This is a genomic window from Virgibacillus sp. DJP39, from assembly GCF_049310925.1.
Taxonomy (GTDB): Bacteria; Bacillota; Bacilli; order Bacillales; family Amphibacillaceae; genus Virgibacillus_F.
The window spans coordinates 1-51,657 of sequence record NZ_JBMERP010000023.1 but is presented as its reverse complement, the minus strand read 5'-3'; the positions used below and the strand labels follow the sequence as shown (position 1 = coordinate 51,657).

55 protein-coding genes, 1 riboswitch and 1 other annotated feature are annotated in these 51,657 nt (G+C 36.3%); of the genes, 38 read left to right on the top strand and 17 right to left on the bottom strand.

What is annotated here, in order from left to right; translation table 11 throughout:
• Positions 1 to 1,396, bottom strand: a 1,396-nt coding sequence (gene pilM / locus ACOI1D_RS09835) for a pilus assembly protein PilM (RefSeq protein ID WP_422501103.1), incomplete at its 3' end; no start/stop codon positions are given.
• 325 nt (positions 1,397 to 1,721) lie between these two features.
• On the opposite strand from pilM (ACOI1D_RS09835), the gene ccpA reads away from it, so the two are divergent.
• The 3 genes from ccpA (at position 1,722) to motS (ending at position 4,361) form a co-directional block, all read left to right on the top strand.
• Positions 1,722 to 2,717: a catabolite control protein A gene (ccpA, locus tag ACOI1D_RS09830; protein WP_422501102.1), complete on the top strand. Its 996-nt coding sequence runs from the start codon at positions 1,722 to 1,724 to the stop codon at positions 2,715 to 2,717.
• 62 nt (positions 2,718 to 2,779) lie between these two features.
• Positions 2,780 to 3,601 (top strand): flagellar motor protein MotP, encoded by an 822-nt coding sequence (motP, locus tag ACOI1D_RS09825; RefSeq protein WP_422501101.1) that lies wholly within the window; start codon positions 2,780 to 2,782, stop codon positions 3,599 to 3,601.
• Positions 3,591 to 4,361 carry a flagellar motor protein MotS gene (gene motS / locus ACOI1D_RS09820; protein WP_422501100.1) on the top strand — a complete coding sequence of 257 codons (771 nt, stop codon included), beginning with the start codon at positions 3,591 to 3,593 and terminating at the stop codon, positions 4,359 to 4,361. Before motP ends, motS begins: the two co-directional genes overlap by 11 nt.
• A 44-nt stretch (positions 4,362 to 4,405) precedes the next feature.
• On the opposite strand, the gene ACOI1D_RS09815 is transcribed toward motS, so the two are convergent.
• The 4 genes from ACOI1D_RS09815 to ACOI1D_RS09800 form a co-directional block, all read right to left on the bottom strand.
• Positions 4,406 to 5,563 (bottom strand): acetoin utilization protein AcuC, encoded by a 1,158-nt coding sequence (locus tag ACOI1D_RS09815; RefSeq protein WP_422501099.1) that lies wholly within the window; start codon positions 5,561 to 5,563, stop codon positions 4,406 to 4,408.
• Positions 5,560 to 6,213 (bottom strand): acetoin utilization AcuB family protein, encoded by a 654-nt coding sequence (locus tag ACOI1D_RS09810; RefSeq protein WP_422501098.1) that lies wholly within the window; start codon positions 6,211 to 6,213, stop codon positions 5,560 to 5,562. The genes ACOI1D_RS09815 and ACOI1D_RS09810 overlap by 4 nt, the downstream gene beginning before the upstream one ends.
• Entirely contained in the window at positions 6,214 to 6,867 is a 654-nt protein-coding gene (locus ACOI1D_RS09805) for a GNAT family N-acetyltransferase (protein ID WP_422501097.1), read from the bottom strand.
• A 161-nt stretch (positions 6,868 to 7,028) separates the two neighbouring features.
• A complete protein-coding gene (locus ACOI1D_RS09800; protein ID WP_422501096.1) occupies positions 7,029 to 9,950 on the bottom strand; it encodes a transglycosylase domain-containing protein in 2,922 nt (973 codons plus the stop codon).
• 172 nt (positions 9,951 to 10,122) lie between these two features.
• Positions 10,123 to 10,324, top strand: a binding site (T-box leader).
• A 67-nt stretch (positions 10,325 to 10,391) separates the two neighbouring features.
• Between ACOI1D_RS09800 and tyrS the strand changes: the two genes are divergently transcribed.
• Positions 10,392 to 11,663, top strand: coding sequence for a tyrosine--tRNA ligase (tyrS, locus tag ACOI1D_RS09795; protein WP_422501106.1), 1,272 nt, complete (start codon positions 10,392 to 10,394; stop codon positions 11,661 to 11,663).
• Between the two features lie 463 nt (positions 11,664 to 12,126).
• The gene (locus tag ACOI1D_RS09790; RefSeq protein WP_422501095.1) at positions 12,127 to 12,450 is read left to right on the top strand and encodes a DUF4870 domain-containing protein; all 324 of its coding nucleotides are present in this window, start codon (positions 12,127 to 12,129) and stop codon (positions 12,448 to 12,450) included.
• A gap of 201 nt (positions 12,451 to 12,651) precedes the next feature.
• On the opposite strand, the gene rpsD is transcribed toward ACOI1D_RS09790, so the two are convergent.
• Positions 12,652 to 13,254 (bottom strand): 30S ribosomal protein S4, encoded by a 603-nt coding sequence (rpsD, locus tag ACOI1D_RS09785; RefSeq protein WP_422501094.1) that lies wholly within the window; start codon positions 13,252 to 13,254, stop codon positions 12,652 to 12,654.
• A 391-nt stretch (positions 13,255 to 13,645) separates the two neighbouring features.
• Here rpsD and ACOI1D_RS09780 point away from each other — a divergent pair, with 391 nt between their 5' ends.
• Positions 13,646 to 15,529, top strand: coding sequence for a diguanylate cyclase domain-containing protein (locus tag ACOI1D_RS09780; protein WP_422501093.1), 1,884 nt, complete (start codon positions 13,646 to 13,648; stop codon positions 15,527 to 15,529).
• A 327-nt stretch (positions 15,530 to 15,856) separates the two neighbouring features.
• On the opposite strand, the gene ACOI1D_RS09775 is transcribed toward ACOI1D_RS09780, so the two are convergent.
• The gene (locus ACOI1D_RS09775) at positions 15,857 to 16,339 is read right to left on the bottom strand and encodes a GAF domain-containing protein (protein ID WP_422501105.1); all 483 of its coding nucleotides are present in this window, start codon (positions 16,337 to 16,339) and stop codon (positions 15,857 to 15,859) included.
• A gap of 115 nt (positions 16,340 to 16,454) precedes the next feature.
• Between ACOI1D_RS09775 and refZ the strand changes: the two genes are divergently transcribed.
• From refZ to ACOI1D_RS09745, 6 genes are all read left to right on the top strand, one after another.
• Positions 16,455 to 17,078: a forespore capture DNA-binding protein RefZ gene (refZ, locus tag ACOI1D_RS09770; RefSeq protein WP_422501092.1), complete on the top strand. Its 624-nt coding sequence runs from the start codon at positions 16,455 to 16,457 to the stop codon at positions 17,076 to 17,078.
• 253 nt (positions 17,079 to 17,331) lie between these two features.
• Positions 17,332 to 19,023 (top strand): septation ring formation regulator EzrA, encoded by a 1,692-nt coding sequence (gene ezrA / locus ACOI1D_RS09765; protein ID WP_422501091.1) that lies wholly within the window; start codon positions 17,332 to 17,334, stop codon positions 19,021 to 19,023.
• Positions 19,024 to 19,045: 22 nt separating this feature from the next.
• Positions 19,046 to 19,174, top strand: coding sequence for a hypothetical protein (locus tag ACOI1D_RS09760; protein WP_422501090.1), 129 nt, complete (start codon positions 19,046 to 19,048; stop codon positions 19,172 to 19,174).
• Between the two features lie 101 nt (positions 19,175 to 19,275).
• The gene (locus tag ACOI1D_RS09755) at positions 19,276 to 20,415 is read left to right on the top strand and encodes a cysteine desulfurase family protein (RefSeq protein WP_422501089.1); all 1,140 of its coding nucleotides are present in this window, start codon (positions 19,276 to 19,278) and stop codon (positions 20,413 to 20,415) included.
• 7 nt (positions 20,416 to 20,422) lie between these two features.
• Entirely contained in the window at positions 20,423 to 21,631 is a 1,209-nt protein-coding gene (gene thiI, locus ACOI1D_RS09750; RefSeq protein WP_422501088.1) for a tRNA uracil 4-sulfurtransferase ThiI, read from the top strand.
• Positions 21,632 to 21,719: 88 nt separating this feature from the next.
• Positions 21,720 to 23,321, top strand: coding sequence for an amidohydrolase (locus ACOI1D_RS09745; RefSeq protein WP_422501087.1), 1,602 nt, complete (start codon positions 21,720 to 21,722; stop codon positions 23,319 to 23,321).
• A gap of 40 nt (positions 23,322 to 23,361) precedes the next feature.
• Here the strand turns inward: ACOI1D_RS09745 and ACOI1D_RS09740 are convergent, their stop codons facing one another.
• On the bottom strand, positions 23,362 to 24,162 hold the full coding sequence (locus tag ACOI1D_RS09740; RefSeq protein ID WP_422501086.1) for an NAD kinase: 801 nt from the start codon (positions 24,160 to 24,162) through the stop codon (positions 23,362 to 23,364).
• A gap of 126 nt (positions 24,163 to 24,288) precedes the next feature.
• Between ACOI1D_RS09740 and ACOI1D_RS09735 the strand changes: the two genes are divergently transcribed.
• From ACOI1D_RS09735 to ACOI1D_RS09710, 6 genes are all read left to right on the top strand, one after another.
• Positions 24,289 to 24,903 carry a DUF2953 domain-containing protein gene (locus tag ACOI1D_RS09735; RefSeq protein WP_422501085.1) on the top strand — a complete coding sequence of 205 codons (615 nt, stop codon included), beginning with the start codon at positions 24,289 to 24,291 and terminating at the stop codon, positions 24,901 to 24,903.
• Position 24,904: 1 nt separating this feature from the next.
• On the top strand, positions 24,905 to 25,405 hold the full coding sequence (ytfJ, locus tag ACOI1D_RS09730) for a GerW family sporulation protein (protein WP_422501084.1): 501 nt from the start codon (positions 24,905 to 24,907) through the stop codon (positions 25,403 to 25,405).
• 99 nt (positions 25,406 to 25,504) lie between these two features.
• A complete protein-coding gene (tpx, locus tag ACOI1D_RS09725; RefSeq protein WP_422501083.1) occupies positions 25,505 to 26,005 on the top strand; it encodes a thiol peroxidase in 501 nt (166 codons plus the stop codon).
• 131 nt (positions 26,006 to 26,136) lie between these two features.
• Positions 26,137 to 27,129: a class I SAM-dependent methyltransferase gene (locus ACOI1D_RS09720; protein WP_422501082.1), complete on the top strand. Its 993-nt coding sequence runs from the start codon at positions 26,137 to 26,139 to the stop codon at positions 27,127 to 27,129.
• Positions 27,130 to 27,147: 18 nt separating this feature from the next.
• Positions 27,148 to 28,332, top strand: coding sequence for an acetate kinase (locus tag ACOI1D_RS09715; protein WP_422501081.1), 1,185 nt, complete (start codon positions 27,148 to 27,150; stop codon positions 28,330 to 28,332).
• Positions 28,333 to 28,373: 41 nt separating this feature from the next.
• Complete coding sequence (locus ACOI1D_RS09710; RefSeq protein ID WP_422501080.1) at positions 28,374 to 28,883, top strand: MogA/MoaB family molybdenum cofactor biosynthesis protein; 510 nt, start codon at positions 28,374 to 28,376, stop codon at positions 28,881 to 28,883.
• A gap of 35 nt (positions 28,884 to 28,918) precedes the next feature.
• Here the strand turns inward: ACOI1D_RS09710 and ACOI1D_RS09705 are convergent, their stop codons facing one another.
• Positions 28,919 to 29,353, bottom strand: a complete 435-nt coding sequence (locus ACOI1D_RS09705) for a universal stress protein (protein WP_422501079.1) — start codon at positions 29,351 to 29,353, stop codon at positions 28,919 to 28,921.
• Between the two features lie 133 nt (positions 29,354 to 29,486).
• Here ACOI1D_RS09705 and ACOI1D_RS09700 point away from each other — a divergent pair, with 133 nt between their 5' ends.
• From ACOI1D_RS09700 to ACOI1D_RS09665, 8 genes are all read left to right on the top strand, one after another.
• Positions 29,487 to 29,639 (top strand): hypothetical protein, encoded by a 153-nt coding sequence (locus tag ACOI1D_RS09700; RefSeq protein WP_422501078.1) that lies wholly within the window; start codon positions 29,487 to 29,489, stop codon positions 29,637 to 29,639.
• 317 nt (positions 29,640 to 29,956) lie between these two features.
• Positions 29,957 to 31,075, top strand: a complete 1,119-nt coding sequence (ald, locus tag ACOI1D_RS09695; protein ID WP_422501077.1) for an alanine dehydrogenase — start codon at positions 29,957 to 29,959, stop codon at positions 31,073 to 31,075.
• A 450-nt stretch (positions 31,076 to 31,525) separates the two neighbouring features.
• Positions 31,526 to 32,038, top strand: a complete 513-nt coding sequence (locus ACOI1D_RS09690; protein ID WP_422501076.1) for a DUF4178 domain-containing protein — start codon at positions 31,526 to 31,528, stop codon at positions 32,036 to 32,038.
• Positions 32,039 to 32,052: 14 nt separating this feature from the next.
• Entirely contained in the window at positions 32,053 to 32,721 is a 669-nt protein-coding gene (locus tag ACOI1D_RS09685; RefSeq protein ID WP_422501075.1) for a PspA/IM30 family protein, read from the top strand.
• 142 nt (positions 32,722 to 32,863) lie between these two features.
• Positions 32,864 to 33,526: a DUF4247 domain-containing protein gene (locus ACOI1D_RS09680; protein ID WP_422501074.1), complete on the top strand. Its 663-nt coding sequence runs from the start codon at positions 32,864 to 32,866 to the stop codon at positions 33,524 to 33,526.
• Between the two features lie 15 nt (positions 33,527 to 33,541).
• Positions 33,542 to 33,937, top strand: a complete 396-nt coding sequence (locus tag ACOI1D_RS09675; protein ID WP_422501073.1) for a DUF350 domain-containing protein — start codon at positions 33,542 to 33,544, stop codon at positions 33,935 to 33,937.
• Between the two features lie 273 nt (positions 33,938 to 34,210).
• A complete protein-coding gene (locus tag ACOI1D_RS09670) occupies positions 34,211 to 35,761 on the top strand; it encodes a polyamine aminopropyltransferase (protein WP_422501072.1) in 1,551 nt (516 codons plus the stop codon).
• A 48-nt stretch (positions 35,762 to 35,809) separates the two neighbouring features.
• Positions 35,810 to 36,490 (top strand): metal-dependent hydrolase, encoded by a 681-nt coding sequence (locus ACOI1D_RS09665; RefSeq protein WP_422501071.1) that lies wholly within the window; start codon positions 35,810 to 35,812, stop codon positions 36,488 to 36,490.
• 56 nt (positions 36,491 to 36,546) lie between these two features.
• Here ACOI1D_RS09665 and ACOI1D_RS09660 read toward each other — a convergent pair whose 3' ends face one another.
• Positions 36,547 to 37,338 (bottom strand): PulJ/GspJ family protein, encoded by a 792-nt coding sequence (locus tag ACOI1D_RS09660; protein ID WP_422501070.1) that lies wholly within the window; start codon positions 37,336 to 37,338, stop codon positions 36,547 to 36,549.
• 61 nt (positions 37,339 to 37,399) lie between these two features.
• On the opposite strand from ACOI1D_RS09660, the gene ACOI1D_RS09655 reads away from it, so the two are divergent.
• From ACOI1D_RS09655 to ACOI1D_RS09610, 10 genes are all read left to right on the top strand, one after another.
• Positions 37,400 to 37,843, top strand: coding sequence for a type II secretion system protein (locus ACOI1D_RS09655; protein WP_422501069.1), 444 nt, complete (start codon positions 37,400 to 37,402; stop codon positions 37,841 to 37,843).
• The gene (locus tag ACOI1D_RS09650) at positions 37,840 to 38,238 is read left to right on the top strand and encodes a hypothetical protein (RefSeq protein ID WP_422501068.1); all 399 of its coding nucleotides are present in this window, start codon (positions 37,840 to 37,842) and stop codon (positions 38,236 to 38,238) included. The genes ACOI1D_RS09655 and ACOI1D_RS09650 overlap by 4 nt, the downstream gene beginning before the upstream one ends.
• Positions 38,239 to 38,319: 81 nt before the next feature.
• Entirely contained in the window at positions 38,320 to 39,882 is a 1,563-nt protein-coding gene (locus ACOI1D_RS09645) for a GspE/PulE family protein (RefSeq protein WP_422501104.1), read from the top strand.
• A gap of 11 nt (positions 39,883 to 39,893) precedes the next feature.
• Positions 39,894 to 40,934, top strand: coding sequence for a type IV pilus twitching motility protein PilT (locus tag ACOI1D_RS09640; protein ID WP_422501067.1), 1,041 nt, complete (start codon positions 39,894 to 39,896; stop codon positions 40,932 to 40,934).
• Positions 40,935 to 40,937: 3 nt separating this feature from the next.
• On the top strand, positions 40,938 to 42,134 hold the full coding sequence (locus tag ACOI1D_RS09635) for a type II secretion system F family protein (RefSeq protein WP_422501066.1): 1,197 nt from the start codon (positions 40,938 to 40,940) through the stop codon (positions 42,132 to 42,134).
• Between the two features lie 47 nt (positions 42,135 to 42,181).
• Positions 42,182 to 42,264: riboswitch (cyclic di-GMP riboswitch) on the top strand.
• Between the two features lie 38 nt (positions 42,265 to 42,302).
• Positions 42,303 to 42,674, top strand: coding sequence for a competence type IV pilus major pilin ComGC (locus ACOI1D_RS09630; RefSeq protein ID WP_422501065.1), 372 nt, complete (start codon positions 42,303 to 42,305; stop codon positions 42,672 to 42,674).
• Positions 42,675 to 42,778: 104 nt separating this feature from the next.
• Positions 42,779 to 43,534 (top strand): prepilin peptidase, encoded by a 756-nt coding sequence (locus ACOI1D_RS09625; protein WP_422501064.1) that lies wholly within the window; start codon positions 42,779 to 42,781, stop codon positions 43,532 to 43,534.
• Positions 43,535 to 43,546: 12 nt separating this feature from the next.
• Positions 43,547 to 44,464, top strand: a complete 918-nt coding sequence (gene pilM / locus ACOI1D_RS09620) for a type IV pilus biogenesis protein PilM (RefSeq protein WP_422501063.1) — start codon at positions 43,547 to 43,549, stop codon at positions 44,462 to 44,464.
• Positions 44,465 to 44,480: 16 nt separating this feature from the next.
• Positions 44,481 to 45,023 (top strand): hypothetical protein, encoded by a 543-nt coding sequence (locus tag ACOI1D_RS09615; RefSeq protein ID WP_422501062.1) that lies wholly within the window; start codon positions 44,481 to 44,483, stop codon positions 45,021 to 45,023.
• Positions 45,016 to 45,552, top strand: coding sequence for a hypothetical protein (locus tag ACOI1D_RS09610; protein ID WP_422501061.1), 537 nt, complete (start codon positions 45,016 to 45,018; stop codon positions 45,550 to 45,552). Before ACOI1D_RS09615 ends, ACOI1D_RS09610 begins: the two co-directional genes overlap by 8 nt.
• Before the next feature lie 2 nt (positions 45,553 to 45,554).
• On the opposite strand, the gene ACOI1D_RS09605 is transcribed toward ACOI1D_RS09610, so the two are convergent.
• From ACOI1D_RS09605 to ACOI1D_RS09595, 3 genes are all read right to left on the bottom strand, one after another.
• On the bottom strand, positions 45,555 to 45,830 hold the full coding sequence (locus ACOI1D_RS09605; protein ID WP_422501060.1) for a YqhV family protein: 276 nt from the start codon (positions 45,828 to 45,830) through the stop codon (positions 45,555 to 45,557).
• Between the two features lie 110 nt (positions 45,831 to 45,940).
• Entirely contained in the window at positions 45,941 to 47,158 is a 1,218-nt protein-coding gene (locus ACOI1D_RS09600) for an MFS transporter (RefSeq protein WP_422501059.1), read from the bottom strand.
• Positions 47,159 to 47,319: 161 nt separating this feature from the next.
• Complete coding sequence (locus ACOI1D_RS09595) at positions 47,320 to 47,460, bottom strand: hypothetical protein (protein ID WP_422501058.1); 141 nt, start codon at positions 47,458 to 47,460, stop codon at positions 47,320 to 47,322.
• A gap of 152 nt (positions 47,461 to 47,612) precedes the next feature.
• On the opposite strand from ACOI1D_RS09595, the gene ACOI1D_RS09590 reads away from it, so the two are divergent.
• Positions 47,613 to 48,920, top strand: a complete 1,308-nt coding sequence (locus ACOI1D_RS09590) for a DRTGG domain-containing protein (protein WP_422501057.1) — start codon at positions 47,613 to 47,615, stop codon at positions 48,918 to 48,920.
• A gap of 36 nt (positions 48,921 to 48,956) precedes the next feature.
• On the opposite strand, the gene ACOI1D_RS09585 is transcribed toward ACOI1D_RS09590, so the two are convergent.
• On the bottom strand, positions 48,957 to 49,250 hold the full coding sequence (locus ACOI1D_RS09585; protein ID WP_422501056.1) for a YtpI family protein: 294 nt from the start codon (positions 49,248 to 49,250) through the stop codon (positions 48,957 to 48,959).
• A gap of 177 nt (positions 49,251 to 49,427) precedes the next feature.
• Here ACOI1D_RS09585 and ACOI1D_RS09580 point away from each other — a divergent pair, with 177 nt between their 5' ends.
• Positions 49,428 to 50,378, top strand: a complete 951-nt coding sequence (locus ACOI1D_RS09580) for a DHH family phosphoesterase (RefSeq protein ID WP_422501055.1) — start codon at positions 49,428 to 49,430, stop codon at positions 50,376 to 50,378.
• A 46-nt stretch (positions 50,379 to 50,424) separates the two neighbouring features.
• Here the strand turns inward: ACOI1D_RS09580 and ACOI1D_RS09575 are convergent, their stop codons facing one another.
• The 3 genes from ACOI1D_RS09575 to ACOI1D_RS09565 all read right to left on the bottom strand — a co-directional run bounded on the left by ACOI1D_RS09575 (position 50,425) and on the right by ACOI1D_RS09565 (position 51,576).
• A complete protein-coding gene (locus tag ACOI1D_RS09575) occupies positions 50,425 to 50,658 on the bottom strand; it encodes a hypothetical protein (protein WP_422501054.1) in 234 nt (77 codons plus the stop codon).
• An 85-nt stretch (positions 50,659 to 50,743) separates the two neighbouring features.
• Entirely contained in the window at positions 50,744 to 51,247 is a 504-nt protein-coding gene (ytrI, locus tag ACOI1D_RS09570) for a sporulation membrane protein YtrI (protein ID WP_422501053.1), read from the bottom strand.
• Positions 51,247 to 51,576, bottom strand: coding sequence for a YtrH family sporulation protein (locus ACOI1D_RS09565; protein ID WP_422501052.1), 330 nt, complete (start codon positions 51,574 to 51,576; stop codon positions 51,247 to 51,249). Before ACOI1D_RS09565 ends, ytrI begins: the two co-directional genes overlap by 1 nt.
• Between the last annotated feature and the right edge of the window lie 81 nt (positions 51,577 to 51,657).

The following is a 51,657-nucleotide window of genomic DNA, read 5'->3' as shown; positions in this document are numbered from 1 at the left end:
CATTATTATTTATTACGTGGTCTACGCCAGTCTCTATTCCATTTAAATAGATTTTAGGAGGTTGTCCGTATCCACCTGGTAAAGTGATTTGTTTTCCATTAACATAGACAATTGAAGCAATACCTGGCTTCCCATAGAACTTATTAATTTCAATCCGGGCTTGGATTAAGCTATCACCAATTGATAGTTTTTTCATCTCAAACATTCTGATAACTTGACCATTTACAGTTACACTAATATAATGTACTGGATTTTCCCGAGCGGCAATTGCTATTCCAATAGGTGTGATATAGTCAGGACCTGAAGGTAGCATAGTTGGAATTGTAAAGTTTTGAATTGCATCTATGCCTCTTATTGCAACTCGATTTTGTGGCAGCTGTAATTTGCTTGCCAGTGCGGTAGTTATTTCAGGTGTTAAGCTTCCGCCTCCAATTAACATCACGGCTTTAGTAGGCTTAGAGTTTAGGTGTATAATTTCATTTGCTATTGATTGCGCAAGATTTTCTATTGTATCTTTGATGTCTTTCGCAAGGAGGTCATAGGTAATAGTTGATTTAAAACCAAGTATGTCAGTTACTTCGGTTTCACCGTTCGTGACAACTTCCCGTTTTGTTTGTTCTGCAATCGGGAAGTCTAATAAATAGTTCTCACTGATTGCTTCGGTGATTTCATCTCCAGCTAATGGAACCATTCCATAAGCCACAACAGTCCCTTGATCCGTAATCGCAATGTCACTAGTACCTGCACCAATATCTACAAGTGCAATATTGAGTTTACGCATCGACTCAGGTATTAGTACATGTATTGCTGCAATTGGCTCAAGTGTGAGTGCGTTCATTTCCAAGTCAGCACGAGCTAATACTGCTAGAAGTGACTCGACAACTACCTTTGGTAAAAATGTCGCTATAATTTCAACGCTTGCTTCTTGACCGCTTTGATCAATCAATGATCCAATTAACGCATCATCAAGCCTGTAATGAAGGATAGAATAACCCACACAATAATAGTTGGAGTATTTACTATCCTGTTCCGTTATGAGTTCTTTTTGAGCAGTCTGAACAGCACTGAGTTCTAAGTGTTTAATCGTTTCTTTATCCAAAATTGGCTGCTGGTTAATTTGCAGCTTTGCATTTGTTTGGACAGTCTTTAAGGAACGCCCTGCAGCTGCAACGCTAACTGATGAAAGTTTTCCATGTCGCTGTTCTAAGTGTTCTTTTACTTGCTGGATTACTTTAGCTACAGCAAGAACATTATGTATTTGACCATCGTGCATCGATCGCTCAGTATGTTCAATGGTATAATAATCAATTATAGTAAATGTTGATTCATTCTCTTCTAATAAAATACCAGTAACTGATCTAGTTCCGATATCAAGTGCAAAAAGTTTTTCAGTCATAAAAGGTTCCTCTCAATCTTTTGTAATACTAAAATTAACATTACACGTTATACATTTTAAACTATTGTAACTATTATAAACCAGAACCTGATTTGGTACAAAACCAATTTAATAATTTGGTTAATTAGAAATAGTTACTAGAACTGAATCCTTTCAGATCTTCTGAAAGTGATTTAACAATAAAGCACCTGATAAGCACAATTCTCTTTGTGTTTTACCCTATGGTAGAGTATGATAGATAAAAAAGATGACGACAATGTAAAACCCCCCTTAGTGGGTTTTACAGCAGTCAAACTGTTACAAATAGTGAATGGAGGTTATACATATGAACATAACAATTTATGATGTTGCTAGAGAAGCAAACGTTTCTATGGCAACCGTTTCACGAGTAGTAAACGGAAATCCGAATGTAAAACCGTCTACAAGGAAAAAGGTCTTAACAACAATACAGCAGCTTGGATACCGACCTAATGCAGTTGCAAGAGGCCTTGCTAGTAAAAAAACGACTACAGTTGGTGCAATTATTCCAGATATTTCGAGTATCTTTTTTGCCGAACTTGCAAGAGGGATAGAAGACATAGCTACAATGTACAAATACAATATTATTTTAAGTAATTCTGATCAAAATAAGGACAAAGAGCTGCAGCTAATTAATACAATGCTTGAAAAGCAGGTAGACGGGATTTTGTTTATGGGTGGTACAATTACAGACGAACATGTTGAGCAATTCAAAACCTCTTCAGTTCCGGTAGTTCTAGCAGCAACATATGATGAGACAGGAACTATACCATCAGTGAATATTGATTATGAGCAAGCAGCATTTGAAGCTACTAAGTTCCTAATAGAAAAAGGTAATAAAGCTATCGCATTTGTTGCTGGTGAAGACGATACAATGATTAATAAACAAAAACATTCTGGTTATCAAAGAGCTCATAAAGAATCAGGAATGGCCTTAAAAGATGAGTATCTTATAAAAGGTGACTATACGTATGATTCAGGTATTGAAGCATATAAGCAACTTTTTGCATTAGAAACTAGACCAACGGCAATTTTTGTTTCATCTGATGAAATGGCATTAGGGGTTATACATGGCGCTCAGGATAATGGTGTTAACGTTCCAGAAGAATTAGAAGTATTTGGTTTTGATAACACAAAACTTGCTTCAATGGTACGTCCAACTCTGTCAACAATTGTTCAGCCAATGTATGATATTGGTGCCGTGGCAATGCGGCTGTTAACAAAATACATGAACAAAGAAAACGTATCAGAGAAAAAAGTTGTGCTGCCTCACAGAATTATCGAACGAAACTCAACAAAATAGTATTACTACCGATATATGTAGTGAAAACTATTTTGGCTGCACTGCACGTTAGGAGAGAGCACATGAGGAAAAGAGATATTTTAACTCCAATTGGCATAACATTAGGCTTTATAATGATTATGATGGCCATATTAGCAAGTGGTGGAACAGAAGGGTTTATGTCATTTCTTGATGTAGCAGCTATATTTATTGTTATTGGTGGACTTATTGCATCTCTTTTAATTAACTTTAAAATGGAACAGATTAAATTAACATTCAAGGTCATGAAAGAAGCATTTCACCAAAATGATCAACGATTGACAGACATAATCCATTTATTCATAAAATTATCTGAACGTGCAAGACGAGAAGGAATATTAGCGTTGGAAAATGAGTTGGAAAATGTTGAGGAACCATTCATAAAAAAAGGCATTCTACTTGCTGTAGATGGTGTAGAACCAGAAGTTATCAGTGACATTATGTATGCAGAAATAACAGCAATGGAAGAAAGACACTATAAAGGTCGTACTATTATTGAAAAAGCAGGTGAATACGCACCTGCCTGGGGAATGATAGGTACACTTATTGGTTTAGTACTAATGTTAAATAGTTTACAGGACCCAAGTACTCTAGGACCAAGTATGGCAGTTGCATTATTAACTACCTTGTATGGGACAGTTCTGTCGAATCTAGTATTTATTCCGATGGCAAATAAATTGGAGTCTAAAACTGAGGAAGAAGTTTTTATTAAACAAATTGCAGTTGAAGGTGTAATTGGCATTCAATCTGGACAAAACCCAAGAATACTTGAAGAAAAATTAAGTGCTTTCTTGTCAAAAGATTTTAAAAAGAAAGAAGACAATAAGGAACCAAGCTTTGTGGAGGACAAAGTGAATGAAGCGTAGACCAATAAAGCGTAGGAAATCCTCTGGGGCACCAAAATGGATGGTTACCTACTCAGATATGATAACGCTGATTTTAGTATTCTTCATATTACTGTTCTCTATGTCACAAATTAATTCTGTGAAGTTTGAGGTCGTTTCGGAATCTTTTAAAAACCGTATGATATTTGACTTCTATCCGTCATCCGTACCAATGGAAAGCCCTGCTGAAACAAACAATAAGTTAGATAACGGAAGAAACTCTAATGAAATTGAAAATCCTTCTAGTGAATTTAAACCTTTTCCTAATAGTCCTAGAAAGAAAGAAGATACGTTAAATAATTTAATGACAGAGGTAGAACAATACTTGGCTAAAAATGATTTAAACAATGTTATCTCCGCAAGCAGAAGTGAACGCGGAGTGGTTTTGGTATTGCAGGAACTCATCTTATTTAATTCAGGTGAGGCAAAGATTTTGTCATCAGGAAAACCATTTCTAAATAAGATGGGCTCATTATTAATGAAAATTCCAAATGAAATAAAAGTTGAAGGTCATACGGATAGCCAACCTATGTCAAGCTTTCGCTATCCTTCTAATTGGGAATTATCAGGGGCAAGAGCAAGCAGTGTTGTACGCTACTTAATTGAGGAAAACGACTTTGATAAATCTAGATTTACGATTGTTGGCTATAGTGATACGAAGCCACTTTTGCCAAATGATAGTGATGAAAATATGGAAAAAAATAGAAGAGTGGAAATTGTTATTATAGAAAGTAAATCATGAATTAAAAACGAGAAGACGGTGAAATATGGTCTTCTCGTTTTTAATTATCTTTTTTTATTTGCATACTTGAGTGAACTAAGAAGCATTTTATAATTTTTCTCATTAATTTCTTCTCTTCGTGGAATTTCAGGGACAATGTTCTTATTATCCTGCCAACTGACAGGTAAAGTAACAGGTGCTTCAGGTTGCCATTTAGTAATCCAATCTTTTGGAACTTCGCCAACCAAATGCTCTCCACTGCACATTACATTCCAAACCTGGGCCCAGGCTCGAGGTACGACACGCCATAAATCATAGCCGCCACCACCTAAAGCTATCCATTTCCCATTGCAATGCTCGTGAGCCAATTCATGGGCTAGCTCAGGGATCTTTTCGTAAATACCCATGGTACAGCACAAATGTGTTAACGGATCGTAACAATGTGCGTCAGCACCATTTTGCGTGATGATTACATCCGGTTGGAAGTTTTCCGCAATCTCTCGGAATGCAGTTTCATAGAGCTGCAGGAAAGATTCATCCTCAGTAAAGGCATCAATTGGTAGATTATAAGAATACCCATGACCTTCTTTAATACCTCGTTCATTAATATTACCTGTACCTGGGAATAGGTACCGTCCTGTTTCATGAATAGAAAAGGTACATACATTTGGATCCTCATAAAAAGCCCATTGGACACCATCTCCATGATGGGCGTCAGTATCGACATATAACACTTTCAAGTTATATTTTTCCCGAATATATTTAATTGCTACTGCACCATCGTTATAGATGCAAAATCCTGCGGCTCTTCGTTTAAATCCATGATGCAAGCCACCACCTAGATTTAACGAGTGAAGTACCTTTCCTTGTAGCACTTCGTCAACAGCTGTCAACGTTCCGCCAACTAAGTAACTCGAAGCTTCATGCATATTTTCAAATATAGGAGTGTCTTCAGTCCCTATACCATATTCAAGTCCCTGATCCTCTTTCAGCAGTCCTTTACTAGCATTTTGTATTGCCTGTATGTAAACACGGTCATGAAACAATGCTAGCTCATCCTCAGTAGCCTTACGTGGTGCTACTATCTGATTTTCACTTAATGTTTTAGATGCAAACAGTAAATCCTTTGCAAGCAGAACACGTTTTTGGTTAAACGGATGTTCTGCGTGAAAGTGGTAACCCAGCATAGCATCTGAAAAAATAAAGGATGAATTACATGTCATGATTTTGGCCCAGTGATATTATTTGGCCACATTAATTCATAACCAGCTGCTCGAAGATCTTCAATAACAGGTACAGGATTCATCGATTGAATACGAAAGACCAGGACTTTATAGTTTGGATCATTTTTATATGGATAGACCAAGACAGAAGTAATATTTATTTTACGTTTTCCAAAAACAGATGCGACTTCAGGTAATATTCCTGGTTTATGAGGCACTTTTACTTCTATATGTGAACTCTGAACATTTGTACCTGTAATGTGTATGAGTGTGTACAACATATCTTTTTCTGTCACAATACCTACCAGTCTATTGTCCTGAATAACAGGTAGACAAGCAAATTCATGGTCATAAAAAATACCTGCGACTTCCTCAACAAAATCAAGAGGGTGGACCGTAATAACTGGATGGCTCATGATTGTTTGAATTTCGTTTTTTAGTACATTATCTTCCGACGCTTGCTTCTGAAAAATAGATGGACTGGCATCCCGAACATCACGGTCAGATACAATTCCAAGTACGTGTTTATCTTCATCTACAATTGGAATATGTCTAATTCGGTGTTGATGCAAGAGACGAAGAGCTTCAGCGATTGTAGATTTGGGTGATAAAGTAATTACTTGTTTATTCATAATTTCTTCAACTAACACTTATAGTCCCTCCCTCATTGTTCTATACTGATGGCGTTGTAAAAATCGTAATTTATCAAATTGTTTTATTGACCCATCCGGAACATTCTTGCCTATTCTAACCATTAAACAATTAGCCGGGTGTGAAATGATTTCGGGATCATCTGTTGGTGCTGGGATAAGTCCTCCCGCAGCCATCATTTTTTCCATAACCTTTCGATAATCCCAGATGCTAAGTTTTGTTCCGTCGAGATCCCAGTGCCAATAATATTCTGTTGAAATTATAATATAATTCTCCATATAATCATCCATCATAGAAAGTCTTAGTAGACCAGAAGCAACTTTAGATCCGCGATATTCAGGAATAATTTCAATTGCTCCTAGTTCAACTAGATCTTCCATATTAAATTCAGACCAACGTTCAAGGGGATCTGGATGGAGATAAGTAACATAACCAACAATTGTGTCTTCCGTACGTGCAATGATAATTCGACCTTCTGGAAAATCTGCTATGTTGAGCAAAGCATTAAATTGTTTGGGTGCAATACGAAATGCAGTTAATTGTTCGTGAAAGTGATATTTTTTTAATTCTTCTGAAGGAAGTGGACCTTCCAATGTTATTTCTCCTTGGGTAGTGTCGTGTGTTAATGTTTGATGAGATTTTACATGATTCATATTTTCACCACCTACTCTTTAAAAAATAGCTTACTTGTCGTTACTTTCCATTATACAGGATAATCGTTTGTATTTTTAGTATAGAGTGAAAAAAAGAAAAAAATAAGCCTGTAGGATATGTATCCTACAGGCTTATTTTTTTTCTTTTTTACGAACTCCAATTACGCTGGCGGAGTTGGACCATCACCGTCAACAGGTGGATCCTCAGGCTCTGGTGGATCCCCAGGTTCACCAGGTGGCTTCGGTGGATCGTCTGGCTTCTTCGGTTTATCAGGCTTAGGCTCTGGCTTACTAAAGTCTCCAACCACTACTTCGTTAGATTTTTTTGATTCTAATCCAAAATAATCTACGGATTTTACAAGGTATACTGCTTTGCCACCGCCGATTCCAAAGCTAGTATTTGTTGTACTTCCGATTAACGAAAATGCTCCATCTGGGTTTGGTGCACGATAGATTCGATAACCTACAACGTCCTTACTGCTTGATTCGCTCCAAACTAAATTACTGCTTGATTTCTTAAGCAAGGCTGGAGCAGCAGGTGCTTTACCATCATCCTCAATAGCTGTACCAATTTCGCCAGTAGGTACACCTATTTTTTGCCATTTAGCATGATCACGGAAAGGAAATAGATCTGTTAAATCATTTAATATATCATATTTTTTTTCCTTTAAAAACTCAGGGTTAAATGTTAGACCATCACCGTTTACAAATTCTTCAGGTGTACGAGGTCCTGCGACAATTGCCTTTCCATCCACCATGACAAAAGCGCCAGTTATTAGGCTATCATCGGTACTGTTTGGTATGAATTTCGCATTAAATATATCTGAATATACCAATCCAGCTTTGCTGCATAAATCAGATGGCAGTTTTCCAGAAATGGCACAGTAACTTCTTGATACAATTCCTTTCGGACGCTCAAAATTATTTTTAGGTGCCATTAACTCCGGATTTAACTCTGTAGCTTTGTTTACAAGCTCAGCCCAAAGTTTTATGTTTCTTTGGTAATATGGCATACAACTTGAACAGTTATTTAGACTATGAGGAGTGTCATAACCAATCCAGGTTCCCATTGTGACATTTGGATTGAAGCCGACAAACCAGTGATCATCCCAACCTTGAGATGTTCCGGTTTTTGCAGCCCAATCAACACTGTTATTGTTTAACTGTGTCTTCAAGTAGGTACCAGTTCCATATTCAAGTACATCACGTAAAACATCAAGCGTTAAATATGCTGTTTGTGGAGAAAATACCTTTACTGGTTTAGATTCATGCTGGTAAATTACTTTTCCATCTTTAGTTGTTATTTTATCTATCATATAAGCATCAACAAATTTACCACCATTGGCAAATGTATCGTAAGCATTAATGTTTTCTTCTATACTAACCCCATTTGTAGTTGCACCTATTCCCAGGGCAAGATGAGAAAACTCCTTATCACCAATGTTTGTAATACCCATTTTATCTAAATATTTGCTAACCATATCTCCTTGATAAATTTTTTCATAGAGTCTTATCGCGGGTATATTAAATGATTCAGCAAGTGCCTTACGGGCAGGGACAATTCCATGGTAGTTGAGTGAGTAGTTGTCTACTACATAGTCTTTTTGATTCGGCATGTTAAAGGTAGCTTTAACATCACCAAGAGCGGTAGCTGGTTGAGCTGCGCCAATATCAAATGCTGGTCCATAAACAAGCAATGGCTTCATTGTACTTCCGTTTTGTCGGTAAGCTTCAGTTGCATAATTTAACTGATTGTCCTGCGAGTAACCACGCCCACCAACAAAGCTAATAATTTTTCCAGTTGAATTTTCAATTAACATACCAGCAGTTTGAACTTGTTCATTTACTTTTATACGCTCACCGGTCTTCTTGTCAGTATAACGCCAATTGCTTTTAGGTCCGTAATATTTATAGTTCTTAGCAATTTCCTGAAAAGCAATATAGGTTTCTTTATCAATAGTTGTATGAACCTTGTATCCATTTTTTCTCAGGGCACGATCAGCTAAAATCCTGTACTCTTCATTTAGTTTTTCATCTTTTTCTAAGTCTTCCACTGTATAACCATCTTCTGAAGCAATGTGTTCTGTAAGAATTTTCTTCGCACGATTTTCTGCTTCGAACATCAAGTATCGGTATTTATCCATTGGAGTTTTAGACTCTAAAGTGAAATCTGCAACAATGTCATAGTTTAACGCCATTGTATATTCTTTTTTAGATATATATTCTGCCTCATACATACTGTCCAGTACAGTCTTCATCCTGTCTATACCGGGCTGTAGTGCGCTTTTCTTCTTCAACCCACCACTGTTTTCAAAAGGGGTATAATATGATGGACTCTGTGGAAGTCCGGCCAAATAGGCTGCTTGAGGGAGATTAACATCTTTAGCATCTATTCCGAAAATCCCTTGTGCCGCTGTTTGTACACCTGCAATATTTCTACCTGAGGCCTCACGACCATAAGGAATAATATTTAGGTAGGCTTCCAGTATTTCATCTTTGTCAAAGGATCGCTCTAACCTTAAAGCTAATAGAATTTCTTTTGCTTTACGTTCAAATGAAACCTCATTAGTTAGAATTTGATTTTTAATTAACTGCTGTGTTAACGTACTTCCACCAGTTTTAACAGTTGCGTTTGTTGCTTCCTGCACAACAGCGCGTAAGATTGCTTTGGGAACGACTCCATCATGTTGTCTGAATTCACGATCTTCAGTGGCTATAACGGCATCAATTAATGTATCTGAAACATTTTCAAGCTTTACTTCTTCCCGCATAATATCAGACCTGATATCACCGAAGTATTTGTTTTCTGCAAAGTATAATACTGACGTTTCTTCGTAGTTATAAATATCTTTTTTCATACTTTCATAGCTACGAATCGGTTCATCTTTTACTAGCGAAGCAAAATATCCAGCTCCCACACCACCTGCAAAAAACAACCCAACAAAACCTATAATGATAAAAAATAAAACTATATTCCAAGTAACGTCATATGTAACTCTTGAAGTACGTTGTATTTTACCTTGGTTCCATAGGTTTGATAGCTTTTGATATGATTTATCTATAAATGCTTTTATTTTATCCATATTTAGACCTCCTAAATATTCACACCATATTATACCATACTAGTTGTTTTGAAAAAATAGAAATTCCTTAATTAAATTAAGTTGGTGCTCATAGTACTTTAAGCACATAAATTCATTCGAAAATATTGCAATTTAAAGTAAGATATTGATACAATGAATAATAATTGTATATACATATGCTATGAAGGATCGAAGTAGGAAAGCAAACCCCTTTTCAAGAGAACTGATGAGTAATGAAAGTCAGTAATAGTTACTTCGAATTACAATCTGGAGCTTTTTCTATAGCGGAAAACGGTGAAAACACATCGTTAAAAAACCCAAAGTGGCATTTATATGCAACAAGGGTGGTACCACGAAAAACTCTCGTCCCTTTATAAAGGGGGAGTTTTTTTAGTTTTGAAAACAATTAAAAAGTATTTTAATAGGAGAGTGGAAAGAAAGATGACTGTATTACAGGATCTTGAAAAACGTGGATTGATTCATCAAACAACGGATCACGCAGGTTTGGAAAAACATTTGAAAGAGAACCAAGTCACGCTATATTGTGGTTTTGATCCAACTGCGGACAGTTTACATATTGGACACCTTTTGCCGGTTTACATGTTAAAAAGGTTTCAAAAGGCAGGACATAGACCGATAGCATTAGTAGGCGGTGGAACTGGAATGATAGGTGATCCAAGTGGTCGCTCATCTGAAAGATCTTTAAATGAAGACAATGTCGTTAAGGGATACAGCGAAAAAATCAAGAAACAATTAGCCAACCTTTTAGACTTTGACAACGGTGAAAATGCTGCAGTAGCAAGAAACAATCATGACTGGTTAGCGAGTATGACAGTAATTGATTTTCTGCGCGATGCTGGAAAACACTTTGGTATCAATTACATGCTGGCAAAAGAGTCTGTCTCTGCTCGAATCGAACAAGGCATTTCATTTACCGAATTTAGTTACATGATTTTACAATCACTTGATTATTTGAAACTTTACGAGCAAGAGAATTGCACATTGCAAATTGGTGGAAGTGATCAATGGGGAAATATTACAGCTGGGATGGAATTGATTCGTCGCTCGCGAGAAAACCTGGAGGAAGAGACGAAAGTATTTGGATTAACTGTTCCTTTAATAACTAAAGCCGATGGTACTAAATTTGGAAAAACCGCTGGTGGAGCTATTTGGCTTGATGCAGAGAAAACAACACCATATGAATTTTATCAATTCTGGTATAATACCGATGACCGCGACGTTATCAAGTTCATCCAGTATTTTACTTTCTTAGAGCAAGAAGAAGTTGAATCACTTGCACAGACTGTAGAACAAAAACCTGAAGAACGTATAGCCCAGAAGCGTTTAGCAGAAGAAATCACGAGAGTTGTTCATGGACAAAAAGCAGTTGGACAGGCACAAAAAATATCTGCTTCGTTATTTAGTGGAGATTTAAAATCTCTTTCTGGTCAAGAGATTGAACAGGGATTTAAAGATGTCCCAACACATCATCTGACTAAAGAGGATATTAGCTTAATTGATTTACTTGTAGATGCTAAGATATCATCATCAAAAAGACAGGCCAGAGAAGATATAAGTAATGGTGCTATTTATATAAATGGTGAAAGAAATCAGGATTTGCAGCATATTATTAAGGAAGCGGACCGAATTGAAGATACGTTCCTAATAATCAGAAGAGGTAAGAAAAAGTATTTCTTAGTTAGATATAGTTAAATAATAAGGCTGTTTTCTAAAAGAATGTTGTTTTTGACATAAAATCTATAAACTGCGACGTATGCGCTGAGTTGTTTTCCGCTGCGGACCGTTGCTTTCCGCGGGCACGGACTCAGCCTCCTTGCCCCGACAAGGGGTATGCCGATGTTGTCCGCAAAGGACGGTCTTAGTTGGCCCTCACTATCTAACCACTCTGCGGGTTCTTCAGACTCGTGCTGTTTTCGTAGGAGTCAACGTCCTCCACTCCAATCAACTAATAATAAGTGAGCCATACAGTACTGTTGAAACATCGTGTTAGTGGAGGTAAAACACCAAGACTCCTGCGGGAAAGCGAAGTGATTTTTCCGAAGCGATTGCAGGGCATCGAACACTATTTTTAGTTGTGTCGCAGTTTGCATCAATTACGAAGATTTTAAACAACAAAGCTTATGAAAAGAGCAATAATAAAATGAGGTGAAATGAGATGTCAACAAATGATGAACGTTTATTTGGAATGTTGATTTATCTAGTAAGTTTTCCTTTTCCAATTTTAGGGCCATTAATAATTTGGATGTTAAAAAGAGATGATTCAGAGTTTATCGATTACCATGGTAAAGAATACTTTAACTTTTTTATATCGTATACTGTCTATGCTGTAATTAGTGCAGTTCTAATTCTTGTGTTAATTGGTATAATACTTATTTGGGTTGTTGGAATCATGGCATTTGTATTTACATTGATAGCGCTATTTAAAGCTTATAGTGGCGAAAGATATAAGTTCCCTTTAATCTTTAGAATTATAAAATAAGCTGTAAACCTAAGTTCCTCATTTATGAGAGCTTAGGTTTTTTTAGGCAGTAAAAAAAGTATAAAGCTTTCTTTCAGCATAAGTGGAACCAGGGCTATAGCCAATAAGGCTTAGCGATAAGGCGAGTTTTCTAAGTATATAACAAAACAGCCGAGAAACGTTTTATAAAACGTTTCTCGGCTGTTAAATTTACCAGCAATATTAACGTGAATAGAATTCAACGATAAGTGCTTCGTTGATTTCAGCTGGAAGTTCTGTACGCTCAGGGTAGCGAGTATAGCTTCCTTCCATTTTATCTGCATCAAATGTTAGATAATCTGGAACAAAGTTATTTACTTCAATAGCTTCTTTAACGATATCAAGCTTTTGTGATTTTTCACGTAAGCTAAATACTTGATTTGGTTTTAAACGGTAAGATGGGATATCAACGCGTCTACCATCTACTGTTACATGGCCATGGTTTACAAGCTGACGAGCTTGACTACGTGTACGCGCTAGGCCTGCACGGTATACAAGGTTATCAAGGCGTGATTCAAGAAGAATCATGAAATTCTCACCATGGATACCTTTTTGTTTACCAGCAATTGTGAACAAGTTGCGGAATTGACGTTCATTCAATCCATACATGAAGCGTAGTTTTTGCTTCTCTTGTTGTTGTAAGCCGTATTCAGAGATTTTCTTTCTTTGGTTAGGTCCGTGTTGACCAGGTGCGTAAGGACGTTTTTCTAATTCTTTACCAGTTCCGGATAATGAAATACCAAGACGACGTGATTTTTTCCATACTGATCCAGTATAACGTGACATGGGACATACTCCTTTATTATTTTATTTGCATAAAATAAGCGACCGTGTTCCAGTACGTTGCTCATTTTGTTTTCATGTACCATCGCTCCAGCAGCAGAGAGTTACACGATACACCTCATATAATAATGAGGAACAAAATGATAACAAGCGTTGGTTCACAAAGGCTACCTTATTTATTTTACACAAAGAATAGTATATAATCTTTGAACTTGGATGTCAATCTTTTCGTTGGAAACCCTGTACGGAGGTGAAGGTTGAATCACAAGTTTTTATAAATAATTAAGTAGGAAAAAACTAGTAATTGATATATAATGGATATACGAAAATGAAATATTGCACACTTGGATTTCAATTATTTCAAATTTATTTTTTTGATAGGTGATCATAAATGATGGATCAAAATCAACTAAAGGAAAATATGAGGAATATTTTCTTTGAACTAATATCAGATATGGGGACACGTTCTTATTTAGAATTATTGGACAAGGTCTCTATTCAAATGCAGGAGATGCTTCAAGTTGCATATGTGGCACTCTATTCATATAACTATTGGGAACAGACATACGAGAGGGTCACAGGAGAACTACATAATGAGTTAAAAAAAACGCCATTCAAAGATCAGAACATAAAGGATTGTTTAATTGAAACAAATAGTACTAATACTTCAGATGCAATTTTTGTGAAAGCAACTACTTTGGATAGCAAAATTGTTCTTTTACATGCTGAAACAATTCCTGATGCTTTTCTATTTATAGGGTACCAGTCAAATGACAAAAGATTTACAAATAAAGTGCTAGAAATGGTTCAATCCGAATTTAATAGGCTACTTAAAATAATGAATGAAAACCAAATGCGGAAAGAGCAAGGAACCAAAAATGCATTCTTATTTGATATAACTACTAAATTTTATTCAGTGATGTCCAAAAAAAATATTTTAACAGAAATCACAAAAGGAATGGAAAAACTATATCCTTACTTTCATTACCATATATTGCTCTCACAGGATTATGAGGAAGTGCAGGACTTACCTATTAAAACGATAGAATATAGTGATGATGCAACTAAAAGAGTTAGTACACAAGCCTTTATAACTGGAGAGGTACAATTAGAGGATCGTGTTAAAGAGAAAAAAACTTATTTGTATGCACCATTAAAGGGGAAGCAAGGAGTATATGGTGTTCTGCAAATTATCACACCGAATAACGTTGAATTTCCAGAAAAGGAACTTGAGTTTATTGCACAATTTGCAACGATAGCTGGGAACGCAATTGAAAGTGCCACACTTTATCAGTACTCAAAGCATTTGGTTGAGGATCTAAAGCTTATAAATGATGCGACACATGCATTGAATTCAAATTTAAATATTGGTGAGATAACAACCATAGTTCGGGAAAAAATAATTAAAGCATGTGGGGCAACACAGGTTGGTTTTATTTATACTGGTGAAACTCAAGACCATATGATTAACATTTTGTCTGGGAGTACAGATTATTTCTTTACTAGTGAAGGAGAAAAACACGCTGATTTCATTTTTAATCAGGTTATGGAAAATAAGGAACCGCAGATAAGCGGGGATTATACAAAAGAAATAGCTGATTTCCCTTTTTCTTCAGTAATGGCGATTCCCATGTTACATGCTGGAACAATACATGGAGTAATAATTGTCATTCACCAGGATAAATATGCTTTTTCGTTTGATTGCTTCAAACTTATGCAATCGCTTGTACAACACTTCACATTAGCACTGACAAACTCGATATTGAATGAAAAGCTGAAAGCAGTGGCAATAACTGATTACTTAACGAAGCTATATTCTCGTAATTATTTGGAAGATGAAATACAACAACATTTTCAAATAGATGAAAAGGGCACTTTGGTTATTCTCGACATTGATGATTTCAAACGAATAAATGACACTTTTGGTCATCATATCGGGGATGAAGTGATTATACAAATTGCTTCTATTGTAAGAGCCCATACAGGCGAGAGTGACGTTCCTGCTCGTTGGGGTGGGGAAGAGCTGGCAATCTATTTGTCTAATGCAACTATTAGTGAAGGTGTCCAAATTGCAACACAAATAAGAAAACAAGCTGAAAGTTTTACAGAACCTAAAGTAACATTGTCCTGCGGGGTTGCAACCTGGAATTCAACTATGGAGGTAAATGTCAAAGATTTATTTATTCGAGCAGATAAGGCCCTATATGCTGCTAAAAACACCGGGAAAAATTGTGTGGTTAAGGAAGTGCCGGAAAACTGTGATTCTAAACCAGTTTAATATCAATTGTATAGAAAAATAATAACGGATGCCTTCCACAAAGGAAGCATTCGTTATTATTTTAGTTTAAGGCTGATTATTTTTGACACAAAATCTATAAACTGCGACGTATCGCTGAGTTGTTTTCCGCTGCGGACCATTGCTTTCCGCGGGTACGGCCTCGGCCACCTCGAGAAAACCACTCTGCGGGGTCTTTGCGACCCTAAGAGGCTCAGCGCAAGCCCTAAGGTGCGCGTAGTGATTTTTCCGCAGCGATTGCAGGACATCGAACATGATTTTTAGTTATGTCGCATTTTGTATCAACTGCGAGAAAACTTACGATAAAGACTAGTTTAAGGACAATTGCACGATTCCTGCGAATTTTTCTATATATTCTTTATCAGTTTCATCAAACCGGTTAATACTAGGGCTATCTATATCTAATACACCATAGATGTTCCCATTTACAATTAAAGGTACTACAATTTCTGACTGACTGGCACTATCACATGCAATGTGACCTGGAAATGTGTTAACATCTGCAACTAGTTGTGTTTCCTTTTTTTCAATTGCCGTTCCGCAAACACCTTTCCCATTTGGGATGCGAATACATGCTGGTAGACCCTGAAATGGCCCCAGGACTAATTCGTTTTCCTTATAAATATAAAATCCTACCCAGTTTACATCTTCTAAAAATTGGTTTAGAAGTGCAGATGCATTGGATAGATTGGCGATATGGTCCGGCTCACCATCAAGAAGTGCTTTAGTTTGTTGTAGTAATAATTCATAATCTTTCACTCGGTTTCCTGAGTAATTACTTGCTTTAAACATATTCATTTTCCTTTCGTTCGATAAGTTTCGACGTAACCTTTGCATTAATTGTCGAGAAGAAATTGAAGGATTAAAGGCTACTATGTCGTAAAATAACTATAAGGAGTTGAATTTAATGAAAAATAATCCAACTAAGAAAAAAGTAATAGATGCTGCTTCATTGTTGTTCTTTCAAAAAGGCTTTCATGGAACTTCAGTTAGAGATATAGCTGATAAAGCCTCTGTTAATGTGTCTCTAATTAGCTATTATTATAAAAGTAAACAGGGCTTATTAGAACATGCCGTAACAAGTTACTATGAAAGTTACTTGAATAAGATGGAAGAGATACTAATAGATTCAGAAACAGAAGCACCTATAGATAAATTGAAATTATTAATACAGGCTATTATACATTATAAACAAAACAATCATCAATTTTCTTGTTTTATTCATAGAGAGCTTTCAATAGATACGGTATTTGTCAGAGAGATGGCAGTGACATATTTAGCCAAGGAAAATTACTTTATCAGTAATATCTTTTTTGATAGTTTTCCACAAGGGCACAAAAATAACACGGAACATCAGTTTATGCTCATGCAATTAAAAGGAATGTTAATCACGCCTTATCTATTACAAAATGAGTGGAAAGACCAGGTAGCCGGAAAAACCTCTCACGATTTATTCGCGAAAAATTATACAAAAGTTATCCATAAATGGTTGGATTTTGTGACCTCTCAGTCATCCCAACATACGAATTGACAAAAAATATGTAATATCGGCAAATTATTTGTAATTTTTTAGCCAAAAATGTTATTTACATGGTATCATAAGAATAATAATCACAGAATTATAGTTTTTTACTTAAAAAAGCCACAATTGCTCGCTAATATTTGGAAGAACTAAGTGTATTAGGAGCTAACCAAACAACAAATGAAACTTAAACGGTACCTGTTCTTGTAGAGAATCGAAATTAACATCCTCTTATACAGGAATATAGTTAGGAGGCTTAAATATGGCATATATCATAGGAATCATACTTGTTATAATTACACTAATTATTGTTGGACTAATATTACGAAAAAGAGTATATGATGTTGTTGATCGGCATGAGAGCTGGAAAATGGACATAATGAATCGTAATGTTGCTTCACAGTTTGCACGTATTAAAAGCTTAAACCTATCAGGAGAAACGCAGGAAAAGTTTGAATCGTGGAAAGAACATTGGGAATACATTGTTACAAAACAATTACCTGATATTGAAGAGTATTTATTCGATGCCGAAGAGGCTGCTGATCGCTACCGTTTTTCTACCGCGAAAAAGACGCTGCGAACAGTTGAACAAACATTAGAATCGATAGAAAAAGAAATTGACAGGATGTTACTTGAGTTAGAAGAACTTGTGAACTCAGAAGAATCAAGCAGAAAAGAAATCGCTGGATTAGAGCCTGAAATTAAGGCTTTGAGAAAGAAATTATCACAAACACGTTATAAGTATGGGAAAGCGGAAGCCCGCTTTGATGTAGAGCTTGACGAGGTAGAAGATAGTCTTAGAAAGTATCATGAGATGACTGAATCAGGTGATTATCTGGAGGCACAGCAGATAGTAAGTCAATTAAGAGTTCAGTTAGAGGAACTGCAAGTGGAAATGGATGAGTTTCCGGTTTTATATAAAAACTGTAAGCAAACACTTCCTTCTCAATTAGATGACTTGATATCCGGTATGAAAGATATGAAAGAAGATGGTTATCGAATCGAACACCTCGGATTTGAAAAGGAAATTCGTGATTATCACCAGCGTTTACTAGATTGTGTTACTTCACTGGAAAAAGGTAATGTCGCTGTTGTGAAAGAATCAATTGCAGAAATCGATGAACGTGTGAAAGATATGTATCAGCTTCTGGAAAACGAGGCTATAGCGAAAAGTTACATAGAAAGCAAAGTACCAGCCTACAGCCATAGTTTAAATGAATTGGATAATTCGTTTACAGAGACGAAACAAGAAGTGGAAGAATTAAAGCAAGCATACTACTTTGAAGATAGTGATATGGAAAAGTATTTAGCGCTTGAGAAAACAATTAATCAACTTAAGAAACAACTTGTTGAAATCAAAGAAAACGTAGATGACAATGAAGTGCCCCACATGCAAATACGTGACAAGCTTGATGGGAACTTTCAACATGTTGAACTGTTAACTGAACAACATGAAGATTTTCTTAATTTCATCCATAATCTAAGAAAAGATGAACTAGAAGCAAAAGAGAAATTAAACGAAATGAAAACGCAGGTGTACAACACTATCCGAAAATTGAAGAAAAGTAATTTACCAGGTGTACCAAACTTTATTTGGGACTTAATAGAAGTAACGAGTCAAAAAAATGACCGTGTATTAAAAGCACTGGAAACGAAACCACTTGATATGGCAGCAGTTCAACAAGCACTGGCTGAAGCTAGCAAAAGTGTTGAACATGCAACAGATCAGACAGATTTTATAATGGATCAAGCCTACTTAACAGAACAGGTTATTCAGTATGCAAACAGGTACCGAAGCAGGTATCCACTTTTAGCAGGGAAACTTGCGGAATCTGAACGTTTATTTAGATCCTATGAATATGAGCTTTCCCTTGAACATGCAGCAAAAGCAGTTGAAGAAATTGAACCAGGGGCACTGAAACGTATTGAGGAATACCAGGAAGTTTCTATATAGTGAATTTGACAAAGAAAAGATAATGTATAAAATGAAACAAGGTACTGTAAGATATCAACAACATAATAAAGAAATAAATTGGACCGTAAATATACTGAAAAAGCGAATCTCAATTGATGAATTGCTGGCGGGCATAACAAGTAAAGAATAACAAAGGCTGTCTTATGAAATGAGGTTTCATTCCTTATTCCTAAGCCAGCCTTCATTATTGTTAATAATGCCGATAAAACTAAGCAAATAGGAGATTATCATATGATTTATTTAGATAATAGTGCAACAACTAAACCAAATCCATCTGTGCTACAAAGTTTTAACCAAGTTTCAGAGAGCTTTTTTGCTAATCCATCGTCGATTCACCAATTAGGTAGTGAGGTGGAACAATTGTTGCTAAAGGCTAAAGGACAAGTTGCGGCTATTTTTGAGGTGGCGAAAAGCGAAATTATTTTCACATCAGGTGGTACAGAGGGAAACAATATGGCAATTAAAGGAATCGCATTCCAACATCAACTTCGAGGCAAACATATTATTACAACTCAAATTGAACACCCCTCTGTTTATGAAGCATGTCAGTCGCTTGAGAGATCAGGGTTCGATGTCACGTATTTACCAGTCGACAAAAATGGTATTGTGGCAGTTGGCGACGTAGCCAAAGCTATCAGACCAGATACCATATTAATCAGTGTTATGCACGTTAATAATGAGATTGGTTCTGTACAGCCTATTCGTGAAATAGGGGAACTTGCAAAAAAGCACCCTAAGCTATTTTTTCATGTTGACCATATTCAGGGGCTAGGTAAGGTCCCACTCCAAATAAAGAATAGTGGAATTGATTTATGTACTATGTCAGGGCATAAAATACACGGCCTTAAAGGCACTGGAATCTTGTACATTTCCAACCGTACTAAGCTATTTCCACTTTTCCACGGTGGCAGTCAGGAAAAATCAGTACGTTCTGGAACGGAAAATCTAGCAGGTGCAGTAGCTATGGCAAAAGCTATAAGATTAATTTTTGAACGTCAAAAACAGGATGGAAGTCATTTGCTGGAATTACGTAATTATTTAATGGAGAGAATAGCAGTTATAGATCATGTAGTAATTAATACACCTTTAGAAGCTGCACCACACATCATTAACTTTTCGGTAATAGGGTTGAAACCAGAGGTCTTGATTCATACACTTGGCGAGAAGGGCATCTTTATTTCTACAAAATCAGCATGTTCATCTAAGCTTAGTGACGAGAGCAGAGTGCTTGCTGCTTTAGACTTTGATGAAGAACGGACGATATCTGGTATTAGAGTGAGTATGTCCTATGACACTACAAAAGTGGAACTGACTGAATTTGTGACGGCACTTGAAATAGCAATAAAGGAATTGAAAAAAGTAGTGAGGTAGATAAAACATGGAATTTGATCATATATTAATTCGCTACGGCGAAATGGCCTTAAAGGGCAAAAACAGAAAGAAATTCTATAGTAAGTTACAAGACAATTTAAGAAATACATTAGCTGAATTTCCTGGTATCAAAGTAAAACGGACGCAGGGAAGAATGTTTGTCCTGCTGCAAGGTCATGATCCTAATCCAGTTATGAAAAAATGTAAGGAAGTATTTGGAATTCAAAGCTTGAGCTTAGCTATCAAAGTACCAAATGATGAGCAACAGATAAAAGATGCCGCATTATATGCCCTGACAAATAGTGAAAATACAAAAACATTTAAAATTAGTGTTAAACGGATTGATAAGTCTTTTCCTATCGGATCACAGGAGTTTAATAGGGAGGTTGGTGCACATCTGCTAATAAATTCCTCGGACTATACGGTAGATGTTCACCATCCTGACTTAGATTTAAAGATAGAGATTCGAACAGAGGCAACTTATCTCACTTCTGAAGTAATTAAAGGTGCAGGTGGGTTTCCTGTCGGTACATCAGGTAAATCATTGTTGCTATTGTCAGGTGGAATTGATAGCCCGGTTGCAGGTTATTTAGCGATGAAACGTGGGGTTGCTATCGAAGCAATTCATTTTCATTCACCGCCATTTACTAGTGAAAGGGCAAAGCAAAAAGTATTTGATATTGCTTCTGAATTAACTAATTATGGTGCTTCCATTAATCTACACATTGTACCGTTTACAAAACTCCAACAATTGATTTTTCAGGAGATACCTGATCGGTATTCCATGACGGTTATGCGCAGGATGATGCTTCGCATTAGTGAAGCAATTTGTAAAAAGGAATCTATATTGTCTATGACAACGGGAGAAAGTCTCGGGCAAGTGGCAAGTCAGACAATGGAAAGTATGAATGCTATTAATGAGGTCACTAATTATCCTGTTATAAGACCACTAATTACAATGGATAAGCTAGATATTATTGATATTTCTAAAAAGATTAATACGTACGATATTTCTATTCGTCCATATGAGGACTGTTGTACTATATTTGTTCCAAAAGCTCCTAAAACTAAACCACAACGTGAGAAAGTAAGTTATTTTGAGTCTTCTCTTTCCTATGAAGAGATACTTCAGGATGCGGTTGATGGAACAGAAGTCATTAAATTCACTAAAGATAAAAGGAATAAAGAGGACGAGAAATTTCAGGACCTATTCTAAAAAAATGGACCACAGGATATTACCATTAGTACTTTTAAAAGTTATCTGTTGATTAAATAAGATAAAAGTCAGAAATGAGGTATGGATCATGGGGAATTTATGGTTTGGTGGTAATATTTACACAATGCAGCATGAGGGAGATGCAGTTGAGGCTGTATATACCGAAAATGATAAGATTGTAGCTGTAGGCACTTATGAAAAATTGTATCACAGTTATTTTAATCATATTACAAATGAAATTAACCTGCATGGGAAAACCATGCTGCCAGGGCTCGTTGACAGTCATTTGCATATATTAATGCACGGCGAAAAGCTTTTAAGACTTGACTTGTCTCAGTTAAAATCTGCAGAAGAAGTAAAGGAAACGTTACGAAACCGAACTGCCAATTTATCAGAGGGAGAATGGTTGATTGGTGAGGGGTGGAACGAAAACCAGTGGGAAGATCCAGTTATTATCCATCGCTCAGAATTGGATGAGATATGTCCGAATAACCCACTAATGTTAACACGAGTTTGTCGCCATGCACTTTTAGCCAATACGCATGCAGTTGAACTGTCTAACGTAAAAAATGATACACCAGATCCTCAGGGCGGAATAATTGTGCGTGATAATAAAGGAGAAGTTTCAGGATATTTCCTAGATACAGCCCAGGATTTAATCAAAAAGTCACTGCCAAGTGTTTCACAGGATTACTTGCAGAAAGTAATCGAAATTGCTGTTGATGATTTGGTATCAAAAGGTTTAGTTGGCGGGCATAGTGAAGATCTAAGTTATTATGGCAGTTTTAATAAAACGTACAAAGCTTTTCTCGATGGTATTGATGGTGTTAATAAAAAGTTCAAAGCACACTTACTTGTCCATCATGAGGTTCTTCACGATATGCTTGAACAAAAACTTGGATGGTTGGATGGTTCTGATTACGTGGAGCTGGGAGCCGTTAAGATTTTTGCGGATGGTGCAATTGGTGGAAGGACTGCATGGCTAACAGAAGAATACAGCGATGATCCTGGTAATGAAGGTGTATCAATTCTAAGCACAGCTAACTTAGAAAAAGTGATTAAGGAAGCCAGAAGTCACGGCTTACCGGTAGCAGTTCATGCAATTGGTGACCGGGCGGCTGAAGAAGTTCTTACACTAATTGATCGTAACCCTTTACCTAACGGACGCCGGGATCGTCTCATCCATGGTCAAATATTGAACAACCGAGCTCTTGACCTTTTAAAGAAGTTACCTGTTGCAGTGGATATACAACCTTTGTTTGTAACATCTGATTTCCCATGGGCAATCGAGAGACTGGGTAAAGAGCGGTTAAAACTTGCTTATGCATGGAAAACAATGATTGATCAAAATGTACATCTTGCAGGAAGCTCAGATGCTCCAATTGAAGAAGTTAGTCCTCTACTTGGTATTCAAGCAGCAATTTTGCGGAGAGCTTCTTTCGATGGACAAGTGTACAATCCGGAACAGTCATTATCGGTTTATGAGGCACTGGGTATCTATACAAGTGGAAGTGCGTATGCTATAAATCAGGAAACGTCCCGAGGAAAACTAATTGATGGGTATACTGCTGATTTTACGATTTTAGAAGAAGATATATTTCAGACCGATCCTGAGCGTATTCATGAAATCGATGTAGCGATGACTGTCATTAATGGTGAAGTTGTTTATAAAAGAAATCCTAACTACTAAATTTGTGGTTAGGATTTCTTTTTTTTCTTGGAGTTTGTCCTTATAAGAATGTTCGTTTGACACGGTCCCAATAGGAATTATTTTTTAGTTTGACGGTTTTAATTACTTTGTCACTTAATGTAACTGTAACACTTTCCACCATCCGTACTGGGTATGCCTCGTTGTCCATACCTACTACAGGGTAGTTGTTTCCATCCTGGACAACATTAAGTGTAAGTTTACGGTTCTTGTCTAAAACAAAAGATGAACCAAGTGTACGATATCGGTTATTGTTTAATGATGCGAGCTCTGATACCTGGAAGCATGGGATTCTTGGATCAATTATAGAACCGCCTATTGATTTATTATAACCTGTACTTCCTGTTGGAGTAGCAATAATAAGGCCATCCCCACGAAAAGTCTCGAATTTATTATCATCAATTTCAACATCTATTACGATGGTTTTGATTATGGTTGAACGAATACTTAATTCATTTAAACAATCGAAGCTGGTTTCTCCATTTATAGTTGCACTAATAACAGGGAATCGGCGTACCTCCATTTCTTCATGTATAACTGAATGAAGCATTTCATCAAAGTTATCCATATTGAAATCACAATAAAGACCAGATTCATCTGAATAGGTTATACCGGAATACAGACAATCCTGCCGAAAACCTGTTTTTCGAACGGCTTGTAAAAAGGCACCATCACCTCCAATACTAACAATTATGTTAGCGTCTGCAGGATCATCTATAATAGAAAAGTCATTCTGTTCAGCTAAATCAAACAAGGGTTCCAATTTGTCTTGTAAATCCTTTTCATGTGGGTAATAAAAATATATATTTCTACGATAAGACATGTACGAAGTTAACCTCCTTTTTGTAGCATTTAGTTTATCACTTTTATCCGCTAAATCCCAATGATAGTCGTATTTGTATAAAATTTAAAAGAAGTTAAATACTAAAGTTTATGGGAGTGGTCTGCAATGACATGGTGGTTAATAGTTTTTTGCATACTAATGGCTATTGTTATTATTTTTTTATTTTCAAACTTGTATGTAACAATCAGTTTTTCATTTTTAAATGATAAGCACCAAGGGTTTTTAGCTGTTCACTTTTTAAAAATACCATTATACCGAGTAGACCTTGGGAAATCGAAAAAGAAGCAACATTCTATCCTTGATAAAATACTTAAAAATGAAAGCAGTTTATCAGATATAATGCAGGATGGGAAAATCTTCATACACACGATAAAGAAAACAATTCCTAGTTTATCATGGCTACTAAAAAGGTTGTACATATACAAATTCCAATGGGATACAAAAATTGGTGCTGGAGAAGTTAGTAGTACAGGAATGTTATCTGGAGGAGTTTGGTCTATTAAAGGAATAGTGTTAGCTTTTCTTAGGGAAACTACTCATGTCGCTTGCGACCTTAATGTTAATGTTATACCTTACTTTAAACAAAACCTATTTAGTACGAAAATTGAGATGAAAATGTCAATTCGTTTTTGGCAAGCAGCACTGGGTGGATTGAAACTGTTTCGATCGTTATCAAAACGTGAAAAAATAACAATAAAATTTAGTGAAGGGAAGACATAAAATGAGTGAACATCCGATTCAAGGATTGATGAAAACAGCAATGGAAAACATTAAAGATATGATAGAAGTAAATACAATAATCGGTGAGCCTGTTGAATTACCTGATGGTGTGATAATTCCTGTTTCAAAGGTTGGGTTTGGTTTCGCAGCCGGTGGTAGTGAGTTTCAGGGCAAATCATCAGGGGGGCAAAGTGACTCAGAATCTGAATTGCCATTTGGCGGTGGTAGTGGTGGTGGAGTATCAATAACCCCAGTCGCTTTTTTGATAGTAAGTGGTGATGAGATTAAGATGGTACACTTAGACGGTAACACACATATCTTTGAAAGAATGATTGATTTTGCTCCTCAGGTAGCTGAAAAAGTTCAGCAGATGTTAAAAGAATCGTCATTGGGTAAATCCAACCAGAAAAATAATGATAAAGAAAAACAAAAAGATATGAATAAAGACGATCAGGAAAAAGACAAAAAAGAAAAAAAGTCTAAATCAAATTATACGATTTAGCTCATTCATGTACACTTTAAAGTCGTAACAATGGACATGTAATGCTTGATTACTCATAATAAATAGAGAAACTAAATTTTTTGCAGGAGGAATGAAGTTATGGCTAATGTTACGTTTCATGAGAACCCTGTCACACTCTTAGGTTCGGAAATTAAAGTTGGGGATAGTGCTCCAAACTTTTCGGTATTGTCCAACGACTTAAAAGAGGTCACTTTAAACGACTACAAAGATAAAGTTAAGTTGATAAGCGTTGTACCTTCAGTTGATACGGGTGTATGCTCAGAACAAACGAAACGATTTAATGATGAAGCTAGTGAAGTTGCAAATGCACATGTGCTTACAGTAAGTATGGATTTACCATTTGCACAAAAACGCTGGAGAACAGTAAACAAAGTAGAAAATCTGGACCTTTTGTCAGATCATCGTAATGCTGAATTTGGTGAAAAATATGGTGTTCTGATTCAGGAACTACGTTTGTTGGCACGGTCCATATTTGTAGTTGATTCAACTAATACCGTAACATATGTTGAATATGTTGAAGAGGTTAGTAACCACCCTGACTACGCCAAAGCACTAGAAGCAGCAAAAGCAGCAAAATAAAATTGAATCTGATTATTTCCCCTTAGCTCTTTTTGAGCGGGGGTTTTTTAACGCATTTCATATATTTGTACATTTACCCCCTCATTTTGTTACAATAGAGTCGCTTTATTAGGCAAAACGGAGGGAACGCTATGGAAAAAACAAAAGTTGAATTATTATATGAATGGATTGATGAAACAACTGAACTAATTGAACAACATAAGGAAGAACCGTACCTTGAATGTTTATTAATAACGTTAGAAAGCCTATTAGAAAACGATTTTTTTGATGATAAAAATTCAATATTAACAAAGAATATACAGGACCGTTTAAAAGAAATCGATTTGTCTTCTTACTCCCCGAATGAAACTAGAAAAGGGACTCAGCTCGCAATATTAAAGGGTATGAAGGGGTCCACGCAACAACAACATGTAATGACTCCTGACGGTATAGCTCTTTTAGTTGGATACTTAGCAGGGAAATTATCTGGTTCTGAAGTAAAACTTCGGATTTTTGATCCGGTAAGTGGTACAGGTAATTTGTTAGCAACCGTAATTCATCAATTAGGTAAGGAAACTACCGGATATGGAAGTGAGATTGATCAAACATTACTCAAGCTGTCTGTGCTAAATGCAAACCTTCAACAGCTTACGGTTGATTTTTTCCATCAGGATAGCTTGCGTCCATTTCTCCTTGACCCAGTTGATATAGTGATAGGAGATTTACCTGTTGGTTATTATCCCGACGACGAAAACGCAAGTCACTATAAACTTCAAGCGGATGAAGGCCATTCATACTCACATCATCTGTTTATAGAGCAAGGAATAAATTATGTTCGTGACAGTGGATACTTAATTTTCGTTATCCCTGAGTTTTTATTTGAAAGTGATCAGGCAGATAAACTTCAATCGTTTCTACATGAACACGCACATATCGTAGGCGTTCTACACTTGCCTGAGAGTACCTTCAGGTCAAAAAATAATGCAAAAAGTATTTTGATTCTACAAAAGAAAGGGAAAGAAACAGAGGCTCCTAAACAGCCATTACTTGTTAAACTTCCTTCCCTTAAGAATACGAAAGGTATGGAAGACATCTTAGGGCAAATGAATACATGGTTTGCTTCCTACCTAATTAGCGAAAAGTAATGAAGGGAATTATCACAAATGCAAATAATATTAGCAATTAACGCAGGTAGTTCTTCGTTAAAATTTCAACTTATTCAAATGCCGGATGAAAAAGTCTTGACTAAAGGATTGGTAGAACGTATAGGAATTGCAGACTCCGTATTTACGATTGAGTTTAATGATAATAAAGATAAAATGGTTATAGATATACCGAATCATGAAGAAGCTGTAAAACATATAATGGAAAAGTTAACTTCCATCGGAATAATCCAATCATTGGATGACATTTATGCTATTGGCCACCGTGTTGTGCATGGAGGAGAACGTTTTACGGACTCGGCGGTAATAACCGAGGAAGTTATGAAGGAAATTGATGAAGTGTCAGAGCTAGCGCCACTTCACAATCCAGCAAATCTAACGGGAATTCGTGCTTTCCAGGAAATATTACCGAATGTACCAATGGTAGCAGTGTTTGACACAGCCTTCCATCAAACAATGGAGGAAAAATCTTATTTATATAGTTTGCCATATGAATATTATGAAAAGTATGGAATTCGTAAATATGGTTTCCATGGGGCTTCACACAAGTATGTATCAGAAAGAGCTTCAGAAATGCTCGGTATACCATTAAAACAATTAAGACTAATTTCATGTCATTTAGGTAATGGTGCAAGTATAGCTGCAATTGAACATGGCAAATCAATTGACACATCAATGGGCTTCACACCACTTGCTGGGGTTACAATGGGAACGAGATCTGGCAATATAGATCCTGCATTAATTCCATATATCATGGATAAAACGAATCAATCAGCTGTAGAAGTACTTAACGTGTTAAACAAAAAAAGTGGAATGCTTGCCTTATCAGGATTCTCAAGCGACTTACGCGATATAGAGCAACAAGCTGATTCGAACAAGCGTGCAGAACTTGCGCTAGAAGTGTTTGCCTCAAGAATTCATAAATATTTAGGATCTTACGCAGCAAGAATGTCAGGTGTAGATGCAATTATCTTCACTGCAGGAGTAGGAGAGAATAGTGATGTTGTTCGGAAAAAAGTATTAACAGGGCTAGAGTTTATGGGTGTTTACTGGGACCCCTCACTAAACAAAATCCGTGGAAAAGAAACATTTATAAACTATCCACATTCCCCAGTTAAGGTGATTGTGATTCCAACCAATGAGGAAGTTATGATTGCACGGGATACGGTGCGTTTAACACTGTAGAAACGGTAGAAACAAGGTATTTTCAAAGAGGTGTAAATGCTATGTATGTTAACGATCATAAGGCGAAAATGAGGAAAGCAGCATGTATGGTCATAACTATGAGTGACACGCGAAACATAAGCACTGATAAAAGTGGTAGTTTAATCGTGGATTTTTTAGAAAAACATGGCCATATGGTGACAAGTAGGGATATTGTCGCTGATGAAAAGAATGCAATTGATAAAAAGATTACTGCAGGAATTAATGACCCCAATATTGATGTTATTTTAACAAATGGAGGGACGGGTATTGCAAACCGGGATGTTACAATTGAGACAGTAAAGCCCCTATTAGATAAAGAAATACCAGGGTTCGGAGAAATATTTCGTTCGCTCAGTTACTTAGAGGACATTGGGTCAGCTGCAATATTATCCAGAGCAATAGCTGGCATAGCAAATCAAACTGTAATATTTGCGATGCCTGGGTCATCCGGAGCAGTCCGTTTAGCAATGGAACGATTAATTTTGCCAGAGTTATCACATGTTATACATGAAATTAACAAAGATACCTGATAAAAATAATAACGCCATTAATGGCGTTATTATTTTTACCTTACTACTAAAACATCACATTGGGCATAGCGAGTGATGTTTTCTGATACACTCCCGATGAAAAACCGCTCAACTGAATTCATCCCTGTTGCGCCACAGATTATCAAATCAGCGTTAAAAGTTGGAGCGATTTCCTTGGCGATTTTAACTTTTGGTGACCCGTATTCAATACATCGTACAATATTACTCAATCCGGCCGCTTTTGCTTTTTCCATGTACTTATCAACAAGCACTTTTGCGTAGTCTTCTGCCCGTTCTGCGAGTGTCCGGTCATAAGCCTCAGCTGTAGCAAACGTTCTAGAGTCAACAACATGCGCCAGGATAAGTCTTGCACTATTACGACGTGCAATTTCTAAAGACTTTTTAAAAGCTACCTCAGAGGCATCTGATCCATCGACAGCTACTACAATATCCTTGTACTCAAAATTCATTTACAGTTCCCCCTTTCTATAAATATTATGTACCTTTTACGCTTCAAAAACAATAACCTATCCTCTAATTGGAAAAAAATTATCTACAACAAATAACACCCTATGGACAAACTAAGGTTGGAGGTGATACGACATGGGAAAGAAACCAAAACAAACGTTGCATGAAGATAAAAAAGGCATCGCTGTTGTGCAAAACCAATTATTTGAGAGTTATCAAAGTGGTGTTGTAGAAGATCAATTGCACAATAATAGAAATATTCACACCTTCAACAACCAAAAGAATTAATAATCTTTGACTGCTTTCAAATAAACGGCATCACTTTCTCGTTAGAAAACCTGGCTTATCGCCATGCCTTAATGGCGAAAGCCTCAGTTGCACTTATGCAGTAAGAAAGGATTTATACTTTCTTACCTGCTTAGAAATAACCTGCCTTTGCAGAAAAAGGCAGGTTATTTTCTGCAGTAATTATTATATTATATGAAAGCGCTGTTTTTTGATGTTATATTTGTTATTTATTTGATACAATGAAAGTGCTATTATTTAGTCATATTTTCCAAAAGTATTAAAAATTAAAGGCAGGAAGTTAGGAGAGTGTGTTATAAATGAGAATCGGAATTCCAAGAGAGATTAAAAATAATGAAAACAGAGTCGCTATGACTCCAGCAGGAGTTCTAACATTAAAGACCGCTGGACACGATGTATTTGTTGAAGCAGGTGCAGGCGAGGGTTCAGGATTTGTGGACGAGCAATATCTGGAAGCAGGTGCACAAATTGTTCTGGATGCAAAAGAAGCCTGGGCACAGGAAATGGTTATGAAGGTTAAAGAACCACTGAGGGAGGAATATGACTATTTCTATGAAGGTCTTATCCTTTTTACATATTTACATTTAGCAGCAGAACCTGATTTAACGAAAGCTCTTATAGAAAAGAAAGTTATTGGTATTGCGTATGAGACAGTCCAACTGGAAAATAGGTCGTTACCGCTATTAACACCTATGAGTGAGGTAGCGGGACGGATGGCTTCACAAATTGGTGCACAGTTCTTGGAAAAATCCAGAGGTGGAAAAGGTGTTTTGCTTGCTGGAATACCAGGAGTGCAAAGAGGAAAGGTTACTGTAATTGGCGGTGGGGTCGTTGGTACGAATGCTGCTAAAATAGCGATTGGTCTTGGCGCAGATGTTACGATAGTTGATTTAAGCCCAGAAAGGTTAAGAGAACTTGATGACATCTTTGGCACCAGTATCAATACCTTAATGTCTAATCCTTTAAATATTAAAGATGCGGTTGCGGAATCGGACCTTGTAATTGGGGCTGTTTTAATACCTGGTGCGAAGGCTCCGAAATTAGTTACCGAAGAAATGGTACAAGCAATGTCCGAAGGGTCGGTTATTGTTGATGTAGCAATTGACCAAGGTGGAATTTTCGAAACTACCGACAGAATTACTACACATGACGATCCAACTTATTCAAAACATGGTGTACAACACTACGCGGTAGCGAACATGCCTGGTGCAGTGCCACGCACCTCAACAATTGGTTTAACAAATGTAACTGTTCCTTATGCATTGCAGTTAGCAAACAAGGGTTATGTGAGGGCATGCCAGGAAAACGTGGCATTACGCAAAGGGATAAACACATTAGATGGATATGTAACCTATAAAGCAGTAGCGGAGTCCCATGGGCTGCATTATGATGAGGTACAGGCTTTGTTACAGAAATAATTTAGGAGGGGTACAGGTCAGCTTGACATGTATCCCTCCTGTATATTTATACAGATGCTGTATTAGGAAGGGTAGTAACCAAAGTGTTTTAGCATTCCGTGGTCATCTGGTTATAGTAGTATCAATATTCAACCTCCAACAATTGCATCTTCTTTTTCTATATTAGGTAATACTAATACAGGGTCAAAATCAGTGTTTTGTGGATAAGCTAGGTATTGCTCAAATTACCTATTAGTTAATCTCATTTTCGCAAATAGTGTATCAATTCATTTGTCATTTCCACATCTCTTAAACATAGAATACCACTAATATACCAAAACTTATTGGTTTTAATAAGATGAAAAAATGTTACAATTAACCGTGTAATGTAAGAAAAAAGTGAAACCTTTTCTAAATTGAATTCGTAATACGAAATGTGGAAGTAATTTATCGATCAAAAGAGGTGAAATAGTGGGTTTATTTACTAATTTGTTTAAGAAAAAAGAAACAGATCGACCCGCCCCGAAAGAACGTGATGCGTTATCAATTAAAGTCGGTGACATCGTAACGTATGACTTACGAGATTTTGAAGTAGTAGGGAAGATCACCTATCGTGATGGTAGTTATAAATGGTATGGTTATCAATTGTTAGAGGGACATGATACCATTTGGTTAGCTGCAGAAATGGATGACGAGCTAGAGCTTGGTATTTACAATAAGATTCAACTTCCTGTAAATAAACCGTTTCCAAAAGAATTGGTTTATGAAGATAAAACTTATTTTCTTGAAGAAGAAGGTAAAGCTGCGGTCACAGGAGAAGGAAGAAGTGCAAATTTGAATGGGATTGAGACTCATTTTGCAGACTATAGTGACAGTGAAGATGAGAATTATCTAAGTATCGAGTCATGGGGCACTGAATTTGAAGTAAGTTATGGTCATCCAATAGAAGCATACGAAATTAAAATATTAGCTGGTTCAAATTAGAGGAGGAAAAATATATGTTTAAAATGTTTAAACGAGTTTCAACAGTCGTAAGTTCTGAGTTAAATACATTGTTGGATAAAGCAGAAGATCCTGTAAAAATGTTAGACCAGTTTATGCGTGACATGGCAGAAGACATCCGCGAAGTAGAGTCTGCTGTAGCAAAACAAATAGCCAATGAAAAGATGCTTAAACGTAAAGCAGATGATGCAAAAGCAATGGTGGACAAAAGACAACAACAAGCAGAAAAAGCACTTAATGCCAATGATGAAGATTTGGCACGCAGGGCTTTACAAGATAAAGCTGACCATGAAAAACAGGCTAACCTGCTGAATGAGTCTTGGGAAAATGCTAAAAAAGATTCTGACGTGCTAAGAAGTAAACTTGATGAAATGAAAAAAGAATACCAACAAATGAAATTGAAGAAAGATTCATTAAAAGCACGTGCAGAGTCTGCAAAAACACGTACAAAAATGAATCGCACGATGTCTTCGATTGGAAATGATCAATCAAAAGCAGGGTTTGAGCGCATGGAAGAAAAAGTGATGCGCTTTGAAGCAGAAGCGGAAACTAGTGAAGACCTATCTCAAGAAAGTAGATCATTGGATGATGAATTTGATGATTTAGGTGATAATGGTGTTGACGACGAGTTAGCAGAATTGAAAAAGAAAATGAATAAAGAATAATAGTTAATTAAGTAAAGGGGCAACTCTTTAATAATAGGTCCATTACATTTCTACACTTATCTCGGCATGCGCTTTCATTGAGAAGAGTGAATGCCGAGGTTTTCAAAAGTTTAGAAGAGATACATCGAAGGGGGGGTAATAAGTGAAAAAATGGAGTGTATTGATCAGTTTATTATTTGTCTTGATAATTGCCACAGGATGTTCATCGCCATTTTCAGATGACCGGGGAATACCAGAAAAGGTTGAAATAACATCAACTGATATCCCAAAAGAACCAAGTAAAGCTGAAATCATAGATAAAATACAAAATAATTCCAGTAATGATATTGATGATATTATTGATGCGAATTTTTCATTAATGGATGTTGTTTCTGTTGAAGGAGATAAGTCGGAAATTTATGCTACTCAACAGTTTGGATTAAAGGAACTTTCATCCGTATTGTCTGCAGCTGTAAAACCTGAAAAAATTAGTGAAGTGAAGGATAATCAACAGATTCTTATTTATCCTAATCATTTTGTTACTTTAAAAGTTAGCCCAGAGGATAAGGATGTAATATTAATAGAAGTGGCGAGTGATGAATTTGTGCGTCGTAATTATGCACCAAGTTTTTTAGGTACATACTTTGCAATTCGTTTATTAGATGATGTACTTGACGTAGATGACTGGGGGAAGCGTAGATCACGGGTATGTAAATCTTCAGGAAATTGTTATGGAGGTTATACTGGTAGAGGCTATTTCCCAAACGGAACACCTAACCGAGGCGATTCATCCTATAGAGGTGGCGGGCCTGGTTCAGGAAAATAAAAGGAGAGTGAAATAATGGGACCATTTGTAGCGACATTTGTTTATTTTGTAGTTTCAGTTGTAATAGTATTAATCGGTTTGTTTATTTTCGAAGTTATGACACAAAAATATAAAGACTTAGAAGCGGTTAAAGAAGGAAATCTCGCAGTTGCCATGTCAATTTCTGGTAAAATTATTGGTATTTGTATCATCTTAGCATTTGCAATCTATCATAGTAATGAAATTTACGAAACACTAATTTGGGGTATTTATGGTGTAGTATTACAAATGATTGCTTACTTATTATTTGATTTATTTACTCGGAAATTCTCAGTTGAAGATCAGCTTTCTAAAAACAATATGGCTGTAGGAGTACTGTCAATGGGTGTATCCATTGGATTAGCACTTGTTATTGGTGCTTCGATAACGTAAAATCACACTTTATGAACATAAATGGAGGATAATAACTTTTCATTTAAATTTTGACAAGAGAAGCGGGCTTTTGCCCGCTTTCTCCAATTAAGGGTTTAAATATATATGAGGAGAACTTCGCCATTCGCTATTAGGTAATAGGTGAATGGCGAAGTTTTTTAAGCAGGTAAGAATAGTATAAAACTTACCTTCCCGGATAAGTGTGCTAAAGCATGGGGTAAGCCAAATAGTATTTGTTTATAGTAGCTTGTATAGTAAGATGGAGTGGTAAAAATGGACGAAAAAGCAATTAGAAAGAGCAAGTTAATATATTGGGCATCTGGTATTGTATCGATTTGTGGTATTATTTTTGAAGTTTTGTTTGGTGCATTAGGCTCGTACATATTAGGTGATGGTGTGAAGCAATACACGTTAACCATTTCCTTGTTTTTAACTGGAATGGGGATTGGCGCCAGTCTTAGTGAAAAAGTAATGAAAAACCTTATTTTGACGTTTATTTGGATAGAGTTTGGTGTGGCTTTAATTGGTGGGTTTTCAAGCTTTACTATGTTTGGAATTACTGCATTTGCACCTGAAGGAACAGATGCATTTTATTTGTATTTTATAACATTATTGGTAGGTGGATTAACAGGAATTGAACTTCCTATCCTTATAAGGAAAGCAAATGAGATTGGGGTTACATTAAACAAAAGTACTGCTCGCGTGCTGTTCTCGGACTATGCTGGCGGACTAGTCGGTGGTCTGTTATTTGTATTTTTACTACGACCGCAATTTGGACTTGTTAAGTCAGCGTTTGTAGTAGGTTGTATTAACCTGGCAGTGGCCTTAACTATATTGTGGCTCTTTCGAAAAGAAATCAAAAATTTTGTTGTACATGCAACGTTTGGGGTCATCATTGCAATCCTGTTGATTATCGGGGTGCTATTTGGAGAAGCGATGGCATTTACCTTTGAGCAGAAGCTATACAAGGATCCAATAACATATATGGAGCAGAGTGCTTATCAAAAGATAATACTAACACAGGATCAAGGGGACACTCGTCTGTATTTAGATGGTTCCCTGCAGTTTAGTTCAACCGATGAATACAGATACCATGAAGTACTTGTGCATCCTACTATGGCTCAGGCGGAAGAACATGAAGATGTTCTGATTTTAGGTGGTGGAGACGGTATTGCAGCTAAGGAAATTCTGGAATATGACGAGGTCGAGACGATTACACTTGTTGATCTAGATCCGGCTGTAACCAAGTTAGGTAAATCCAATCGCAAGCTTCTTCAATTAAATGAAGGTTCTTTATTTAATGAAAAGGTACAGGTTATACACAAAGATGCATTTCAATTTCTGGAAAAAACCGAAAAGTGGTACGACGTTGTTATCGTAGACTTGCCAGATCCTAATAATGAAAGTCTAAACAAACTTTACACGAAAGAGTTTTATTCATTGATAAGAAATCACCTAAACCCAGGTGGGGCAGCAATGATTCAATCTACAAGCCCAGTTTTTGCAACAAAAGTGTATTGGACGATTTCTAAAACAGTAGCATCTACTGGGATGAATACGGTAAACTTCCATGTTGACGTTCCAAGCTTTGGAAATTGGGGCTTTGTGATGGCTAGCCGTGATAAAATTAACGTAGAGGAATTTGAGATAAAAGTTGAAACAGAGTTTTTGACTGAAGATATGCTTCTAGGTTTAACACAATTTGGAAAAGACGAAGATAGTAGGATTGTGAACGATTCAGGAGAACAATTTATACTTGAACCAAATACCTTAATTGACCCTAATTTAATTCGTTTGTATGAGAATGCATGGCAGAATTACTAATCGGGTAGATATATATATGTGGAATAAATCTTAAAAGGAGTGGTTTTGTTGAAACTATCTTATCATGGTCATTCAGTTGTAAAGCTAGAAACAGGAACACATACGATTTTAATTGATCCTTTTATTTCAGGAAATGATGCCTGTGACCTGGATGCGAATTCAGTGAAAGCGGATATTATATTACTCACGCATGGGCACAACGACCACGTAGGTGACACAATCCAAATAGCGAAAAACAATGATGCGCTAGTAGTTGCTCCAAACGAACTAGCAGGGTATCTTGGCTCTAAAGGACTAAACACTCACCCAATGCATATCGGTGGTGCTCATGAATTTGATTTTGGTAAAGTTAAATTCACTCAGGCATTTCATGGATCTGCATTTACAGAAGATGATGGGACGTCGATTTATACGGGGATGCCAGCAGGAATCCTTCTAACCGTAAATGGTAAAACCATATACCATGTAGGTGACACGGGATTATTTTCTGATCTGAAAATGATTGGGGAAATGAATGACATCGATGTAGCTTTTGTACCAATTGGGGATAACTTTACGATGGGACCAGAAGATGCATTGATTGCCGCAGATTGGATAAATTCCAAAGTGGTTGTACCTGTTCACTATAATACATTTCCGGTGATTGAGCAGAATCCTGATGATTTCGCCAGGAAGGTTAAAACAGGTGAAGGTAAGGTAATGAAGATAGGGGAAGTAATGGAGTTGTAACAACGGGTTTAGGTGTGAGCGTAGTTGCTCACACTTATTTTTTTAAGACATAAATATCATTTCCCTGATTCAAAGCAATTTTTTACTTCATCAATTTGTGAGTAATATTGTTCCTTACGTTTAAATTCACCTTTTATACAAACTTGTCCTTTTATATCCAATTCACCTTCCACCTGAAAGTCACCATTTACTGTTACAGTTGAATTTGGTTGAACAGTTAGTCCACCTTTGACGTATAAATTTCCACCTATAACGACTGCAGAATTGTTTTGAAGGAAAAGCCCATTTTGAAAAGCTGCACTTTTTTTAAAGTCGTATTGATTACAACCGGGATTTCCATTTTGAGTATGTATGTAGCTCGTAAATTTGGTGTCATTGAAAAAGGTACAGTTGTCTATATTTCCTTCTTCAAAGTCATCTGGATTCTCTTTCAAATCTAAAACGTAAGCATCCTTCTTCGCTAAAGTAGTTTCAACAGTAAGGTTATCACCCTTGTTGCTAGTGACTAAGTGAATAGACAAGGATTTGTTTCGATCTACGTCTATGCAACCATTGCTTATATTTAAACTCTCAACACTGTTATTAAAGGTAGATTTCACCGGATCGATTAAACCCTTTTTGTCATCAAAGCAGATGGGTGAATTAACTTTGTAATAGTCATTGCGTATTTCTGCCATCAAAACATTTGTATTTTGCTGTAAGGAAGTTGAACTGCTAACTTCTTCACTAGTAATTAACTGCATAATCAATGTTGACGATAATACTATTAAAATAGCGAAGATACTTAATGATGCTAGCACTTCTATAAGTGTTAAGCCATGTTCATTTTTTAATTGTCTGTTTTTCATCTTTTACACATCCAATAACATGATATAATAGGTTAATAGTCTTAGTAGAGGAGTGATAGTTTTGTTAAATAAATATAACAATATAAATAATAGCAAAGGTTTTACTCTTATTGAGATTATAGCATCAATTTCGATATTAGGAATAGTTATTGTAGTATTTCTTCCAATTTTCCCACAAATAATGACATGGAATAACAACACTGAAAAAGAATTAGTTGCTGGTAACCTATTGGAACAAGCTATACACGATCTAAAGGGCCAAGAGTCTATTGTTTCGCAATTGGAAGAAGAAAAAATACCTGTTTGTCCTTTAACAAAAAAAGTGTTACCAGATACTGAACTTTTATCCTATAAATTAAATAAAGTTTCTCATTCAATTGTGTTAAATGTTTGCCAAACTACTGAAGAAGCAAAGTTGGGCTTATATCGTACAAATATACAAATAGTTTCACAAAATGATAAGTTAAGTGAAACCTATACATATCTTCAGGGTGATGCCCAATGATTAGGTTTAAAAACGAAGATGGAGCCGCACTAGTAGTTACGTTAATGATTGTTACGTTACTATTGTTATTCATACTTACTCAATTCTATCAGGTTACCAACACTACAAAACAAGTTGATACAGTTGGGCACACTATTGATGCCAGATCAATTGCTGAAATGGGGATTGATTATTACCGTAGTAAAATTAACCAATTTAATGATGAGCAGACTATTGAAGATTTTTTAAACGGGTTTCCAACTCGTGTAGAGGTCGATGGTAATAGACGATTTGCTATTAAACAAAAGAACATTAAAAAAACAAATGAAATAATAACTATTCATATTAGCAGTACGGGTACTGCCTATGGCAAGAATATAACTATCCAGGATAAGTTGGTAATAAATTTACCTTAAAAGGAGCGGATTAAACTGATTACTCGTAAGCGTCTAGGGGATTTGCTCCAGGAAGCAAATCTCGTAACGAACGACCAGATAATGGAAACACTGGAGAATAAAGATAGTGCTCAAAAGCTGGGAGATGCGCTATTAGAGCGAGGCCATATTACGGAGCGACAATTAATAGAAGTATTAGAGTTTCAGCTCGGAATTCCTCATGTATCACTATTTAATTATTCAATTGATGAACATGTATTAGGTTATGTTACAAAGGAAATGGCTCAACAAAACTACATAATGCCGTTAAAGATTCAGGGTAATGAATTTATGGTTGCAATGAAGGATCCAATGGACTATTACGTTATTGACGATTTAGAAATGTCAACAGGGTACCGTATTTCACCGGTTATTGCCGCGAAAGATGACATTCTTTATGCAATAAATAAATATTACTTTAAAGGTGAACTTGAAGGATTTCAGGATAGTTCTGATTCTAGAGATGATGAAACATCCGTTATTCAAATACTAGATCAACTTTTAAACACTGGCGTGCAACTAAAAGCTAGCGATATTCATATTGATCCACAGGAATCCACTATCCAAATTAGATATCGTATTGATGGTAGATTACAAACGGAAAAAGTTTTACAAAAGCATTTACAAAATTCCCTGGTAGCGCGTATTAAAATTTTAGCTAATCTAAACATTACGGAAACAAGGTTACCACAGGATGGTAGGATTAGATCAACGGTTGGTGTAACACCGGTAGATCTGCGTATTTCCTGCTTGCCCACTGTTTACGGTGAAAAAGTTGTTATTCGTATACTGGATTTGAAAAATGCATTAATGCAATTAAGTGAACTGAATTTTTCAGAAGAAAATCATAAACGGTATTTAGATTTGATTGGACAACCATCTGGACTAATCTTGTTGACTGGTCCTACAGGTTCTGGTAAAACTTCCACATTATATGCATCAATCAATCATTTAAATAAGAAAAATGTTAATATTCTAACGATTGAAGATCCAGTAGAATTTCAATTAGAGGGAGTTAACCAGGTTCAGGTAAACAGTAAAATAGGGTTAAACTTTGCTGCAGGACTTCGGTCAATGCTAAGACAAGATCCAAACATAATCATGGTCGGTGAGATTCGGGATCAGGAAACAGCTGAAATTGCCATACGTGCATCAATGACAGGACATTTAGTATTCAGCACATTGCATACAAATGGTGCAATAGATACTGTCCCAAGATTAGTTGACATGGGAATAGAACCATATTTAGTGGTCAACTCATTAAACGGAATTGTAGCACAGCGTCTCGTCAGAAAAATTTGCCGAGATTGTAAAATGGAAAGAGAACCGGCACAAATGGAAAAGGAACTATTCTTGAAGAATGGAATGGAAGTGGAAAAACTTTACTATGGCAAGGGGTGTAGCAGCTGTCATCAACAAGGATATCGTGGCAGAGCTGCTGTTCATGAAGTTGTTGTTGTTGATGATACGATTAAGACAATGCTTTTAAACAATCAATCAATGTCAAGCATCCGTTCTTATCTAGAAGAACAACACTCATCTGTTCTTCTCCAGGACGGATTAGCAAAAATAAAGACCGGGTTAACGACGATGGAAGAAATCATGCAAGTATCAATTAGTATATAGGGGGCGTCTACATGAAAGAGGATTTTGATAAATGGTTAACTAACGCATATCAGCACAAAGCATCAGATGTCCATCTGACGATAGGCAAGCCACCTATATTCCGCATAAATGGATTGCTTCAAGAACAGCAATTACCGGAACTAACACCAGCAGATACCTATCAGATTGTAAAAGAAATAATTTCAACGGAACTTTGGGATCAACTTGAAACTAACCGTGATTTAGACTTTACATATGGTATTAATGGTGTGTCAAGGTTTCGAATCAACACATTTTTCCAACGAGGTCAATTGTCATTAGCAATCCGAATTGTGCCGAGAACAATACCGACAATTGAAGATTTGGGTTTACCACAAATTGTGAAGCAAATCGTTCAACACCCTCAAGGTCTGATTTTAATTACAGGCCCGACAGGTAGCGGAAAGAGTACTACTCTTGCTGCGATGATAAACTACATGAATAAAACGATGCAAAAACATATTATAACGCTTGAAGATCCAATTGAGTACATGTATAACCATGATAAATCTGTGATTGATCAGAGAGAAATTGGGTTTGACACCACCAGTTTCGCGAATGGATTGAGGTCTAGCTTACGACAGGATCCAGATGTTATCTTGGTTGGAGAAATGCGGGATTTCGAAACGATTTCCACCGCAATTACAGCAGCTGAAACAGGCCATTTGGTATTAGGAACACTACATACTACGGATGCGGTATCAACTATCGAACGTATAATTGACGTGTTTCCACCTAATCAACATGCCCAAATTCAAGTTCAATTAGCATCTATATTAAAAACAGTTATTTCACAACGGCTGTTAGTTACAAAGGATCGAAGGGACAGAGTAGTGGCTACTGAAGTCTTAGTTAATAATTCAGCAGTGAAAAATTTAATCCGAAATGAGAAGCTGCACCAGATACAAAATGTACTGCAAACATCAAAAGAACACGGGATGCATACGCTTGAAATGGACTTGAAGCGGTTACTGCAGGAAAATCGTGTTACTCCAGAAAGTATTGCGCCTTTTTTGCAGGAAAGGAATTTGTAGAGTATGAATTACCAATACACTGGCAAAAAGTTATCGGGACAAAAAATAAGTGGTAAAGTTGAAGCAGACTCAAAGCAAGAAGCAATCCAAACCCTTGAAAAGGATGGACATATCATTATTGATATTGCTGAGACTAAGCCATGGAATAAAGATATCATTCTAAATAGAAAAGTTAAAAATAAAGATTTTGTTATATTTTTAAGACAATATTCAACGCTTATACGAGCTGGAATCTCTCTCTCTGATGCTACAAAAACAATGGTAAAGCAAACAGATAATTACGCTTTACGGGTTGCTCTTACTTCTATTGATAAGCAACTTGATAATGGGAGATCGCTATCAGTTGCTACTGAACAGCATCCGATGGTTTTTCCGTCCTTACTAAGAAATATGATCCACGCAGGTGAAGTGAGTGGTAAGTTAGATGAAATCTTAAATCAGATGGCTGATTACTATGAGAAAGAATACCGGAACAAACAGAAAATAGTATCGGCTGTTCTGTATCCAACTGTAGTCGGGATAATCACACTTTTCTTAAGTACATTTTTGTTAGTCTTTGTTGTTCCACAGTTCGTTAGTATGTTTCGCTCCTTCGGAGAAGAGATACCGATGTTTACACGGATTGTACTTAACTTGAGTAACTTTGCTGCGGCATATTGGTGGATTTTATTTCTATTAATTATAATAGCTACTTTAGTAATTAAATACTTAATGCAATTTGATCGCTTTAATTACCGACTAGATGTGGTGAAGATGAAATTCCCTTTTATAGGGGTCCTGGTACATAAAGGTGCATTAGTTCGTATGCTTCAAACCTTAAGTACCCTATTTAATAGTTCAGTACCAATTCTACAGTCAGTGGAAATCACGGAAAAAGTTGTTGACAACAAAGTTATCCAAGGTATTCTCGCAAAGTCTAGACAATCGTTAGCTGTGGGTGAATCTTTGACTAAGCCAATGAAAGATCACTGGGCATTTCCAGCTCTAGTTGTACAGATGGTCCAAATCGGGGAGAAGACGGGAACATTAGATCATATGCTGATGAAGGCTGCTGAATTTTATGAGGAAGAAGTAGAACAGTTATCTAATAGAATAAAAGTTTTAATCGAGCCATTAATGATTATTGTACTTACCGTTATTGTAGGTAGTATTATCATGGCGGTTGTGATACCAATGTTTTCATTATTTGAAAAAATATAGTAGAAATGGTAGATTTATGTAAGGTTATAGAGTATACTTAATATAGGACTAACGTAGGATGCGTTGATAGATTACCTTTACATAGGGCACTTTGGTAATCAGGAGCAAGTAGTGCAACCGACCAACTAGTTTTATTTTAAAACTAATCTAGTAAAGGGTGGGGTCAACATGTTTGAACGGATAAAGAAACAGATAAAGAGAGAAAAAGGGTTTACATTAGTAGAGCTTTTAGCAGTTATAGCAATTTTAGGTATTATTGTAGCTATTGCAGTTCCGACGATTGGGAATGTTGTAAGTGATGCAAAAGGTGACGCTAAAGATGCAAATAAAGAATTATTTGAGAATGCAGCTAGATTAGCAGATGTTGCTGGTGAAGGCGATGAAACATCATTTAAACTTAGTAAACTAGTAGACTTAGGTTATTTAGAAGAAATTCCTGATGGTTTTAGTGAAAATGATACTGTTGAAAAAGTTAGTAAAGTATGGACCTATACCAGTAGTACTAATACAGTTGAATCGGGTTCTGATACTACCCAATAAACTTAATACTTTAATACAACGTTTCAAAGCCTTGCATTATTTGTTGCAGGGCTTTTTATTCCAACTAAAGAAGTAATTAAGAAGTAGCATAAGGAGTAACAACAATGGACATCACATTAACCATTTTATTTTTCATCCTCGGCCTAGTTTTTGGCTCATTTTTCAACGTAGTAGGTTTACGTTTACCTAAAAATCTCCCATTCGCAAACGATCGTTCGTTTTGTCCTTCCTGTAATCACACACTAGCCTGGTATGAATTAGTTCCTGTATTATCCTATTTAACTCAACTTGGAAAATGTCGACATTGTAAATCTACCATTTCGCCGATCTATCCAGTTGTGGAAATCACCACAGGATTACTGTTTGCGCTTAGCTTTTGGAAAATCGGAATTACTTTTGAGTTAATTATAGGTTTATTACTCGTCTCGATGTTAATGATTATCCTCGTATCCGACATCAAATACATGTTGATACCAAATAAGGTTCTTCTTTTCTTTTTACCATTGTTTATTGTACTACGTTTTTTGCACCCACTAGATTCATGGTTAACATCACTAACTGGGGCAATTGCTGGAGTGGGAATTACTGCCATTATAATTCTCGCTAGTAAGGGTGGAATGGGTGCTGGCGACATGAAATTGTTTGGTATTCTTGGTATCGTACTAGGACTAAATCAGATTTTGCTCGTGTTTTTTCTATCGACTATAATTGGGGCAATTGTCGGCAGTTTGTTATTGCTCTTTAAAATTATCAGCCGCAAACAACCGATACCTTTTGGTCCATACATCGTTGTTGCTGGTTTGGTAGCATATTTTTACGGAGATTTCATCATTAATTGGTACATACAATTTTACATATAAGTAGGTGGTAGCATGGCATTGGTAAAAAGTGGTCGGGTAAATATTGTTATTACAAATCGGGTTCTTCGTTATTCGTATCATAAGAATGCATCATTAGATAGTTTGATAACATACGGGGAATTAGAACTGCCTGAGGGGACTATTATTGATGGCAAAATTGGCAACAAAGCTGTATTGAAAGAACTAGTTGAGCAACTTGTTCAATCCCAGAAATGGAAACGTAAAAAGTTATTCTTTTGTGTGCCTGATGATACAGTTGTAATACGTGAATTAAGTGTTCCTTCTGCTTTACAACCAAATGAAATAAAAGGATATATTAAAACACAAATAGGGAACAGTTTTCACCTCCCTTTCGATAATCCAGCAATAGACTTTGAGCTTCTTGATGGTGGCGAGCAACAAAAGATTTTATTATTTGCGTACCCTAATGATAAGCTTGAACCGTTTATTTCTTTGTTCACACAAGCAGGATTAAGGCCCGAAGCTGCTGATTTTACTTCACTGTCCATTTATCGCTACTATTATAGTAAAGAACATGCGAAAGACAATGATGTGCTTCTTGTAAACTGGAACAAGGATTCCATAGTAATAACCGCCTTCAATCAACACAAAGCTATTTTCACAAGGTATCGGAAACTGGATTTCCCGGTAGAAATAGTAGATGAGATAGTAGCTGATCGACTTATAGCTGATCAAATCATAGAAATAAATCGGATAATTGATTTTTATCAATATAATATTACAAACGGATCATCTAGTATTTCAAGGCTGATAATTGGAGGGGACTTTCCCTTTTTACAACAAGTTAAGACTGAGCTACTATCAAGGGTATCAATCGCTGTTGATTTAGTTGACGAAATAGATAAAACACACGACACACCTGCTAAGTATATTGACGTACTTGGATTGGCTTTAAAGGAAGTAACATAGAGGGGGGAGCAATTAGATGAATACGGAGATTAATCTGATAGAACAACAACCGAATAAGTTTGCTCCTTTTCTAAAGTTTGGTATTCTTTTCTTTGTTCTTGCTCTTTGTGTCATATCCTTTGTGCTATTTCAAAAAAATGACTACCAAAGTCAGATAGAAATCAAATCTGAAAAACTAGCAGAATTGGAAAGTATTCTCTTGGAAAATCGGGGAGCTGTTAAAGATTATAAGAAACAAGAGAGGCTGATTTCAGACGTAGCAGGAATCAGATCAGCCAGTGTACCAAATCTATCTGTATATAAAAGTATACTTGGTCTGTTGTCAGATTCTAAACAGTTAATCATGTATGAAACACTGCCCTCTAATCAAATCTTGGTAGAGGCCAAATTTGATACATTACCGGAATTGGCTGGATATGTGTCTGCATTATTAAAGCTAAACTACGTAAAAAATACAGAGCTAACCAATGTTATTCTCGTTGATTCGGCCTACCATGCTACTTTAACCGTGGCAACTGACTTAGAAACTTTGACAAAGGAGTTTGGTATGAATGAATAAACTTCTGTCGAAACACACGCTGTATGGAATTATTGGTGTTTTTATTAGTGTAGCTATTATTTATTCTATTTCCTATTCTCTCATCATAAAACCTATGCAAGCGGAGTTGCAGACGATAAATAAAAATGTGAAGATGTATGATGCTCAACTGTCAAACATAGAAGACAATCTGGAAACTGAAAGCAGTGAATTAACTGAAATTGCTGCACAACTGGTTCCGAGCAGCCCACAACCAGATGTTATTTTGGTCCAAATAGAGAAATTTTCTGTAGAGTCAAATACTACTGTAACTATGATTGAATCAACAATTCTGGAAGAGAAAAAGGAAACCTCTACTCTACCTAAAAAAATAAAGAAAACTGGATATACCATAGAGGCATCTTCGCCAAGTCTAGAAAGTATTAACACTTTCCTGACGTTGTTGAAAGAGAATGAACCACTTTTTACTATAGAAGGATTAACAGTGACTAAAACAGGGAACCAACAGTTTTCACTTTTGGTTACTTTTGTCGCTTACAACCAGAATTAATTTTACTTAACTTTAATTCCGACTAGAATAAGAACCACTCCAGTAAATATACAAATCATTTTAGCAAATGATACTTTTTCAGAAATACCTAATAAACCAACTGAAGTTGATACGATAAGAATTATAGGTCCGATCAAAGCCAATGAACTATTGACGATTAGGGCCTTTTCTATATTATTCAATTTAAACATTAAAGCTGCTGCAAGAATTTCAATACTCCCAGAAACCAACCGCAACAAAACCATGATGAAAACTGCTTTTTCAATCATAACAAACATTATTGGCCTCCTCCCGTTAATTTTCTCCTTGTAGTTTATGCATCAACTAATGAGAAAAGACAGGCTATCTTAGAACCTAATTATATTCAGAGAGGAGAGAGGTTTATGCATTATTTATCAGGTTTGATTTCTTTAAAGGCGAGAAATGCTGCGAGTAGTGCTAGTAAGGATAGAAGACTGACAAGCCAGGTCAAATTTTGTTTCATTAATAAAGCTGTTGCTGGAGGGCCACCCGCAACTCCTATAAAGCGCGCGGCACTATAAAAAGAAGTAATTGTTCCTCTAACACCTTTCTCAATACTTTCCGTTATCAATGCATCCATACAGGGAAGTACTGCTCCAATACCAATTCCACAAATCAAGAAAACTACTAATAAATAAAGAACTTGTTCTGAAAAACGGATTGCTACAACCGAGCCACTGGCAGTTACTATCCCAGCAAACGTAATCCACTTCATTACAACTAAATTATCTTTTATCGTCTTTCCGGTAATAAATGACGCAAGACACAATGCTGCTAGTGGGATTGCCAGATACAATCCTTTCCTGAGACCTTTAACATTATAGGTTTCTTCTAGCACACTGGAAAGATAAAAGAGTATGCCAAATAAAATAAACATTAGAATAGCACCAATTACAAAAATGGAGAGAAGCCAGCGTTTATGTTTTACAAACACACTTTTTGTATCATTTTTAAAATCCTTAAAAGACGGACCTTTTGTTTCTTTGGGAGGCTTTTTCACTAAAAAAATAATTAGTAAAACAGAAATGAGACAAAATATTGGAATGGAGAAAAAAGGTAGAAACCACACTACACCTGCTAATACAGCACCTATTATAGGACTTAATACTTTACCAAGTGTATTTGACGTTTCAATCAGTCCTAAGGTAGAACTGACATCTTTATCTTTTTTAAACATATCTCCTACCAATGGTAATACAATCGGGGCAGTTCCAGAAGCTCCTATCCCTTGAAGGATTCTTCCGATAATTATCAAGGTAAAAGGGTCACTCATTTTCCAGGATGCCCACCCAGCGATTAGAGCACCAATTGCCGCAATGATTAATGAAGGTATTATTACATTTTTCCTTCCGTACCGGTCAGAGAGAAAGCCTGCAAGTGGAATAAGGAAGATTCCTACGATGGAATACACACTTATTATGTAGCTGGACTGCAGCTTTGAAATGTCAATTTCCTTTTCCATTATTGGCAGGACTGGAATTAACATGGAATTCCCAAGTGTCATTATTAATGGAATTGATGCCATGGATACAATTGCCCATCTTTTTTCGTGAATCTCACTGTTGTCCTTTTCAATGGTTGCCATATGTCAGTTCCTCTCTTATAAAATATTTATTATTTTATTATTTGTTCATCCTTTGTTCTTATGCAGGAACGTAATATACTCATCTTCAGTTCTGAAACAGCTCGTACAATCATAGGATAATTATAGAGCCCAAGGACACAAGGAGGAGATACTATGAGACACTATGCTGTTTTGCGATTTTTATTAGCTTGTTTTTTCTTATACTTTGCATGGCCAATTATTCCTACTGCAGTTACCTCAACAGCGAGTTTGTTTTGGGGGTTGTGGTTAGTTTTGTTTTTATTAGTGATTGCTTCAAACACTGCAACAATTTTGCAAATAACCGAACCTCCATCTATGGAACAGGAAAGAACTAGATCACGTCTTAGGCTTTAGCATTGAGGTTTCACCTATTCAACTGTATAATTAATACTATTAATCAGACTAGTACAGTTGAAAGTTGGTGACAATCTGAGTGGCAACGAAGCATGAACAAATCATTCAACATATAGGAACGTTAGGAATTGGTAATAAAATATCTGTTCGTCAGGTAGCAAAGGACTTAAATGTTAGTGAGGGTACCGCATATAGAGCTATTAAAGAAGCAGAAAATCAGGGTTTAGTAAGTACAATAGAGCGAGTTGGAACAATACGGATCGAAAGAAAAAAGAAAGAAAACTTTGAACGATTAACCTTTGCTGAAGTAATCAATATTGTTGATGGGCAAGTATTGGGTGGCCAGAGAGGGTTGCATAAAACACTTAGCAAATTTGTTATCGGGGCGATGCAATTAGACGCAATGATGCGTTACACGGAACGTGACTCATTGCTAATTGTCGGAAACCGGGTAAAGGCACATGAACTTGCGTTACAAGAAGGTGCTGCGGTTTTGATTACTGGAGGATTTGACACTGAGGAACATATTAAACAGCTTGCAGATGAAAAGGAAATTCCGATTATGTCAACAAGCTATGATACGTTTACTGTAGCTGCCATGATTAATCGGGCTATTTATGATCAATTGATAAAAAAAGAAATAGTTTTTGTCGAGGATATTTTTACATCTGTAGAAGACGCATACTATTTGGATGCGAAAGACTTATTGGGAAAATGGTATGAGCTGAATGATCTTTCAACGCATTCTAGATTTCCAGTAGTCGATGATAAACAGCGAGTGGTCGGGATGCTTACCTCAAAAGATGTAATTGGAAAAAATGGACAAACTTTAGTTGAAAAAGTAATGACGAGACGTCCACATATGGTTCAAACAAAAACTTCACTTGCTTATGTGGCTCATATGATGGTTTGGGAAGGTATCGAGGTAATGCCTGTGGTAGATCAATCGAATAAACTGCAGGGCGTGGTTTCAAGACAGGATGTACTCAAAGCATTACAGCAAATTCAGCGGCAGCCACAGGTGGGTGAGACAATTGACGATATTATTTCACGGAATCTGGAGTCGCTGCCAGAAGATCAAACTATCTTTCAGACGGCTATAACTCCACAAATGACAAATCAGTTAGGAACATTGTCTAATGGAGTTTTTACATCCCTTATTTCAGAAGCAAGCAGGCGTTTGTTGTTGCAGGTGAAAAAAGCAGATCTCGTCGTTGAGAACATTACTGTCTACTTTATGAAACCTGTACAAATTGACAGTGAAATTTTGATCAAACCAAGATTACTTGAAGTTGGTCGGGTTTATGCAAAAATAGATGTTGAAGTGTTTAATGACAAACAAATGGTAGGAAAAGGGTTGTTAATGGCGCAATTAATCGCCAGGTAATAAACAAAAGCTGACTAATCGTTTAGTCAGCTTGTCTTATTCATTATTGAGTCGTTTCCATTCATTCCTGTAATGTCTACCTTCTTTAAAGCCACGTGATAGCTGTAGTACACCTAAAATAAGAAAAACTATACCGATAAACAATGAGATCTGTGTCCCATAATAGATGTATTGGTTTATTGCAAAAAAGAAAATGAAACTCCCAAGACAAATTCTGGATTTTGCGTTAAAATAAGCTTGAGTGAGATTATCGTCACTTTTAAGAATGGAAACTTTGTAATATACATAAAAAACTAGTGACGCTGCAATTAAAATCGGGAAAATAACCATTTGATCTACTCCAATAAGAAGAATTTTCTAACAAAATGTTCAACTAACATTATAAGAGAATATAAAAGGGAAATGAATGAAGTGTCATCTTAATTCCTTGTTACATTGTAGCTTGTCTTACCGAATTTAGCCAGAAAAAAAGTATAAATACTGATTAGAGAGAAGGATGGGTAACCGATGCAATTTGAACTGATAATAGAAGAAATAGAAAAGCATGATACGATAATCATTCATCGTCACGTGCGCCCTGATCCTGATGCACTTGGCTCACAAGGTGGGTTAATGCATTTGATAAAAGGAACATATCCATTCAAAAATGTGTATTGCGTTGGTTCTGAGGATCCGTCTTTAACGTTTATGATAGAAATGGATACTATTAACGACGATGTATATGATGGAGCACTTGTAATTGTTTGTGATACGGCCAACGCTGCACGCATTGACGATCAACGTTATGATAAAGGTGACAAGTTAATAAAGATTGATCATCATCCAAATGTTGATGCATATGGCGATATTATGTCTGTTGACACAAAAGCAAGTTCAACATCTGAAATTATTTATGATCTTTTTTTATATGCTAAAAAACCACACGGCTTCAAACTGAGCGATGAAGCAGCTCGACTTATTTATGGTGGGATTGTTGGGGATACAGGAAGATTTCTATTTCCAAGTACAACAAAAAAGACGTTTCAATACGCTTCAGAACTTGTAGCCTATGATTTTGACCGCACTTCGTTATACGATGGTATTTACAATACAAAAGAAACAATAGCTAGGTTACGTGGATATATCCTTCAGAATTATGTATTGTCTGATTCTGGCATGAGTACGATTAAATTATCTAGATCGATCTTAGATGAATTTCATGTAAGCAATTTAGAAACAGGCCAGTTAGTAGGGGTCTTAGGAGATGTGGAAGGAATCAAAGCTTGGGCATTTTTCATTGAAGAAGAGGATCTGATCCGTGTGCGTATTCGTTCAAAGGGTCCAGTAATTAATACAATTGCTGCAAAGTACAATGGGGGCGGTCATCCTATGGCTGCTGGAGCATCAGTTGACACATGGGAAGATGTTGAAATTGTTATTCAGGATCTTGACCAAGTTTGTTTAGAGTATGTAAAATAAAAAGAAGTGCTAAATTAGCGCTTCTTTTCACGAATTATTTGTTTGCTCATACGGATTGGTCTAAGTCCGTTTTAAAAAACTTCGCATTTTCATTTTTGTTGTGAAGTGGTATGAACCAGCATCCTGAAGGTGTTTCATCAAGATGTACATGTAATTCAAATTTTTTTATGTCCCGTTTTATTAATCGAATCAATTCATTTGATTCCGCATACGCGGTTAAACCATTTTTTAACAGATTGATTTTTTCTTCCTTCATTCTATTGTGATTCATAATAAACATTAGAACCCACTCCTTTCGATTAGAGTAGTATATGATAAAGTTCAGAAATGTGTTTTTCGATAAATAGCTAAGTATCTTGTAGCCGTTAGCCTACAATCTCCGCTTCTAACGTTAATTTTACTGTATCTGTAATGGAAGTTTTTATCACTGTAAATTGATACGTCATTTCATCAATACGAAAACTTTTATTTTCAATCGTTGATTCAAGCAATCTTTCGCTGTCTGACACAATATCTTTGTCCTGACCAACTATATGAGAAATTTCTTTTTTAATTAGTTTCTCGAGCTGATGTACAATTAATGTGTCCATTTTGACTTCTTTTTCATTGTCAATTCGTATTTCTATCTTCTTTACTGTGTCTGATTCCTTAGTTTGTTGACTAAGGTCCTCTTTGTCTTTTAATAACGCATTATTTTCATCCTTTAAATCATCCACCTGTGATTGCAATTCAAGATTTTGTTCTAACAGTTGTTCATACATAGATCCATACATATAAATAAGGATACAATAGGCGATTAGCCCTCCAAAAAAAGTACCAACCAGAAAACGTTGCCAGCTTTTTCGCTTATGATAAGGAGGAATATGCATTACTCTATCTCCTGTTGAATGGCCCAGGAAAGTATTAAGATAGCAGACTTTACCCCGCCCATTGCGGCAATTATCAGCAAAATCTGCTTAAAAACATCAATTGTTGATCCATCAAGTACTTTTTCAAATTTAGTGATTGCATCAAAAGTTCCCCCAATGGCCGCTACAATAGCCCAAATACGCAAGCTTTGTGCAAGACGAGTGATGGACGATACGGGTGCATCACCAGTAAAAAAAGACCCCATGCTTCCAATAATAGTGCCTCCTATAATGACTCCAAAAGCAATAAAATAGCAATGTATAAATTGGGCAAAAAAACGCTCTTCCATAACATACGCTCCCTATAAGGTATACTATTTAAACTATATGATTCTTTTGGACAAGATATGAATGTTAGAATTGGGAGAAGG

Coding starts and splice junctions, on each gene's coding strand:
- ccpA (WP_422501102.1), top strand. CDS start 1,722: ATGAACATAACAATTTATGATGTTGCTAGAGAAGCAAACGTTTCTATG.
- motP (WP_422501101.1), top strand. CDS start 2,780: ATGAGGAAAAGAGATATTTTAACTCCAATTGGCATAACATTAGGCTTT.
- motS (WP_422501100.1), top strand. CDS start 3,591: ATGAAGCGTAGACCAATAAAGCGTAGGAAATCCTCTGGGGCACCAAAA.
- ACOI1D_RS09815 (WP_422501099.1), bottom strand. CDS start 5,563: ATGACATGTAATTCATCCTTTATTTTTTCAGATGCTATGCTGGGTTAC.
- ACOI1D_RS09805 (WP_422501097.1), bottom strand. CDS start 6,867: ATGAATCATGTAAAATCTCATCAAACATTAACACACGACACTACCCAA.
- ACOI1D_RS09800 (WP_422501096.1), bottom strand. CDS start 9,950: ATGGATAAAATAAAAGCATTTATAGATAAATCATATCAAAAGCTATCA.
- tyrS (WP_422501106.1), top strand. CDS start 10,392: ATGACTGTATTACAGGATCTTGAAAAACGTGGATTGATTCATCAAACA.
- ACOI1D_RS09790 (WP_422501095.1), top strand. CDS start 12,127: ATGTCAACAAATGATGAACGTTTATTTGGAATGTTGATTTATCTAGTA.
- rpsD (WP_422501094.1), bottom strand. CDS start 13,254: ATGTCACGTTATACTGGATCAGTATGGAAAAAATCACGTCGTCTTGGT.
- ACOI1D_RS09780 (WP_422501093.1), top strand. CDS start 13,646: ATGGATCAAAATCAACTAAAGGAAAATATGAGGAATATTTTCTTTGAA.
- ACOI1D_RS09775 (WP_422501105.1), bottom strand. CDS start 16,339: ATGTTTAAAGCAAGTAATTACTCAGGAAACCGAGTGAAAGATTATGAA.
- refZ (WP_422501092.1), top strand. CDS start 16,455: ATGAAAAATAATCCAACTAAGAAAAAAGTAATAGATGCTGCTTCATTG.
- ezrA (WP_422501091.1), top strand. CDS start 17,332: ATGGCATATATCATAGGAATCATACTTGTTATAATTACACTAATTATT.
- ACOI1D_RS09760 (WP_422501090.1), top strand. CDS start 19,046: ATGTATAAAATGAAACAAGGTACTGTAAGATATCAACAACATAATAAA.
- ACOI1D_RS09755 (WP_422501089.1), top strand. CDS start 19,276: ATGATTTATTTAGATAATAGTGCAACAACTAAACCAAATCCATCTGTG.
- thiI (WP_422501088.1), top strand. CDS start 20,423: ATGGAATTTGATCATATATTAATTCGCTACGGCGAAATGGCCTTAAAG.
- ACOI1D_RS09745 (WP_422501087.1), top strand. CDS start 21,720: ATGGGGAATTTATGGTTTGGTGGTAATATTTACACAATGCAGCATGAG.
- ACOI1D_RS09740 (WP_422501086.1), bottom strand. CDS start 24,162: ATGTCTTATCGTAGAAATATATATTTTTATTACCCACATGAAAAGGAT.
- ACOI1D_RS09735 (WP_422501085.1), top strand. CDS start 24,289: ATGACATGGTGGTTAATAGTTTTTTGCATACTAATGGCTATTGTTATT.
- ytfJ (WP_422501084.1), top strand. CDS start 24,905: ATGAGTGAACATCCGATTCAAGGATTGATGAAAACAGCAATGGAAAAC.
- tpx (WP_422501083.1), top strand. CDS start 25,505: ATGGCTAATGTTACGTTTCATGAGAACCCTGTCACACTCTTAGGTTCG.
- ACOI1D_RS09720 (WP_422501082.1), top strand. CDS start 26,137: ATGGAAAAAACAAAAGTTGAATTATTATATGAATGGATTGATGAAACA.
- ACOI1D_RS09715 (WP_422501081.1), top strand. CDS start 27,148: ATGCAAATAATATTAGCAATTAACGCAGGTAGTTCTTCGTTAAAATTT.
- ACOI1D_RS09710 (WP_422501080.1), top strand. CDS start 28,374: ATGTATGTTAACGATCATAAGGCGAAAATGAGGAAAGCAGCATGTATG.
- ACOI1D_RS09705 (WP_422501079.1), bottom strand. CDS start 29,353: ATGAATTTTGAGTACAAGGATATTGTAGTAGCTGTCGATGGATCAGAT.
- ACOI1D_RS09700 (WP_422501078.1), top strand. CDS start 29,487: ATGGGAAAGAAACCAAAACAAACGTTGCATGAAGATAAAAAAGGCATC.
- ald (WP_422501077.1), top strand. CDS start 29,957: ATGAGAATCGGAATTCCAAGAGAGATTAAAAATAATGAAAACAGAGTC.
- ACOI1D_RS09685 (WP_422501075.1), top strand. CDS start 32,053: ATGTTTAAAATGTTTAAACGAGTTTCAACAGTCGTAAGTTCTGAGTTA.
- ACOI1D_RS09675 (WP_422501073.1), top strand. CDS start 33,542: ATGGGACCATTTGTAGCGACATTTGTTTATTTTGTAGTTTCAGTTGTA.
- ACOI1D_RS09670 (WP_422501072.1), top strand. CDS start 34,211: ATGGACGAAAAAGCAATTAGAAAGAGCAAGTTAATATATTGGGCATCT.
- ACOI1D_RS09660 (WP_422501070.1), bottom strand. CDS start 37,338: ATGAAAAACAGACAATTAAAAAATGAACATGGCTTAACACTTATAGAA.
- ACOI1D_RS09650 (WP_422501068.1), top strand. CDS start 37,840: ATGATTAGGTTTAAAAACGAAGATGGAGCCGCACTAGTAGTTACGTTA.
- ACOI1D_RS09645 (WP_422501104.1), top strand. CDS start 38,320: ATGGAAACACTGGAGAATAAAGATAGTGCTCAAAAGCTGGGAGATGCG.
- ACOI1D_RS09640 (WP_422501067.1), top strand. CDS start 39,894: ATGAAAGAGGATTTTGATAAATGGTTAACTAACGCATATCAGCACAAA.
- ACOI1D_RS09635 (WP_422501066.1), top strand. CDS start 40,938: ATGAATTACCAATACACTGGCAAAAAGTTATCGGGACAAAAAATAAGT.
- ACOI1D_RS09630 (WP_422501065.1), top strand. CDS start 42,303: ATGTTTGAACGGATAAAGAAACAGATAAAGAGAGAAAAAGGGTTTACA.
- ACOI1D_RS09625 (WP_422501064.1), top strand. CDS start 42,779: ATGGACATCACATTAACCATTTTATTTTTCATCCTCGGCCTAGTTTTT.
- pilM (WP_422501063.1), top strand. CDS start 43,547: ATGGCATTGGTAAAAAGTGGTCGGGTAAATATTGTTATTACAAATCGG.
- ACOI1D_RS09615 (WP_422501062.1), top strand. CDS start 44,481: ATGAATACGGAGATTAATCTGATAGAACAACAACCGAATAAGTTTGCT.
- ACOI1D_RS09610 (WP_422501061.1), top strand. CDS start 45,016: ATGAATAAACTTCTGTCGAAACACACGCTGTATGGAATTATTGGTGTT.
- ACOI1D_RS09605 (WP_422501060.1), bottom strand. CDS start 45,830: ATGTTTGTTATGATTGAAAAAGCAGTTTTCATCATGGTTTTGTTGCGG.
- ACOI1D_RS09600 (WP_422501059.1), bottom strand. CDS start 47,158: ATGGCAACCATTGAAAAGGACAACAGTGAGATTCACGAAAAAAGATGG.
- ACOI1D_RS09585 (WP_422501056.1), bottom strand. CDS start 49,250: ATGGTTATTTTCCCGATTTTAATTGCAGCGTCACTAGTTTTTTATGTA.
- ACOI1D_RS09580 (WP_422501055.1), top strand. CDS start 49,428: ATGCAATTTGAACTGATAATAGAAGAAATAGAAAAGCATGATACGATA.
- ACOI1D_RS09575 (WP_422501054.1), bottom strand. CDS start 50,658: ATGTTTATTATGAATCACAATAGAATGAAGGAAGAAAAAATCAATCTG.
- ytrI (WP_422501053.1), bottom strand. CDS start 51,247: ATGCATATTCCTCCTTATCATAAGCGAAAAAGCTGGCAACGTTTTCTG.
- ACOI1D_RS09565 (WP_422501052.1), bottom strand. CDS start 51,576: ATGGAAGAGCGTTTTTTTGCCCAATTTATACATTGCTATTTTATTGCT.